This window comes from Bifidobacterium callitrichos (assembly GCF_008698085.1).
GTDB classification, from domain to species: Bacteria; Actinomycetota; Actinomycetes; order Actinomycetales; family Bifidobacteriaceae; genus Bifidobacterium; species Bifidobacterium callitrichos.
This window is the reverse complement of the sequence record NZ_RZJP01000001.1, coordinates 171,838-229,160: the sequence shown is the minus strand read 5'-3', so window position 1 is coordinate 229,160 and position 57,323 is coordinate 171,838. Positions and strand designations below refer to the sequence as shown.

Here is a 57,323-nt window from a genome sequence, read left to right as displayed (position 1 = left end):
TCATGAGCGACAAGCGTGTGAAGGTCGGCGACAGCGACCTCGAGGTGTTCCCGCTGGTACTGGGTGGCAACACGTTCGGTTGGACCAGCGACGAGGCGACGAGCCGCAGGGTCCTTGACGAGTACGTGGAGGCCGGCGGTAACTTCATCGACACGGCCGACGTGTATTCGGCGTGGGCGCCGGGCAATGCGGGCGGCGAATCCGAGATCATCCTCGGTCGCTGGCTCGCCGTGCGAAACAACCGCGACAAGGTCGTCATCGCCACGAAGGTCAGCGAGCACCCGCAGTACAAGGGCCTTGGCCACGACAACGTGATCGCCGCCGCGAACGAGTCGCTGCTGCGCCTCGGCATCGACACGATCGACCTGTACTACGCGCACTTCGACGACAAGTCGACCCCGCTCGAGGAGACGGCCGCCGCGTTCGACGAGCTCGTCAAGGCAGGCAAGGTCCGTGCGATCGCCCTGTCCAACTACACGGCCGACCGCATCGAGGAATGGTTCCGCATCGCCCGCGAGCACGGCTACGCGCTGCCGGTCGCACTGGAACCGCACTACAACCTCGTCACCCGCGGCAACTACGAGCGTACGCTCGCCCCTGTCGCCGAACGCGAGAACCTCGCGGTGTTCCCGTACTTCTCGCTGGCCGCGGGCTTCCTGACCGGCAAGTACCGTTCCGCGGCGGACGCCGAGGGCAAGGCGCGTCAGGGCATGGTCGCCGACTACCTCAACGCCGACGGCTTCGCGCTGGTCGACACGCTCGACGAGGTCGCCAAGGCGCACGACGTGGCGATCGCCACGGTCGCGCTCGCATGGCTGCGCCACCGCCCGCAGGTCGCCGGCCCCATCGCCTCGGCGCGCACGCCCGAGCAGCTGCCCGCGCTTCTCGCCTCCGTGGACCTCGACCTGACCGCCGACGAGGTCGCCGCGCTCGACAAGGCATCCGAGCCGTTCGCGAAGTGAGTGCAGGAGGATCTCGAATCCCGACGTGATTCAGACAATGGAAAGGACATCATCATGCAACGGCCGATCGTGACCGACGAACGGTTCCTGAGCGTCGCCTCGCAGCCGGCGGCCGACACCGATGAGGATCGTCGGATCGCCGCGGACCTCGCGGACACGCTGGCCGCGCACGCCGACGCGTGTGTGGGACTTGCCGCGAACATGATCGGCGAACGCAGACGGATCATCGTGTTCCATGACGAAGCGACCGGCCGGAACATGACGATGTTCAATCCCCGTATCATCGCCCGCAGCGGCGAATACCATGCCGAGGAGGGGTGCCTGTCGCTTGCCGGCAGACGCTCCGCCGTCCGCTACGAGCGGATCACCGTCACCTATGCGAGCCGCAGGTTCCGCGAGCTCACCGCCACGTTCGAGGGATTCACCGCGCAGATCATCCAGCATGAGATCGACCACTGCAACGGCGTGCTGATCTGACGTCCGGACGATCGTCAGAACAACGTCGGCGTCTCGACCCGGGGTGGCGGATATGGATGAGCCGGCTTCCATCCGCCGCCCCGGGGCGAACGGCGCGACCTCATGGAAGGTGAGCCGCCGGGACAGTTCGATGCCATGAGGTCGCACATCCGCGAACAATGACGCGCCGTCGATCGCACGGTCAAGCCACGTGGCGATCAGCCCAGCATCCTTGCCGAGGCGGATGCTCCGGGCCGGCAGGGAGCTCAGTCCAGCCTGTTCGCGTCGATGACGCGGTCGTCCAGGAACCAGTAGTCGTGCGGGTCGCCGCGCAGGGCGGTGAACGGCACCGGCGTCACGCCCGCGGCGGTGGCCTTGTCCAGCAGGTATCCGCGCACGATCCACGGGTACTCCAACACCCCGGAGTGCAGGTCGATGATGTTCTCGATGGTCTCACCGCTTACCCCGAAATCTCTGCCGATCTGCTCGGCGGTCAGGCCGAGCAGCCTCATGTTCTCCCGAAACTCACGAATCGTGTTCGCCCGCTGCTCACTCGTCAACGACATCTCAATACTCCCCTTCCTTATTCTGTTTTCCATGGATTACCGTGTGCGTTCTCGGTATCAAGCTGCATTGAAATCCAAGATAGTACTGCTTCACATCAGCGGGTGGTGGGCTTCCAGTTCGCAGATGACGCCGGTCTCCTTGCGGATCCATTCAGCGGCCTGCAACGCGGCGATGTTCCACAGCGCGTACGGCATGCCGCCGAAACCGGGGTGTTCGGCCCAGAAGGTCAGATTGTCGCCGTATGCGACGAGTCGGGTGCCGTCCGCAACCGGCATCGCGGCGTGATAGATCTGGTTGGCCAGCGTCGCGACGAACTCGTTCGCCGCACCCAATGTGTCGACGAGATGCTGGTCGGCCGTGGCCGGCGGCCCGACAATTTCCCATGATTCGACGTCCGCGGCGTCCCACTGGGCGTTCTCGCCGTTCACCTTGTTCTCGATCGTGACGAACAGTCTGGCGAACTCGTCCGAGGTCAGCCCGGTCACCCTGCGGCGCGTGGACAGTTCGATCGGCGTCATGCCGTCTCCTTTCGGTTCATCCGGACGGCTACGCCAGACCCTCGTAGAGGTAGAAGGTCTCCGGGGCGTCTCCGTACAGGGCCGCGCGCCGGCCGCGAAGCCGGGACAGGCCGCGGTGGTCGTAGAAGCCGACGTCGCATCTCGTGTCGGTGAACAGGAAGTATCGACGCACCCCGGCCTTCCGGAAATCCTCCATCGCGCGGTCGAACAGGATGCGGCCGATCCCGCAGCCGCGGAGTGACTCGTCGACGAGGAACAGCACCACCTCGGCGTCGAACTTGGATTGGACACCGTGCAGCAGCTTCGCGTCGATGTGCGTCAGGGACAGCATCTTGCGCAGGCCGTCACGGCCTTCGGCGGATGGCAGCAGCGAGGCGGCCAGACGCAGGATGGATTCGCGATGCCAGTTGAACAGCCGACGGCGCGACCGCGCTCCGGGCACGTCGACGTGCGTGGCGATGATGCCGACCGGCTTGCCGCCATGCTGCGTAACCAAAGCAGAGGTGGAGTCCGACATGCTGTAGTGCAGGTCGATCATGGCGAGTCGACTCGCGCATGACGGGCTCAGCCCCGGTTCGGCGTACCACATCCGACGCAGCATCTCGGCGAGCGCCGGGTAATCCGTCCGACGCAGCGGACGCAGGACAATGGAGTCGTTCATGCGACCCATTGTCCCACATCGCATATTGGTCAGTACACGGAGTATCCGCCGTCGACCTGCAGGTTGACGGCGGTCACGTACGAGGAGACGTTGCTGGCGAGGAACAGCATCGCCGTGGAGATGCCGCAGCTGTTGGGTCGAGACTTAACGACCGCAATTCATATGTAATCAGCTATTATATGCAATTCTGTAGACGATTCTCTCATATGAAAGTTTCAATCATATGAAACAAAAACGCGAGGCGCGATTGATCCGATACTCGTCAAACCGCTGATTTTCAGCCGATTTAATTCATGTGATAGATATATTCATATGAATCAAAACGAGGTGTGACGGCCTTAGCTCGGGGGAATATCCGAGCCCTCAGTGCAATACTGTCGCCATGGCCTCGGAGACGATCGTGACCAGCAGGTCGGCCTTGTCTTCCTGCTCGCTTTCGCAACGATGCGACCACTCCAGCAGCGTCTCGATCATGCTGTCGATGAGGCAGGAGATCGACAGGCGCACGGCAAAGTCGACCGGCGGCACGTCATCGCCGCCATCAACGGAGCCGTCGCCGACGGCAGAAGCATTGGAGGGCATGACCGCAGTGGAACCAGCACTCCCCCACTCGCGTGCGACGGCCGATGTCCATCGGGGCACTCGCGCATACAACGCCGCAAGCAGCGCCTCGTTGGATCGAACGATCCGCAGACGCGCCGCCAATTCCTCCAGCTGGTCGGATTCGACGGAACCGAGGACCTGCGGTATCACACGCCGCGCGAACGCGACCGGGGATGCGTCCTTACGCGCGCCGAGCTCACGCCTCAGATCGGCGAACAGCTCGCCATCGGCGGGAAGCCCGATGACCAGATCCTCCTTGGACGGGAAATACCGGAACAGTGTGATCTGCGACATGCCCGCCTCGGCGGCGATGCGCTGCGTGGTCACCGCGTCATAGCCGTATTCGTCGAACAGACGCATCGCGGTGTCCCTGATGGTCCTGCGCGTCGCCATCCGCTTGCGCCGCTGCCAGCGGGTCCTGGCGACGGCGGCCTTGACCGAGACGCCGCGTTGCGAGGATTGACGATCCGTCGTCCTCATCGCATCCTCGCCCTGCCCCGTACCGTTCTCGGCCATCGTGTTCCTCCCTTGGTCCACCCCGTGATTACCTGCATGTGATGTTTATCCGATGGTACCGGAGGCGCCGTCATCGGCGCATCATCGGCGGTCCGGACGGGTCACTTCGACGTCTGCGCCGGCTCCCGGACCTTGCCTTCGATGCGTTCCATCGTCATGGGTCTGTCTCCGCCGCTCCATACGGGCACGGTGTCAACGAGCGGATCATTGGTCTCCAATCCGAACCATTCGACCGGCCGGCTGACGGCGCGTTTGATCCATTGATAGCTGCGCACCAGCGTACGGTCCGAGTCCGGCAGGGACGATTCCGGGCTGACCACGCGATGCATGAGCACGTATCTGACGCTGCCGATGCCGAGGCGTTCGTTCCTATTGGCCAGCTTGGGCCATTGCGGTTCGATGCGGTTGATCTCGCCGCGGGAAAGCATGTTCGCCATGATGGCGTCCATGTACTGCCTCAGATAGAACTGAGGCTCCTTGTATCCGAGGATGATGATCACGCGATGCAGGTTCTGGCCGTAGGAGACGACCTTCCACCGGCGTTCGAACGGACGTTCGGACTGGATGAGGGTGACGATCCAGTAGGCATGGCCGCGATGATGGGTCATGCTGGCGGCCACGTCCTTCTCGACCTCCTTCATGCTCGGATCCGCGGTCAGGTACACGAGGTTGTCGGCCACCAGATCACGCCGCTTGTCCGCCATGGCGGCGGTGAGGATATGCGACAGATCCTCTGCGTGCACGTGCCCCCGGTCGGACGCCTCCAGCTGGCTACCACGCGAGCAGATGTGGAATACGCCGAACAGCACGCCCCAGATGAGCACCGTGATGTATCCGCCCTCCATGAACTTGGCCGCCGCGGCGGACAGGAACAGCAGCTCGATCGCCCCGAACAGCACGCATGAGACGACGGCGCTCAGCCGTTTGCCCCTGACACGCCACAGGAACTCGAACAGCAGCACGGTGATCATGAGCATCGCGACGGTCAGCGCCAGACCGTAGGCCGCCTCCATGGCCGACGAGGACCTGAAGTACAGCACCACGACGATGGTGAGCCCCGCGAGCAGCGCACAGGCGGAGGGAATGTAGATCTGCCCCTTGCTCACGCCCGGATAGCGCATGTTGAGACGCGGAAGCCAGTTCAGACCATCCGCCGCGGCGGTCAGGGTGAACGCGCCGGAGATCAGAGCCTGCGAGGCGATGACGCCGGCCGTCAGGGCGAGCACCACGCCGAACGGGCGGACCTGTTCGGGGATGATCTGGAAGAACGGGGCGGCGTCGGAGACGTTAGCGCGATGACCTTCCAGCATCCACGCGCCCTGACCGAAATAGGAGCAGATCAGCGTCAGGTTCACCAACGGCCAGCTGGCGCGGATGTTGCCGCGGCCCACATGGCCCATGTCCGCATACAGCGCCTCGGCGCCGGTCAACGCGAGGAACACGCTGCCCATGAGCGCCACTCCGGCCTTGTTCTCATGGGAGAACAGGAATCGGATGCCGATCGTCGGATCGAGCGCCTGGACCACGGTCCAGTCCCGGGTGACGATGTTCATGACGCCGATCACGGCGATGAACGTGAACCATACGGTCATGATCGGCCCGAACAGCGAACCGAGCCGGTTCGTTCCGGCATGCTGGCTCAGGAACAGCACGGCGATGATGGCGATGGCGATCATCACCGACAGCTCCTCGGACCAGTAGACGCTGCCGCCTATCGCGGGGATCGACGCGAGTCCCTCGACGGCGGAGGTGATGCTCACCGCGGGCGTGAACACGCTATCGGCGAGGAACGCCGCCGCGCCGATCATGGCGAACGGTGCCGCCTGCCTCCAATACCGGCGCACCGCGGCGAACAGGGCGAACACGCCTCCCTCGCCGTCGTTGTCGGCGTTCATCACGGTCCACACGTATTTGATGGAGACGACCAGCAGCATGAACCAGAACACCAGCGACAGCGATCCCAGGATCTGGAATCGGTCGAGCCGTCCGCCCTGGGCGAGCATCAGCGCCTTCGGCGCATAGATCGGACTTGTGCCCAGATCGCCATAGACGATGCCGACCGCGATGAGCATGCCGGCGGGCGTGGCCCTGTCGAACGGCTTCCTCTCCTGTCTCTCCCTCTTTCCCCTATTGCCTGTGACAGGATGTTGTCGAATGACACCCAGCATTGCTCATTCTCCTTCGGCCGATTCGGCCCGACGCATCAATATGCCATCCGCACCGAACGAACCCCAATGGGGCGGATGACATCCAGCGCCATATTGTAGACGCACCTGACCATCCCGCCTTCGACAGGTCGACGGGTGTCCACCAAGCGCGTCGCGCCACGAGCTTCGCATCCATCCGGCATATGCCCACCCGCATCGTCGCCGAAATCACGCATCCGGCGGAATCATGCGCCTATAGTTGTCGGCTAACGGCGCATCGTCCCGATACGCGCCCGGAATGATCGAACCGCCGACCGTAAGGAAAGGACAACCATGACCGACGCCAACGAAACCGGCGTGGCGCGCATGAGCGCCAACATTGCAGAGCCATCGACGAACCAGACGGGAACGAAGCCTGCCGTCCCCGCTGGAAGACAGCTGCCGGAGCCCTGCGAGAAGACCACGTTCCACAGCATGCAGGCCGAGGGTCACGAGATCCGCTACGCCGCGAAGGTTGGCACGATCCTCATCGACACGCCCAAGGTCAAGCCGGCCGCCAGCGTCTTCTACACCTCGTTCGAACTGCTCGACGCCAACGACAGGGTCAACCCCGACCGTCCGGTCACCTTCATCTTCAACGGCGGTCCGGGCTCGTCCACCACGTTCCTGCTCATGGGGTCGATCGCCCCGAAGCGCATCGACGTGCCGGACGCAGCCCCCGTGCCCGCGGCGCCCTATCATCTGGCTGACAACCCGCATACGCTGCTGCCGGCCTCCGACCTCGTGTTCATCGACGCGCCCGGCGCCGGCTTCTCCGAGATCCTCGACGCCGCCAAGCCGGAACTGTGGTCGGTGGACGGAGACGTGGCCGGTTTCAGCGCGTTCATCCGGGCCTACCTGAGCAGCCACCACCGCTGGAACTCCCCCAAGTACGTGCTCGGCGAATCCTACGGCACGACCCGAGGCGCCGCTCTCGCCTATCGTCTTCAGCAGGACGGGGTCGCCCTGAACGGCCTGACCCTCATCTCGAACATCCTCGACTACGCGTACACCCTCGATACGTCCGACCAGTTCTATGTCGGCTACTTCCCCACCTTCGCGTCGGTCGCCAGATATCACGGCCGTGCGGCGAATGACGTGGAGCTCGCCGCGCATCTCGAGGCGGCGCGTGCATTCGCGAACGGCCCGCTGCGTCTCGCATTGGCCGCGGGGGCTTCCCTGCCCGACGACGTCAAGCGTCAGGTCGCCGAACGCTATGCCGAGCTGACCGGTCTGAACGCAAAGTACGTGTACGACTCCGACCTGCGCGTGGTCGACATGCGCTTCCGCAAGGAGCTGCTGCGCGACGAGGGCAGGATCGTCGGCCGCTACGATGGACGCGTGGCCGGATACGACCTCGACCGGATGAACGATGAGGAGACGTTCGTCGTGGACGACGCGTTCCTCGATCCGGCGTATTCGAGCCTCGCCAACGCGTACCTGCGCGACGAGCTCGGCTGGGACAGGAAGCCCGAGCGCGTCGGATTCGCCGACTTCGACTGGAACGCCACCACCCCCGGCAAGGGCTGGACGTGGTGGCACAAGCAGCCCGACATGACCAAGTCGTCGTGGGGGCAGAACATCCCGTTCCCGAACGTGGTGCCGGATCTCGCCGCCGCGATCGCCCATCAGCCGACGCTCAAGGTGCTTATCGGCAACGGCGTCTACGACCTGTGCACGCCGTTCTTCCAGACCGAATACGACATCGACCATCTGGGACTGCCGAAGCCGTTGCAGGGCAATGTGGCATTCACCTACTACCCCGCCGGCCACATGCTGTACTCGTCCGAGCCAAGCCTCGCCAAGTTCTCCGACGACCTGAAGCGCTTCTATGCCGCCGACGTCGCGGGTCTGCGCGCGATCGACGAGCGGCCGTCCGTCTCCGTTCCCGGCATCCAGCTGTGATCGGAAGCCGGTTGACGATCAAATAATGATCAACGTGCTGTTGATTTAAGTGTGCGTCATTGAACGACACGTTGTTCAATGACGCACATGCCGCGGTGGTTTAGCGATGCCGCAGCAGTTCCCGCACTGTCATGATGCAGAACGCGACCGCCCATACCACCGGCATCGCCATGATGGAGAAGGCAAGAACGCGTGGCCATGAGGAGCCGGCCACGCCGGTGAGATTGGTCATGGCGGTCGAGACGTCGTACATGCCGTGGGCCACGATCAGCGGCGTGATCATGCCCATCCGGCGGTACAGCAGCACCGCGAGCACTGGCCAGACGGCGATGGCGAACGCGGCCCATCCGTAGTAGAGGTGGAACGGCACGCGCAGTCCGACCGCGACGCACGTGACCAGCCACCACGGAGCTCCCGCATAACGCAGACCGATCACGACGATGCCGAGCAGCACCAGTTCCTCGGTCGGACCGGCGAGGAACATGTTGATGCAGTAGAGCATCGCCGCAAGATCGTTCTCGTAACGGGCGGCGAACGGATAGTCGTAGAACGGCGTACGGATGATCGCGGAGACGAGATCGATCGAGGCGAATCCGGCGAGCATGCACCAGCAGTAGGCGAAACCGGTACGCCACCAACGCCGCCACCGCAGGGCCGAGCCGGTTCCGGTCAGGGACCGCCCATCCGGAACGAACACGAATCCGCATGCGCGCCATCGAAGAAGCAGAAACACCATTGCGGCGACGCTGGTCAACAGCAGGTTGTCGATCAGATGCCGACTCTGCCCATACACGGTGACCATCCCGGGTCTGGCTGGTCCCGCGCCCCCGGTCAGATCGCGGATCGCGACCTGAATCCCGTCACCCCAGCCGTATGCGTATAGCGGCGCAATGCACAGACAGACGATGACGGCCGTGATCGCACGGTGCCGCTCGACGGGACACACCCGTTCGTCCAGCGCATTCGATTGCGCGAAACCCTGCGCGAACTGCGATGGAACAGTCCGCCACCATGCCATGTGATCCGCCATGCCAGCCACTCTACGTCCATGTACGTCCGTTCGTCCACACACGACGCGAAGCCGATCACGCAAAGAAGGCGACGACGAATCAGGGAACATTTCAGGGCTCTCCCCGATGCCCCTGATGACGATTCACACACACCGATCTGCGATAATGCCAAGGAGAACACCGACCGGAGAACTATCGCGATCGAAAGACGGGAGACTGGATGGCTCGGAACGAGGCGAACACGGGACATACACAGACGGCACGAAACACCGTCCTTGCCGCAATCGCGATCATCTGCGTGCTCGCACTCGCCTTCATGGCCGTCTTCGTGTGGTCCCGTTCCGGATCGACCCGTCAGACCGCATCCAAGCCGGCGGACTACTGCATGACCACGACGTCATCGGGCAGCTATCCCCTGAGCCTCACGCAGACGCGCAACGCCTCGCATATCACCGCGATCGCCATAGGCCGCGGGCTTCCCGACCATGCGGCCACGGTGGCGATCGCAACGGCCATGCAGGAGTCGAAGCTCGTCAATCTCGACTACGGAGACCGTGATTCGGTGGGCCTGTTCCAGCAGCGTCCGAGTCAGGGATGGGGCACGATCGAACAGCTGATGGACGAGACGTATGCGACGAACGCCTTCTACGACGGACTGGTGAAGGTCGCGAACTGGCAGACGATCCCCGTGGAGGACGCCGCACAGGCGGTACAGCGATCCGGATATCCGGACCTGTACGCGCAGTGGGACGGCATGGCCCGCGCGTGGGCGTCCGCCATGACCGGCGAGGTAGCGGCCGGCATCACCTGTTCGATCCATTCACGTTCCACAGCCGATCCCGATGGTCTGGTCTCGGCGTTTCGCACTCTGTTCCCCTCGATCACGATCGTTCGTTCACTGGGACTTGACGACGATTCGGACTCATCCGGCTCATCGGATTCGTCGAATCACGCTTCAACCTCGAACTCCGCGAATTCCGACGACTCCTCCACAGCCGATCAGCCATCGACGGTCGAGACGACTCTCACATTCACGCTTCCGGCGGGCTTGTCGACGACCGAGACGAAGAGACGGGGCTGGCAGGCGGCGACCTGGCTGATCGCCCATGCGCAGCAGTACGGCATAGACGCCATCCACGCGAACGGCATGGAATGGACACGCAAGACCGGCTCCTGGTCCGGCACCGAGGCGGCGGAGCAAACGCTGACGGCGACGTTCCAGTGACGGCACCGTTCCGATCGCGTACTGCTAGCGGCGCAGACCGCGCAGCAGCGCGATCTCCTCCCGGTGCGTGGTCTCGGTGATCTCCTTGGTCTCGAGGATCATCGGCAGTCGGGCCATGCGCGGATCGTTGACGAGCCGCGTGAAGAACGGGACGCCCAGCTTACCTTCGCCGATGTTGGCGTGGCGGTCCTTATGCGATCCCAGTCCGAACTGGGAGTCGTTCGCATGGATGGCCTTCACCCGATCGAACCCGATGACCTCGTCAAGCGAGGCCATCACGCCGTCGTAGTCGTCGAGCAGATCATAGCCCGCATCGAACACATGGCAGGTGTCGAATGTGATGCCCACACGGCCGCGCACAGCGGGGTCGACGCCGTCGATGATCGTGCGCAACTCCTCGAAGGTGCGACCGCATTCGGTGCCCTTGCCGGCCATGGTCTCCAACAGGATCATGACGCTGGCGGAGGCATCCGTCTCATCCATCTCATCCGCCAACAGCTCGAACACCCGGTTCAGTCCCTCGGCGATGAGCCGGCACCCGGTCTCCGCTCCCTGCCCGACATGCGCACCGGGATGGATGTTGAGATACGTCTCCTGGCCTGCCGCACGAATCGCCCCGAGCAGCGTCATGTCCTCGACGAGCGCCTGAATGGCGAATTCACGTTTTGCTGGATCCTTGCCGGCGAGATTGTACACGTAGGGCGCGTGTACGACCAACGGACCATAGTCCTCGGTCTTGAGCGTGCGTCCGAACTCCCCCGCACCCGCGGGATCGAGTGCCTTGGAACGCTTGCCGTACGGCGAACGAGGGAAGAACGCGAACGCGCTGCCGCCCTCGTCATGCGAACGTTTGATGAGGGCTTTCCAACCGCCCGCCGTGGACAGATGGGAGCCTATATACAGCACGTCGCCGCGCTGCTCCGGATCATCATGCACACCCATATGTGATTTCCCCTTTCCCTTCGTCATGATCTCGTCATTCATGCCACGCCCTGAGCACCGACTGCGGCACCTTGGAGGCGTCGAACCGGTAGTGTCCGGTGACGGTCATGTGCTTCCTGAACGCCAGATAGTCGTTCTCACGCTGATGCTGTCCCATGTTGTGCAATACGTATGCGATGCCGTTGCGGTCCCGTTTGTCGGAGACCACGCCGATGTGTCTGACGTTCTGGAAGACGACGATGTCGCCTCCCTGCCACGCCTCATGGTCGGTCGGATCGAGGGTGAGGCGCTGACCATACCTGGAAAGGAAGACGTCGAGCACGCCGGTACGTCGGAAGTCGATGTTCGGATCCGGCTTCGGCACAACCGCACGATAGGCGGCCGGATCGGAGGCGACATCGGCATCGACCATGGCCTTGAGATCGTAGCCGGCGGCACGGAACGCACGCCACACCAGATCGGTGCAGGCGCCCCGGTCCGCCGGTGGATATCCGCCCTGATAGTAGCCGTCATCATAGGTGGGGCGGGCTTCGGCGTCGGCGCGGGCACCGGAGACGATATCGGCGTAGTCGTCGACGCCGTTGGCGTTGAAGTCGACGGGACTGACCACCTTCGGATATCGTCGTGCCGCCTCATCCGACGGCATCACGTCACCGGATGAGGCGGATCCGTCGGACGATGAGCCGGTCGACGACTCTCGTGACGACGCGGTGGACAGGGCGATCCGCCCGATGGTCTGCCACGGCAGTCCGCCAAGCTGGCGCACGGAAAGCACTCCCCCGGCGACGAACGCGACAAGCAGCACGCCGACGATGAGAGCGCAGAGCACCTTGTTCCTACGCTTCATGACGCCGACTATAGCGCCGTGGATTCACAGTTCGCGCAGCTGCGCGGCGATCTGCACGGATTCGACGCTGGCCTCGGCCTTGTTGCGGGTCTCCTGCCATTCGTTGGCGGGCACGGAGTCGAGCACGATGCCGGCGCCGGCCTGCACGCTCGCTTCATGATCGCGCAGGAACGCGGTGCGGATGGCGATGGCCATGTCCATGTTGCCGGAGAAATCGAAATAGCCGACGGTGCCGCCGTAGATGCCGCGGTCGGCCACCTCAAGCTCGTCGATGATCTCGACCGCGCGCGGCTTGGGGGCGCCGGAGAGCGTGCCGGCCGGGAACGCGGATTTGAACACGTCGAACGCGGTCAGCGACGGGTCGACCCTGCCGGTGACCGTCGAGCAGATGTGCATGATGTGGCTGAATCGCTTGATGTCCATGAGCTGGACGACCTCGACGGACTGCGGAACGCACACCTTGCTCAGGTCGTTGCGCGACAGGTCGACGAGCATGATGTGCTCGCTGCGCTCCTTGGGATCGGCGAGCAGCTCCTTGGCGAGCTTCTCGTCCTCCTCCGGGGTGGCGCCGCGCGGGCGGGAGCCTGCGATCGGGAAGGTCATCGCATGTCCGTTGTCGACCTTGATGAGGGTCTCCGGGCTGGATCCGATGACGTTGAAGTCCCGGCCCTCGGCGTCGGTGAGCGCCATGAAGTACATGTACGGGCTCGGATTCAGGGTGCGCAGCACGCGGTACACGTCAAACGGGTCCGCCGGAGAATCGATGTCGAGACGCTGGGAGATGACCACCTGGAACACGTCGCCGTCGACGATGTGCTTCTTGGCGGCCTCGACGGCCTGCTCGTACCGGCTTTTCTCGGTGCGGAACCGCAGCTGCGGCTGCGGTCTCGACGGGTCGAGCGCATTGACGCGCGCCTCACCGGGGGTCGGTGTGGAGGCGTCGACCTGCATGCGCTCCAGACGCGCGATGGCCTCGTCGTAGGCGACGTCGGCGCGCGTGGGCTTGTCGTCCACGTTGATCGCGTTGGCGATGAGCCACACGGACCCGGAGACGTGATCGACGACGGCGATGTCGGTGGCGAGGGCGAGCACCATCTGCGGCTGGCCGGTCTCGTCCGGGGCCTCGGCGCGCAGCGTGGGCTCCCAGTGGCGGATCGCGTCCCAGCCGACGGTACCGACCAGACCGGAGGTGAGATTCGGCAGACCGTCGACGTGCGGAGCCTTCAACGCCTTCAACGTGGCGTGGGCGACCTCCACCACATCACCGTGTGTCGGCACGCCGGCGGGTACGGTGCCGAGCCAGTCGGCGTTGCCGTCCTTGTCGGCACGCAGCTGCGCCATCGAATTGACGCCGATGAAGCTGTAACGGCTCCACGTGCCGCCGTATTCGGCGGATTCGAGGATGAATGTGCCCGAACGGCCGTTGGCGAGACGCTCGTAGAAGCCGACCGGAGTGAGCGAGTCGGCGAGCAGCCGGCGCACGATCGGGATGACGCGGTACCCCTCATCGGCAAGACGGTGGAACTGCTCGCGCGACGGCCATGTGCCGCCCCAGTTGAGTCCCCTGACGCTGTTCTCGTCGCCGACGGTTTCGGTGTTTCCGCTCATCGATCCTCCTCCTGCTTCCGCTCCTGCTCCACGGTGCGATGCCCTTCGACGACCGGCAGCGGACCACCCTCGAGGAAGCAGCTGCGCTTGCCGGTGTGGCATGCGGCCCCCACCTGATCGACCTCGACGAGCAGTGCGTCGCCGTCGCAATCGAGCGAGACCCCCTTGACGTACTGCACGTGGCCGGAGGTGTCGCCCTTGCGCCAGTATTCCTGACGGGAGCGGGACCAGAAGGTCACGCGTCCGGTGGTGAGCGTGCGGCGCAGCGCCTCGTCGTTCATGTACCCGACCATGAGCACCTCGCGGGTGTCGTACTGCTGGATCACGGCGGCCACGAGACCCGTCGCGTCGCGCTTGAGACGGTCCGCGATGCGCGGGTCGAGTTCGGTTGAATTGTCGTAGGTGATGTCTGTCATATGTCCTTGTCTGCCTTTGGAAACCTGATAATCCGAAGAGCCGCTCTAGCGCACGGTGTAGCCGTGGCGCTTGAGCTCGGCCTTGACGTCGGCGATGGTCATGATGCCGAAGTGGAAGACCGATGCGGCGAGCACCGCATTCGCGCCGGCCTCGATGGCGGGCGGGAAGTCCTCGACCTTGCCGGCGCCGCCGGAGGCGATGATCGGAATGCTGACCTCCTTGCGCACGGCGCGGATCATTTCGAGGTCGAAGCCCTGCTTGGTGCCGTCGGCGTCCATTGAGTTCAGGAGGATCTCACCGGCGCCGAGCTGCTCGGCCCGCTTGACCCACCAGATGGCGTCGATGCCGGTGGACTTGCGCCCGCCCATCGTGGTGACCTCGAAGCCGGACTGCGTATGCTGCTCGCCCTTCTCGCGACGTGCGTCGACGGAGAGCACGAGGACCTGGTTGCCGAAGCGTTCGGCGACCCTGCTGATCATAGTGGGATCGTTGATGGCGGCAGTGTTGACGCCCACCTTGTCCGCTCCGCAGCGCAGCAGGGAGTCGACGTCCTCGGGAGTGCGCACGCCGCCGCCGACGGTCATCGGGATGAAGACCTGCTCGGCGGTGCGGCTGACGACGTCGACCATCGTGCCACGATGGGAGCTGGAGGCGGTCACATCGAGGAACGTCAGCTCGTCGGCGCCCTGCCGGTAGTATTCGGCGGCAAGCTCCACCGGGTCGCCGGCATCCTTGAGATTCTCGAAATGCACGCCCTTGACCACTCGTCCGGCATCGACGTCCAGGCACGGGATGACTCGAACCGCCAGCGTCATACTTCACTCCCCTTTGCTTTGCGAGGCTTTCGTTACAGATGTCAAGGCTAGTGGCGAAGCGTTACATCGTCATCGCGCGTCTCGCTATGCTGACTCGCGGCTGACTCGCGACGACGATCATCCGATTCGGTCTCACGACCGACGCTCGAACGCCTCCCTGGTCTTGGCGGCGAGCTGTCCGCAGGCGCCGTCGATGTCCTGACCACGGGTGTCGCGCAATGTGGCGGTGATGCCGGCTGCGTGCAGGATATCGAGGAACCGTGCCTCGTCCTCGGGTTTGGAGGCGGTCCAGCGAGAACCCTCGATCGGATTGAGCGGGATCGGGTTGACATGCGCCCAGTTGTCGCCGTAGTGGTTGAGCCGCTTGGCGAGGAGCTTGGCGTGCTCGGCCTGGTCGTTGATGCCTCGCATCAGCGCGTATTCGATGCTGACGCGGCGCTTGGAGGCAAGGAAGTAGTCATGCGCGGCGTCGAGCACTTCAGTGGTGTTGAAACGCTTGTTCATCGGCACGAGCTCGTCGCGCAGCTCGTCGCTCGGCGCGTGCAGCGACACCGCCAGACGCACCGGAAGCCCCTCGGCGGTGAGCTTTTTGATGCCGGGGACGACGCCCACGGTGGAGACGGTGATGTTGCGTGCGGAAATGCCGAACCCCTCGGGCGGCATGGCGGAGATCTGACGTACGGCGGAGATCACGGATCGGTAGTTGCCCATCGGCTCGCCCATGCCCATGAACACGATGTTGCTCAGACGCCCGGGTCCTCCGGCGACCTCGCCGTCGCGCATCATGCGTGCGGCGACACGCACCTGTTCAAGGATCTCACCCGCGGACATGTTGCGGGTGAGACCGAGCTTGCCCGTGGCGCAGAACGGGCAGCCCATGCCGCAGCCCACCTGGCTGGAGATGCACAGCGTGGTGCGCGTCGGATAGCGCATGAGCACGGATTCGATATGGGAGCCGTCGAACAGACGCCACAGGGTCTTGATGGTGGTGCCTTCGTCGGCCACCTGCCTGGTGACCTCATGGATGAGTTCGGGGAAGAACGCGGCGGCAGCCTCGTCGCGTTTGGCGGCGGGGAAATCGGTGAACTCGGCGGCGTTGACGTCGAAGTGGCCGTAGTAGTGGTTGGCGAGCTGCTTGACGCGGAACTTCGGCAGCCCCAGTTCGGCGGCCCTGGCGATCCGCTCCTCGCCGGTCATATCAGTGAAATGCAGCGGTGGTTTGCCGCGCCGGGCGTGGTCCTTGGAAAGCACGTCGCGGAACGCGCCGGTGGTGCCACCGGGGGTGATGCCCGTCTCGGGAGTGTCATGATGCTGATCGTCAATGGCCATGTCGGTCCTTGGATGTTCCTTTCGTAAGGCCTTGCAGTCAAGTGGCCAAACCAATGTCAACGGTTCGCCGTTACAGGCCGGTGAACCACAGCAGGATGCAGGTGAAGGGAGCGGCCATCAGGATCGAGTCGACGCGATCCATGACTCCGCCGTGTCCCTTGAGCAGGTGACCCATATCCTTGATGCCGAGATCGCGCTTGATCATCGAGGCGCACAGGTCGCCGAACGTGCCGGTCACGCCGACGAGTACGCCGGAGACGATCGGCACCCACCATTTGGCGGCCCATACGTCGGGGGTGTAGGTGAAGAACATGACGGCGAACGCCCCGGCCATGGCGAACAGGATCGAGCCCGCCAGACCCTCCCAGCTCTTCTTCGGGGAGATGCGCGGGGAGAGCTTGTGCCTGCCCAGCCATGCGCCGGCGAACAGGCCTCCGGTATCGGACAGCGCCGGCAGGAACACCAGCATGATCGCATGGGCGACGGGGTGACCGTGGAAGGTCAGCGGGATGATGATGCAGGAGGCGAGCACCGGGATGTAGAGCACCGTGAGCACGGAGACCGCCACATGGCTGAGCCTCGAATGATGCTGTTCGCCGCCGTCGTGGTTGAACGACGATTCAAGGCGCGCCCCCGCCTCGGTGCTGGACAGCTTGTTCGCGACGGCGAGCGACAGACGATTGCTGAAGCTCAGCTTGGCCGTGGCGGACATGGCCACGAGCATGATCGACGCCATGGCACACAGCGCCATGGCCACCACATGCAGTGGCGAGAAGTATGCGGCGAAGAGGGTGATGGCCGAGCAGATCCACAGCATGACCACGGGTATATGCAGACCGACCGTCGCGAAGTCGACGCGCAGCTCCCACAGGGCCAGCACCATGAACACGACGACCAACGCCACGAACAGGTCGATGTTGATGAGCAGTGCGGCGAGAATGACGGCGATGAGCAGCACGGCCGTGCCGATCGCCTGGGGCATGTTGCGCCCGGTCTTCTTGTTGATCTCGTCGAGCGCGACCTCGGCCTCTTCGTGGAGTTGTTCGTTGCGTTCCATGGGTGTGTCGGAGGTTCAGACCTCCATGATCTCCTTCTGCTTGGTCTCGAGCAGGGCATCGATCTCGTCGGTGATGGACTTGGTGACCTTGTCGAGGTCCTTGAGCAGACGATCGCCCTCGTCCTCGCCCAGATCGCCGTCCTTGACGGACTTGTCGATGCCTTCCTTGGTCTTGCGGCGGATGTTGCGCACGGCGACCTTGCCGTCCTCGGCCTTGGACTTGGCGAGCTTGACGTACTCCTTGCGGCGGTCCTCGGTGAGTTCCGGCATGGTCAGGCGGATGACGTTGCCGTCACGGTTCGGGCTGATGCCGAGATCCGAGTTGCGGATCGCCTTCTCGACGGCGCCGGCCTGGGATGCGTCGAACGGGGTGACGGACAGGGTGCGCGGTTCGGGAACGCCGATGGAGGCGACGGCCTTGATCGGCGTCGGGGCGCCGTAGTAGTCGACCATGATGCCGTTGAGCAGCGCCGGGTTGGCACGGCCGGTGCGGATGCCCGCAAAGTTCTCCTTGGTGTTCTCCACCGTCTTGGCCATCTGTTCCTTGGCCTGATCGATGACGTTTGCCATGTGTGTTCTCCTTAAGCTAGAGCTTGTGTGCTGTCTGTTCTTCCACGAACGGTTCAGACGAACGGTTTCGTCTTTCGATTGTAGATGCCCGAGGTGGCCGCGGGTCAGTCCGCCACGCGCGATTCGGCGGTGGACACGAGCGTGCCGATCTCCTCGCCGAGCAGGGCGCGGGTGACGTTGCCCGGCTCCTCGAGTCCGAACACGCGGATGCGCTTCTTGTTGTCGCGCGCCATGGACAGTGCGGAGGCATCCATTACGGCGAGGTTGTCGACGAGGGCGCGGTTGTAGCTCAGCGTCTCGAAGCGCTTGGCGTTCGGATCCTTGCGCGGATCGGCGGTGTACACGCCGTCGACGCCGTTCTTGCCCATGACGACCTCATCGCAGTGGATCTCGAGGGATCGCTGGATGGAGACGGTATCGGTGGAGAAGTACGGCATGCCGGCGCCGGCACCGAAGATGACCACACGGCCCTTCTCGAGATGACGGATGGCCTTGAGCGGGATGTACGGCTCGGCGACCTGACCCATCGTGATGGCGGTCTGCACGCGGGTGGCCTGTCCCTCCTGCTCGAGGAAGTCCTGCAGGGCGAGGCAGTTCATCACGGTGCCGAGCATGCCCATGTAGTCGCCGCGGGAGCGGTCGATGCCGGCCTGCTGGAGTTCGGCGCCGCGGAAGAAGTTGCCGCCGCCGGTCACGATGGCGACCTGCACGCCCTGACGCACCGCCGGGACGATCTCCTCGGCGATGCGACGGATCACCGAGGTGTCGATGCCTACCTTGCCGCCGCCGAACGCCTCTCCGGACAGCTTGAGGAGAACCCTGCGCGGTTTGTCTTTTGCATCGTTGCCAGTCATGGAACACCCTTTCGTTCTCGGGTCCGAGTCCGGTGCCGGCCGGGACCCACGAAAATTACCGTCTAACAGGTTATCCGCTATTCGCGACAGGCGCCCGGCCGATCGGCGTCCGAGGTTCCGGGACGGTTGCGCGTCGAGCGTGCGGCGAGCCAGTTGAGCACCGATCCGGAGACCACCAGCATGGTTCCGAACCAGAACGGCAGCGAGAGCGCCAGACCGAGGATCAGCGAGCTGGCCGCCACGGAGAGCACCGGGGTCGCGTAGGATGCGATGGCTAGGGTCCTGAGGCTGCCATGCAGGATGCCGTACCCCCAGCAGGCGTAGCCGCCGGCGATGACCACTGCGCATCCGAGGACGGCGAGCCAGTCGATGACGCCTGGCATCGCGGCGGGAAGTCCCTGACCGGACATGAAGTGGATGATCCACAGCGCGATGGCCACCCCGGGGAAGAACACGGACGTGCCGTCGAGTCCGCCGGACAGCGTCGGGGTGATGACCGCGTACACGGACCATGCGGATGCCCCGAGGAACGCAAGCAGATACGGCAGCGGATTGTCCGCGACATGGCCCACCGCGGCCGTGAAATCGAGCCCGCTGTTGCCGCCGACCGCAAGAGCCACGCCGATGGTGGCGACCACGGCGCCGGGGATGGCCCGCCATACGGCCCCCTTGACCCGCGGCTTGGTGATGCCGGCGGAGAGCAGCACCATCATCGTGGGCCACAGATAGTTGACGAGACTGACCTCGACCGATTGCGCTGCGGTGGACGCCAGTCCGATCGACAGGGAGATCGACGACTCGTAGAAGACGAACAGTGCGCCGCCGATCGCGAGATAGCGTCTGGGATAGTCCCTCAACGGCGCGGGACGATGGAAGACGAGCAGCAGCACGACGCCGACGGTGTAGATCATCGCCGATCCGAGCGTGGCGCCGAACGATTCCGCGACGATGCGTACGAGTGCGGTCATCATGCTCCACAGCAGGAGGGCCGAGAGCCCCACCGCCGTGGCTCTGGTTGCGGGCACGTATCTGAAGCCACGCCCCTTTGTCGATTGACGATTCATGTCGTTTCTCTCTTGGTGTCGTTCGTCGTTCGTGCTTCCCGTATCTTCCCGTAGTACGGCAAGCGGCCGTGCGCCACGCATGGAAACGTGGTGCACGGCCGCTCACGGACGGGATGACGAAGGATCAGTCCTCTTCGCCCTTGCCGACCTCGATGCGGGCGAAGGCCAGAGCCTTGCCGCCGACCTCTTCGAACAGCTTGCCGACGTTCTTGGACGGATCCTTGACGAACGGCTGCTCGAGCAGGACGACCTCCTTGTAGAAGGCGTTGAGACGACCCTCGACGATCTTCGGAACGATCTTCTCCGGCTTGCCTTCGGCGAGGGACTTCTCGGTGGCGACACGACGCTCGGACTCGACGACATCAGCCGGAACGTCCTCACGGGTCAGCCACTTGGCGCCCATCGCGGAGATCTGCAGAGCGGCCTCGTGCGCGACGGCGGCACCGGCCTTGTCGGTGGCGATCATCGCGACGATGCTCGGCGGCATCTCGGCGGACTTCTTGTGGGCGTAGATCTCGACGTGCTCGCCGGAGATCTTCGCGAACTGGCCGACCTTGACGTGCTCGCCGAACAGGGCGGCAGCTTCCTCGATGGCCTCCTTGACGGTCTCGTCACCGGCCTTGGCGGCCAGCAGCTCGTCGGCGTTGTTCGCGTCGGCGGCCACGGCGTAGCCGAGGATGGTGTCGGCGAACTCGACGAACTTCGGGGTCTTGGCCACGAAGTCGGTCTCGGAGTTCAGCTCGACCGCGTAGCCGGTCTCGCCGTTAGCGCCCTCGACGACCTTGGAGGCGATGGTGCCCTCCTGAGCCTTGCGGCCCTCACGCTTGCCGGCGGCGGCGATACCCTTGGCACGGATGATCTCCTTGGCGCGCGCGACGTCGCCTTCGGCCTCGGTCAGGGCCTTCTTGACGTCGAGCATGCCGGCGCCGGTGTCCTCACGAACCTGCTTGATCAGAGCGGCGGTAATTGCTGCCATGAAACTATCTCCTTGAGATGAAACTCGATTGTGTACTCCTAGAATCGGAGGTGCAATCCTTGTCGCACCTCCGATTCTAGCGTCTACCGGTCCCTAACGGGTCACTCGGCCTTGGCTTCGCCTTCGGCGGACTCGGCCGGAGCCTCGGTCGCGGCGGCGTCCTGGTTCTCCAGCAGGTCCTTCTCCCAAGCGGCCATCGGCTGCTCGGCGGACTCGGACTCGTCCTTGGCGGCCTTGCCGGAACGCTCCAGCAGACCCTCGGCGACGGCGTCGGCCATCAGGGTGGTCAGCAGCTCGATGCCGCGAATGGCGTCATCGTTGGCCGGAATCGGGTACTCGACGGACTCCGGGTCGGTGTTGGTGTCGACGATGGCGACGACCGGGATGCCCAGCTTGTGGGCCTCCTCGACGGCCAGCGCCTCCTTGTTGATGTCGACGACGAACATCGCGGACGGGGTGCGGCCCATGTTGCGGATGCCGCCCAGCTGCTTCTCCAGCTTGTCCTTCTCGCGCTCGAGCAGGAGCAGCTCCTTCTTGGTCAGGCCGGAGCCGTGCACGTCGGAGAAGTCCATCTCCTCGAGCTCCTTGAGGCGGGCGACGCGCTTGGAGACGGTCTGGAAGTTGGTCAGCATGCCGCCGAGCCAGCGCTCGGAGACATACGGCATGTTCACGCGGGTGGCCTGGGCGGAGACGGCCTCCTGAGCCTGCTTCTTGGTGCCGACGAAGAGCACGGTGCCGTTGTGGGCGACCGTGGTCTTGATGAAGTCGTACGCCTTGTCGATCATCTCGAGCGACTTGAACAGGTTGATGATGTGGATGCCGTTGCGCTGGGTGAGGATGAACTGCTTCATCTTCGGGTTCCAGCGGCGGGTCTGGTGGCCGAAGTGCAGGCCGGCCTTCAGCATTTCGCTCATAGTGATCTGAGCCATGGTGATACACCTTTCTTGTCGGTTATTGCCTGGTCATGCGCACCCGGGTGCAGCCGTTCCCCCGATTGACACGGGGTCGGGCCGACCGACACGGGCCGTCGCGAGCATGACGCGAATTCTTGGTGCGCCGGTTGACGATAATGGGTGGCTCGGAACGCCTGCGACTGCGTTCGTTGCCGGTTGGCACACAAATTTTTAGGATACCACGTGGCATGGAAAAGGCCTGCGCGACGACGAGCATGCGTCACACAGGCCTTTGTCGGCGTCGGCTTATCGCCTGATCACTTGGTGGTGTGCTCGCGCATGTACTTCAGCGCGGCGCGTCGTTCCGCCTTCTCGAGACGGTCGAGATAGACGTGTCCGTCGAGGTGGTCGGTCTCGTGCTGGAGCATGCGGCCCATCAGCCCGCTGCCCTCGAGCACGATCTCCTTGCCGTTAAGATCGATGCCCCTGACGCGCGCGTAGTCGGCGCGGCGGGTCTTGTACCACAGGCCGGGCACGGACAGGCACCCCTCGTCACCGTACTGCTCCCCTCGGGTCTCCTCGAGCACCGGATTGAGGATGTATCCGATCTTCCCGTCGATGTTGTAGGAGAAGGCTCGCAGGCTCACGCCGATCTGGTTGGCGGACAGGCCGGCGCGGCCGGGATCGTTCACCGTCTCCAGCAGGTCGTCCACCAGCCGGCGCACGGCCGGGGTGATCTCGCGGATCTCATCGCAGGGCGTGCGCAGCACGGGATCTGGTACGATGCGAATCTCTCGGATGGCCAATGCTTTCAGTTCTCCTTGTCCTCGTCATGACCGTCGGCACGGTCGTCGGCACGGTCGGTCCGCTCGGAGCCGTCGGTCTGATCGGCTTCGGCTCCCGGGTCCTCGCGCTTGATTCTCTCGGATACGCTAGCAATGGAATCCGACACGTTCTCCTTGGCCTGCTCGTAGGCGGAGCGCAGGGCCTTCGGGTTGACGTTCTCGGAGGCCTGCTTGACGGTCTCGGCGGTACGCTTGACCGATTCGGTGGTCCTGTCGAGGATGCGCACGGTGGCGGGCAGCGGCTTGGAGGCGCCGCGCGGCGCGTAGATCTCGCCGTCGATGATGCTCTCGTAGCGCTTGAGTACCTTCGGGCGCACGACCTTGAGGCTCGGGGTCAGCGTGCCGTCCTCCTGGGTGAATGCCTCGTCGAGCACGACGAACTTGCGCACGGACTCGGCGCGGGAGACGTTCGCGTTGGCCTTGTCGACGTACTGCTGGATGTAGGCGCGCACCGCGTCGTTGGCCGCGATCTCGTCCATCGGGGCCTCGCGGTCGAGTCCCTGCGAGGCGAGCCAGGAACGGGTCATCTCCTCGTCGAGCTCGATCAGCGCGGAGATGAACGGCTTGCCGTCGCCCACGACGACCGCATGGTCGACGATCGGGCAGGTGGCGATGACCTCCTCCATCGGCGCGGGGCTGACGTTCTTGCCTCCGGCCGTGATGATGATGTCCTTCTTGCGGCCGGTGATGTACACGAAGCCGTCGTCGTCGATGGTGCCGAGGTCGCCGGTGCGGATCCAGCCGTCGGCGGTCTTGACCTGAGCGGTCAGATCGGGCTGCTTGTAGTAGCCGAGGAACACGTTCGGGCCGGTGAGCAGCAGCTCGCCGTCCTCGTCCTGCCTCACGCCCATGCCGGGGCCGGGCTTGCCCACCGATCCGACCCGGTTTGCGTCCTGCCAGTTGACCATCATCGGAGCCGCGGTTTCGGTCATGCCGTAGCCCTGGATGAAGGTGATGCCGTCCATGCCGTTGAAGAAGTGCGCCAGATCGGCGTTGAGGGGCGCGCCGCCGCAGGCGAGCCAGGCGAGGTTCGGGCCCAGTGCCGAACGCACCGACTTGCCGACCGTGGACATGAAGAACGAGTGCTGCATGCGGGCGATCAGCGAGTGTCCGTGTCCCTCCTGCTCGTCCTTGGACCACTGCACGAAATGACGGTATGCGGCGGCGAACACGCGACCGGCGATGCCGTTGCCGGCCTTCTGTGAGGCGGCGTTGTACACCTTCTCGAACACGCGCGGCACGCCGAGCAGATACGTGGGCTTGAACGAGCGCAGATCGGCGAGCAGATGCTTGGCGCCCGGGATGTAGCCGACCACGCCGTGTCCGCCGACGGCCACGTACTGGATGTAGCGGGCGAAGCAATGGGCCAGCGGCAGGAACAGCAGCAGACGGTTCGGCTCGTAGAGCATCTCGTCAAGGATGATGTAGCCGTTCTTGACGATGTGGACGAAATTGCGGTTGGACAGCATCGCGCCCTTGGGTTTGCCGGTCGATCCGGAGGTGTAGACGATGGTCGACATGTCGTCGGCCTTCACGCGGGCGATGGCCTCGTCGAGCTCGTCGTCGGGCACGTGCGCGCCGAAGTCGGCGACGGCGTCGAGTCCTGCGGCCCTGAAGTTGAAGATGTACTTGAGGTCCTTCACCTGATCGCGCACCTGCTCGAGGGTCTGCGCGTGCTGGTGGTCGCCGGCGAACGCGATCAGCGGCGCCGTATCCATGATGATGGAGGCGGCCTGCCGCTCCGAGTCGGTCTCGTAGATCGGGACGCTGACCGCGCCGATCGCGGCGCAGGCGAAATCGACGACTCCCCACTCGTAGCAGGTGGCCGAGTAGATCGCCACCATCGTTCCCGGACGGACGCCGAGTCCGATCAGGCCCTTGGCCACTTCGCGCACGCGTGCGAGCATCGACGCGGCGGAGACGGTGTGCCAGACACGCTCGTCGTCCTGGTACTCGGCGATGTCGCCGTCGGGTTCGGATGCCGCTCTGTCGGCGAGCAGCGAGAAGATCGTGTCGCCGTCGCCGGTCACATATTCGGGGTCGGAGATGTATTCACGCAACATAAGGCTCAACTATACCCGCTATGCCTGTATTTCACCGCCTGATCGGCGGCCTGCCTAACCCATGTCCACGACGACGCACATCCATCTGCATCCGATGCGTCTGAGTGCGACGGTCGACCAGTAGACCGTGCCGCCCACGGAGATCTTGATGACCATCTCGACGCTCGTCTCGTTGACTAGGGTGCCGGAGACGTCATGCGGCACCACGGGAAGACAGCGCATCCGCGCGCGCAACTCGAGGTTTTTCCTCAGCTGGCTGTCCACCAGGAAGGCGAGGGTCTCGATCCGTTTGAGACACGGCGCGGTCACGGCGCGCTTCAGCGCGGACGGGGCGAGCTTGCCGCGGATCACATCGGCCGTCAGACATGCGATCCTGCAGGCCGAAACCGCCAGTGCATGGCATTCGCGCTCCCCCATCACGCCGTCCTCGGTGGCCACGATGCGATACGGCACCGCATCCGCCCCGAGCTCGACGTAGATGGACCCCTCGTATACGGGCAGATTCTGCTCGGTGCGCGATGGCGCCCCGTCACCATCGGACGATTCGTAGGCGTTACCGCTGGTCTCGGACCGCCATGCGTCGCGCGCGCCGTTTATCGACCGGCGCGTGACGCCATCGCGCTCCGTGCCGTCCGTGCCGTTCATATCGCCGTCGATGTCGTTCGTGCCGGTCATGGGGACTCCTTCATCCGTTTTCGCGATTTGCGTTTCGCGATTCAGCTCATCACGACGAAGTCCCCGCGTCAACGACGCGGGGACCCGATGTGATGACTGTGGATGATCCGGTGGATGACCGGCTACACGCCCGACGGCTCAGCGACGGCCGCTGTAGGGCGCCACGACCACGCCGCAGCGCTGGAAGCTCTTGATGTCGACGTAGCCGGTGGACGCCATCGCACGCCGCAGCGCACCGATGAAGTTGGTGGTGCCGTCGGCGGTGTGGCTCGGTCCGAACAGGATCTGCTCGAGCGGGGCCACGGTTCCGACATCCGTACGGTAGCCGCGCGGCAGCGTCTGGTGACGCGCCTCGGCGCCCCAGTGCTTGCCCCTGCCCGGAGCCTCGGTGGCGCGCGCCAGCGGGGCTCCCAGCATGACGGCGTCCGCGCCCAGGGCGAGCGCCTTGACGAAGCTGCCGGAATCGCCCATGCCGCCGTCGGCGATGAGCTGGACGTAGCGGCCGCCGGACTCGTCCATGTAGTCGCGGCGGGCCTCGGCCACGTCGGCGATGGCGGTGGCCATCGGGGCCTCGACGCCGATGGTGTTGCGGGTGGCGGAGACGGCGCCTCCGCCGAATCCGACGAGCACGCCGGCGGCTCCGGTGCGCATCAGGTGCAGCGCCGCCGTGTAGTTGGCCGCGCCGCCGACGATGACCGGCACATCGAGATCGTAGATGAACTGCTTGAGGTTGAGCGGCTCATGGTCCTGCGAGACGTGCTCGGCGGAGACCACGGTGCCGCGGATGACGAACAGGTCGACGCCCGCATCGACCACCGTCGAATAGAACTGCTGCGTGCGCTGCGGGGAGAGCGCACCGGCAACGGTGACGCCCGCATCGCGGATCTCGTGCAGGCGCTGGGTGATCAGCTCCGCCTTGATCGGCTCGGCGTAGATCTCCTGGATGCGCTTGGTCGAGGTCTCGGCCGGCAGCTCGGAGATCTCCTCCAGCAGCGGCGTCGGATCGTCGTAGCGGGTCCACAGACCCTCGAGGTCGAGCACGCCGAGCGCGCCGAGCCTACCCATCGCGATCGCCGTGGCGGGGCTCGTCACCGAGTCCATCGGCGCGCCGACGACCGGCACGTCGAACTCATAGGCGTCCACCTGCCAAGCGGTGGAGACGTCCTGGGGATCGCGGGTCCTGCGGGAGGGAACGATGGAGACATCGTCCAGAGAGTAGGCCAGACGGCCCTTCTTGCCCAAACCGATTTCAATTTCCTGAGACATATCTCCCGAGAATAATGCGCGGGTATGACGGCGAGTTACGGCGCCCGCGGGCGCATTTCGCCGCATCTCACATTTTCGAACGCCCGCTTTCGCCGTTACATGGATGAGATATGAATGATCACGTTCTTTTCAACCGTCAGGAGGAAGCATGGCCAAAATCAAGGTCGAAGGCACAGTCGTCGAGCTCGACGGCGACGAAATGACCCGCGTCATCTGGAAGGACATCAAGGATCGTCTGATCCTGCCCTACCTCGATGTGGATCTCGATTACTACGATCTGGGCATCGAGAACCGCGACGCCACCGACGATCAGGTCACCATCGACGCGGCCAACGCCATCAAGCGCGAGCACGTGGGCGTCAAGTGCGCCACCATCACCCCAGACGAGGCACGCGTCAAGGAATTCGGTCTGAAGAAGATGTGGAAGTCCCCCAACGGCACGATCCGCAACATCCTGGGCGGCACCATCTTCCGCGAGCCGATCGTGATGAGCAACGTGCCGCGCCTCGTCCCCGGATGGACCAAGCCGATCGTCGTGGCCCGCCACGCCTTCGGCGACCAGTACAAGGCCACCGACTTCAAGGTGCCGGGAGCCGGACGTCTGACCGTCACGTTCACCCCCGAGGACGGCTCCGAGCCGATCGAGCACGTGGTCTACGACTACGGCGCGGACGGCGGCGTGGCCCAGGTGCAGTACAACGTCAACGATTCGATCAGGGGCTTCGCCCGCGCCTGCTTCAACTACGGTCTCATGCGCCACTACCCGGTGTACCTGTCCACGAAGAACACGATCCTCAAGGCGTACGACGGACAGTTCAAGGACATCTTCGCCGAGGTGTACGAGACCGAGTACAAGGAGAAGTTCGAGGCCGAGGGACTGACGTACGAGCATCGCCTCATCGACGACATGGTCGCCAGCTCCCTCAAGTGGCATGGCGGATACATCTGGGCCTGCAAGAACTACGACGGCGACGTCCAGTCCGATTCCGTGGCGCAGGGCTTCGGCTCGCTGGGCCTCATGACCTCCGTGCTCATGACTCCGGACGGACAGACCGTCGAGGCCGAGGCGGCGCACGGCACCGTGACCCGCCACTACCGCCGCTGGCTCAAGGGCGAGAAGACCTCCACGAACCCGATCGCCTCGATCTTCGCCTGGACCGGCGGCCTCAAGCACCGCGCGGACCTCGACAACACCCCTGAGGTCCGTCACTTCGCCGAGACGCTCGAGAAGACGATCGTCGACACCGTCGAGGGCGGCCAGATGACCAAGGACCTCGCCATGCTCATCGGTCCCGACCAGCCGTGGCTCGACACCGAGGGATTCATGAACGCGCTCGACGAGAACCTCGCCAAGGCGCTTGCCGAATGATCCGATGAGACCCAGAGTCCAGCCCGTATTCCCGTTTCCTAGGGAGGGGCTACTACAATCGAGGCGAAGATCGAAAAGATCGCAAGCATCGTCCGTCGATTGAAAGGATCCCCGCCCCATGGCCACAAGCCGCAGCCACATCGCAGTACGACTGATCGCCATGGCGGCGGGGATCTCTTTGCTGTTCGCCTCCGGAGCGTGCTCGACCGGCTCCGAGAATGACGTGAATGCGAACGGCGCCACGACCGTCACCACATCCAAGACCACCGCGGGAACGGTGGCCATCTTCACCCCATCGGACGGCATCACCATCTCCCAGCGCACACCGCTCAACAAATGGGCGAAGCTCACGCCGCAGATCACCGAGGAACTGATCGGCCAGGGGGTCCGCAAGGACGCGATCGAGAAGACCACCTCCGACAGTCTCGACCAGCAGAGCCATGACGTGCAGGACTGGATCGTCGATCACATGACCGCCAGCCAGGACTCCTCGGACGGCGGCAACGACAGCTCCGACCCCTCGCATACGACGATCATCGTCGCGCCGGTGGTCGACGCCGACCCCTCCACCCGCCAGTACGGCGATTACGTCACGCAGCCCACCGATTCCTCGGATTCGACGGATGCCGGTTCCTTCGATTCCTCCGCAGGGGACACCGACGAGCAGGACGCCTATGATCGTCTCGATGCTGCGCTCAAACTGGCAAAGGACGCCGGCATGCATGTGGTGTTGCTGTCCAACGGCGTCGACGGATTCTCCCCCGACGCATTCGTCCGATTCTCCACGGCCGAGCAGATCGGCGCACTCCAGGCGACCAAGCTCATCGCCAAACTCGATCTGGACAAGGCCAGCAAGGACAACCCCAAGGCGATCGAGGTGCTGATCCCCTACTCCGCATCAGGCGACGAGCAGGCGAACGAGGCGGGATCCGGTTCGAAGTCCGATGCGGCGTCCGAAACGAAGAGCGATGAAACCGATGGGGACGAGACGACGCAGTTCGACGACGCGTTCGCTCGTGCCGCGTTCGCCGGCATGTGGAGGATACTTAAGCCCTATTTCAACCAGGGCAAGGCGTACAGCCCGTCCGGTCTGCTCGATAAGAACACCAAGGACTCCGATTGGCGTGCCGTCGCCGTCCCCGCGGACGACGAGAAGCACATCGCCGCCGCACTGGACGAGCGCCTTCCCATCGAGAAGAAGAACGATGCGGGCACGACGTATACGAAGGTCGATGGCATCATCGCGATGAACGACTATGTGGCCTCGGTCGTGACCGATGAGCTCGCCTCGCTCGGCTATACGGGTTCGGCGGCGGACATCAACCCGTCGATCACGATTTCCGGCATCGTGGGCAACATCACCGGCAAGAAGGATCTGCAGCGGGGCAAAGTGCCTGATCCGGCGAAGGCTCCGGACGCCGATGGTGAATCCGCCGGAAACGACGACACGGATTCGTCCGACTCCACGCAGGATCCGAACGCCGACGACGAATCGGATTCCCGCTGGCCCATCGTCACCGGATTCGGCGGTTACGTGGACACCATTCCGCAGGTCGTCAACGGCAAGCAGTGGATGACCGGGCTGGAGAACCGCAATGCCCTCGCCGCCGATATCGCCGAGACGACCGTTCGCCTCAACCGCGGGGAATCCCTCGCGGATCTCAAGTACATCACCAAGGAGCTCGTGCCCGGATCGTCCTCGAAGACCAAGGTGAACACGATCAGAGAGGACGCCCTGTCCGTGAGCGCCTACAATCTCAAGACGGTGCTCATTGACCCAGGCTACATCACCATGGCCGATGCCGGCCTGTGACGTGGAGGACGGTCGAGCGGTCGATAGGCAAACAGGTCAGACAGATCAGAAGCCGAGGCGTTCGAGCTTCTTGGGGTCGGACTGCCATCCCTTGGCGACCTTGACATGCAGGTCCAGTCTGGCCTTGCAGCCGACGATACGGTTGACCGGCGTGCGCAGCCTCTTCTTGACGGCGGTCAGATGCTCGGCGCCGCGGCCGATGATGATCGGCTTCTGGGAGTCTCGCTCCACGTAGATCGAGACATGCACCTCGGCCTTGCCGTCATAGGTCTCGCCGGTTTCGTTGTCCTGCGGGTATTCGATCGAATCGACCACGACGGCCAGTGAGTGCGGCAGCTCGTCGTCCAGCTGCTCGAGGAACGCGCCTCGGATGAGCTCGGCGATGGTCTCCTCCGGGCGTTCCTCGCTGACCTGATCCGCCGGATACATCTGCGGGCCTTCGGGCATGTGCTCGATGAGCACGTTGCGCACCTCGTCGAGGTTGTCGTGCTCCAGGGCGCTCACGGGCACGATGTCCGCGAAATCGGCGAACTCGTTGATCTCGATGAGTTTGGCGACCAACTGCTCGCGGGACAGCTCGTCGATCTTGGTGACGATGGCGATCAGCGGGATCTTCCACGCAAACGTGCCGTCATCCCTCTTGACGGCGAAGTCGGAACGCAGACGCGACAGAATGCGCTTGTCTCCGGGGCCGATCTCCTGATCGGCGGGCAGCAGGAACGCCACCTCGTCCACGTCGGACAGGCTTTCGTCGACGATGTCGTTGAGACGCTGGCCGAGCAGAGTGCGCGGACGGTGGATGCCGGGGGTGTCGACGAGCACCAGCTGTGCGTGATCGGTGGTGAGAATGCCGCGGATGGCCTTGCGCGTGGTCTCCGGACGTGATGACGCGATGGCGATCTGCGTGCCGATCAGCGCGTTGATCAGTGTGGATTTACCTACGTTCGGTCGTCCGACGACCGCCACGAAGCCGGAACGGTACGGCTGTTCGGTTGCAGTGGTTGCTGTTTCGCTCATATCACTCCTCATGGCCTTCGCTATGGCCGTCATGCGTGTTGCGTGTCTTGCTCTTGTCGTCATCATCGGCGTTCTGATCGCCGGATTCGGACTTGTCATCTTCCTCGTGCCCCTCGACGTGGGCAGGTTCGACGACGATGGTGGACACCTTCTTGCGGCGTCCCGCCGAGTCGACGGCGGTGAGTCTGAGGCCGCGCGTCACGGCCGAGGCCCCGACGATCGGCACGCGGCCGATGAGTTTGGTGAGTAGGCCGTAGACGGTGTCGACGTCATCCTCGTCGATGTCGATCTCGAAGAGCTCCTCGAGATCCGCGATCGGCGTGCGCGCGGGCATGCGCCACTTGTTCTCGCCGATCTTCTCGGGCTCCTCGCGCTGGGTGCGGTCGTGCTCGTCCTCGAGTTCGCCGACGATCTGCTCGATGGTGTCCTCGATGGTCACGAGACCTGCGATACCGCCGTATTCGTCGACGACGATCGCCACGTGCTGGCGGGAGCGCTGCATCTGGTGGAACAGGTCGTCGACCGGCTTGGATTCGGGCACCAGCATCGGATCGCGCACGATGGAGGACACCTCACGCTCCATCGCCGCCGGATTGAAGGCGGTGGCCCTGACCGCGTCCTTGAGGTACGCGACGCCGATCAGATCGTCGACGTCCTCGCCGATGACCGGCACGCGCGAGAATCCGGAACGCGAGCACAGCTTGAGCATGTCCTCCAGTGTCGTGTCCTTCTCGATGCAGATCATGTCGGTTCTCGGCACCATGATCTCGCGGGTCAACGTATCGGAGAGGGTGAGCACATTGCGCAGCATCTCCGAAACCTCAGGATCAAAGTCGTTCGATTCGACGAGACGGTCGATGGTGGCGCGTCCCTGCTCCTGTTGGATCTTCTCGAGCTCCTCGTCATCGGAGAGGTTCTGGGAACGGCGTCGGCCGTCAGGCGCGGCTCCGATGCTGGTGAACGGGGTGATGGTGTTCGCGACGGTGACGAGCCAGGAATGCTTGATCATGATGTCGGCCGGCTTGACCGCGCCGGTCTCGCGCGGACGCACCAGCACGCTCACCACGCCGACGACGATGGCGACCACCAGTCCGATGATGATCTGCAGCCAGACCATCGCACCCCAGATCGCGGCGACGATGGCGACGAGCGCGCCGACGAGCACGTTGCAGGTGACACGGAAGAACGCGCAGGCCCCCGCCGCCGCATACCGGTCGGCGGTGAGCCGCTGCACCCGATGGATGCGCGTGATCTTCTTCATCCTCGAGAACTGCGAGAGCTCGGCATCGGTCTGCACTTCGAGGATGAGGTTGTTCAGGCTTGCCCGGGTGACCCGTCCCGCCGCCCCCTCGGCTGCCGCCAGCAGCAGCGACAGCCAGACCAGCAGGGCCGCGACGACGACCAGCACGGCGGTTATGACGATCAGGGTCGATTGGGAATACTCCATCGGTGTTCGTTCTTTCCTAACGCGATCGGGAATATGAGATTATGACAGGTTACGGGTTTATGGCTGTTGTCTTCGATCAGTGGGTGATCTGACGGCCCGCGCCGTGTTCGGCGTCGTAGATGGCCAGTGCATCCGGGCTGCCGGCCGGCAGCCCCACGGGAGCGCCCAGATCGTGACGCACCGCGATGAAGGTGAGCAGCAGCTGGCGTTGCAGACCGAACATCTGACGTTCCTGCTCCGGGTTGACGTGGTCGTAGCCGAGCAGGTGCAGGATGCCGTGGATGGTCAGGAGCATCATCTCCTGCAGCACGCCGTGGCCGGCGGCGGCGGCCTGCTGCGCGGCGACCCATGGGCAGATCACGATGTCGCCGAGCACTCCCTCCATGACGGTCTTGCCGTCTCCGGGGCGCAGTTCGTCCATCGGGAAGCTCATCACGTCGGTCGGCCCCTCGAGGTTCATCCAATGCGCGTGCATCTCGGCGATCGGCTCGGGGTCGACGAAGAGGATGGTCAGGTCGGACTGCGTGCTCACGCGCATCTGGTCGAGCACCCATATGCCGAGATCGGAGAACAGCTTGGGCTCGATCGTCCACACGGTCTCGTTGGATACGTCAACGCTCATCGGATGCAGGTTCCTTTCGGTGCTCGGTTCGGTTCATGTCGTCGTGATCGCCATCATGCTCGGCGCGTTCGTCATGGTCGTCATGGTCGACGCGTCCGTCGTGTCCGTCATGTCGGCGGGAGATACGGCGATGGTCGCCGTCTAGTCCCTCGTGACGGTTATACGCCTCGACGATCAGGCCGACGAGACGGTGGCGTACCACGTCCTGCGACCCGAGATGCACGAATGCGATGTCCCTGATGCCGTCGAGGATCCGTTCGATGGTCGCCAATCCCGATCTGGGCACGGTCAGGTCGACCTGCGTGATGTCGCCGGTGATGACCATCTTCGTGTTGAAGCCGAGACGAGTGAGGAACATCTTCATCTGCTGCTCGGTGGTGTTCTGCGCCTCGTCGAGGATGACGTACGCGTCGTTGAGCGTACGGCCGCGCATGTAGGCCAGAGGCGCCACCTCGATGGTGCCGTCGTCCATGAGACGCTTGAGCTGGTCGGCGCCGAGCATGTCCCCCAGCGCATCGTAGAGCGGACGCAGATAGGGGTCGACCTTGTCGTTGAGCGTGCCCGGCAGGAAGCCGAGGCTCTCCCCGGCCTCCACCGCTGGGCGGGTGAGGATGATGCGGCGCACCTGCTTGTCCTGGAAGGCCCGCACGGCCTTGGCGACGGCCAGATACGTCTTGCCGGTACCTGCCGGTCCGATGCCGAACGTGATGGTATGCGACTCGATGGCGGCCACGTAGGCGGCCTGACCAGGGGTCTTGGCCCGCACGGGCTGGCCGGAGGCGTAGGTGATGACGCCCGGCACCGTGGGCCTGCGCCGTTCGTCGCCCGTCGAGCGGGCGGAGACGTTGGCCTCCATGCGCTGCAGCGCCTCGACGGTGCGGCCGTGGCCCGGATGGGTGACGCGGGTGCGGTTGTCAAGCACGTCCTGATCGATCATCCGCCGCACGGTGTCCGCGTCCATCGGCGCCGTATGCGCCGCCTCGATGATCGTGTGGACGAGCTCCTCGGCCTTGGAGGCGTCGGACTCGGTCTGCTTGGACCGCGAGACGATGGCCACGCGGTTACCCCGTACCAGAATGGTCAGGTCGGGGAACGCGCGTTCCACCTCGCGGATCACCTCGTCGACAGGTCCGAGGACGGCCACGGGATCGAGTTGGGTGGGGATGGTGATGGTTCGCGTTGTCGTCGCCACGGAGCCCTTATCCCCTACTCGTCCAGGACTTCGCCGGTGAGCACGTGGGCGTGCACGTGGAAGACCGTCTGTCCTGCGTAGAGTCCGGTGTTGAACACGAGACGGAACGCGCCGTGGAACCGCTCGTCCGCGATCCTCTGGGCGATCTCGACGATATGGGCGAGTTCGGCGGGATCGGCGGCGGCAAGTTCGGCGACGTTCGCATAATGACGCTTCGGGACGATCAGCACATGGACCTTGGCCTTCGGGTTGATGTCGTTGAAGGCATAGGTGGTGTCGTCCTCGTAGACCTTGCTGCTGGGGATCTGTCCGGCGATGATCTTGCAGAACAGGCAGTCATCGGCTTCGCTCATACGTGCTCCTTGCTCGACGTGTTGTTCGATGGGGGTTTGGTTTCCTCGCACTCAGCTTAGCGCGTCAGGCGTACCGTCCGAGCGCCCGGCTCAGCAGGGAGAGCGCGACCGGCCCGGCGGTCGAGGCGCGCAGGATGTTGCGCCCCAGCACGACGCTGTGCGCCCCCGCCTCGACGAACCGGGAGACCTCGTCCTCGCTGATGCCGCCTTCGGGTCCGACGACCACATATATGGTACGGGGCCTGCCATCCGCGAGACATCTGCCGGACAGGTCGGCGACCAGCGATTCGACGGAGTCCCACGTGTCGGTGGCGTCCTGGTGGAGGACCACGACCAGATCCCCGTGCACGTTGGCCCTCAGGCACATCGCCACGATCTGCTTCGAGGAGACGCACTCCCCCAGCTCCGGTCTCCACGCGCGGCGCGACTGTTCGGTGGCGGCGTCGATGACGGCGCCCCATTTGCGATCGGTGCGCCCCGCCTTCCACTTGGCGATGGACCGGTCGGCCTGCCACGGGATCACCTCGTCGACGCCGATCTGCGTGGCCGTATCGACGGCCTGCTCGTCGTGTCCGGTCTTGGCGAGAGCCTGCACCAGCGCAAGACGGGTGATCGGCCGCGGCTCGCGCGTGAACTCCCTCACCTCCGCCAGCCCGGTTTCGGGGTCGACCAGTTCGGCGGCGATGCGCAGCCCCGCGCCATCGGAGAGCTGGAGTCCGTCGCCGGCCTTGAGACGCATCGCCTGCACGGCGTGACGTCTGACCGAGGCCGGCAGAGTGATCTTCCATCCGGCGTTGAACTCATCCGAGTTGACCGGCACGTCGTCATGGTCCGAATCGAGGAGGAACAAAGCGTTTGTCATGGTTCCAAGGCTATCAACACCGGTGCGACACGCCGGTGATTGCGCGTCCGTTGATCGATGATAGAGTAATCACTCGTTGCCACGCAGCGACACCTGCCCGGGTGGCGGAATGGTAGACGCGCTAGCTTGAGGTGCTAGTGCCTATTTTTAACGGGCGTACGGGTTCAAGTCCCGTCTCGGGCACCATCGAAAACCCCTTGGAAACAAGGGGTTTTCTTGTATCCGCAGCCCATTCGGCCGTTCGCCTATGAGACAAAGACAAAGACATATAAAGGAGCTCCCCATGCGTTTCGTCCATCTCGAATCCATCGACGACGAGCGCGTGTCAGCATATGTCAATCTGACTGAGATCCAGCTGCGCAATCGCCTGGAGCCGGCGAAGGGACTGTTCATCGCCGAATCGCCGAAGGTCATCGACCGTGCGCTTGCCGCGGGACGCGAGCCGATCTCTCTGCTGGTCGAGGAGCAGTGGATCGAGGGCATGGCCGACGAGTTCTCCTTCATCGACGGGCATTGGGGTCCGGACGTGCCGGTCTACGTGGCCTCACCCGACCAGCTGCAGCGACTGACCGGATACCGTCTGCACCGCGGGGCCCTTTCCGCCATGCGTCGCTGGCCGTTGCCCTCCGTGGCGCAGGTGTGCGAGCATGCCACACGCGTGGCGGTGATGGAGAACATCGTCGACCATACGAACGTTGGGGCGCTGATGCGCTCGGCCGCCGCGCTCGATGTGGACGCCGTGCTGGTCACCCCCTCCTGCGGCGACCCGTTGTACCGTCGCGCGGTACGCGTATCGATGGGTACGGTCTTCCAGATCCCGTGGACTCGCATCGGCGGCGAGGACAGGCGCTACTGGCCGTTCAGGGGCATCGACGAGCTGAAGTCCCTCGGCTTCACCACGGTGGCCATGGCGCTCGAGGACGACTCGATCAGTCTCGACGAGCTCACCCGCAGACTCGACAACGATCCGGCCGAGGCCGATCACATCGAGAAGCTGGCGCTGATCTTCGGCACGGAGGGCGACGGCCTGTCGCGCCACACCATCGCGCGCGCCGACCTCACCGTGAGGATCCCCATGGCGCACGGCGTCGACTCCCTCAACGTGGCTGCCTCCAGCGCGGTCGCCTTCTATGCGACGCGTCCTCATCGTCGTTGATTCTCCCAACACCGTTCCCCCTCCGATCGCACTCGGCCGATGATCGTTTCCGACGCATGACGAGGCCTTCGACACACCCCGTACATGTGATATGCATCACTGCCGATGCGAGGTGACACACCGAGACGCGCGGGACGACGTTGCTTGCGTGTCGCCGTTTTTGTGCAATCATTGTCAATGTGAGACCGAGACAAGGATGCCCGGTTTACAACCCCGAGCGGCGTTGAAAGACGCTGGAAGTTGTTGAGAGGAGCAACGTAGACAATGGCCAAGAACAAGCAGAAGATTTTGTCGATCGTGCTGGCGGGCGGCGAGGGAACCCGCCTGATGCCGCTGACCCGAGACCGTGCGAAGCCGGCCGTTCCCTTCGGCGGCGTGTTCCGTCTCATCGACTTCCCCCTGTCCAATCTGGTGAACTCCGACTATCGCCACATCGTCGTGCTCACCCAGTACAAGTCCCATTCGCTGGACCGTCACATCTCCCAGATGTGGCGCTTCTCCTCCCTGCTGGGCAACTACGTCTCCCCTGTGCCGGCGCAGCAGCGTCTTGGCAAGCACTGGTATCTCGGCTCCGCCGACGCCATCTACCAGACCATCAACATCATCGAGGATGTCCAGCCCGACATCGTCGTCATCGTCGGCGCCGATCACGTCTATCGCATGGACTTCGGCCAGATGGTCCAGCAGCACATCGAGTCCGGTGCCGAGTTCACCGTGGCAGGCATCCGCCAGCCGATCGAGCAGTCGAAGCAGTTCGGCGTGATCGACGTGGATCCGGAGCACCCGAACCAGATCAAGAGCTTCCTCGAGAAGCCGGACACCTGCGCCGGTCTTCCGGACGATCCGAACTCCTTCCTCGCCTCGATGGGCAACTACGTGGCCAACACGGACGCCCTGTTCGACGCCCTCGCCAAGGACGAGAAGAACGAGAACACGAAGCACGACATGGGCGGAGACATCGCCCCGTACTTCGCCTCGCGCGGTGAGGCCGGAGTGTACGACTTCAACACGAACGAGATCCCCGGCGCCACGCCGACCGATCACGCCTACTGGCGCGATGTCGGTACGATCAAGCAGTTCTATGATGCGCACATGGATCTGATCGCCTATGTGCCCGAGTTCAACCTGTACAACCAGGCGTGGCCGATCTACACGAACTCCGGCACGCTGCCGCCGGCCAAGTTCGTGCACGCCGGACGTGACCGTCTGGGCCACGCGACCGACTCGATCGTCTCCCCCGGCGTGATCGTCTCCGGCGGCGAGGTGCACCACTCGGTGCTCTCCCCGAACGTGCGCATCCACTCGTGGGCGCAGGTCGTCGACTCCGTCCTGTTCGACGGCGTGATCATCAACCGTCGCGCCCGCGTGTACAAGGCGATCCTCGACAAGAACGTCGTACTGACCGAGAACTCCACGGTCGGCATCGACACTGAGCATGATCTCGCGCGCGGCTTCACCGTCACGCCCGAGGGCATCACCGTGGTGCCGAAGGGAACCGTCGTCGACGACTGATCGCTCCCCGATACGACATTCGGCTATGACATATGATGATGGGCTCCGACCGTAACTGGTCGGGGCCCATCATCATATTGCCGCAGATGCTGTGGATCAGTGGATCCGGTATTGCAACTGCAACTTCAGTACTGCGGCATGTTGTCGAAGTTGAAGCCGAGCGCGGCGAGCTGCTCGCGGCCCTCGGGCGTGATCTTGTCCATTGTCCAACGCGGCTGCCACGTCCAGTCGATGCGGAACTCCTCGACGAGACCGGCGAGGGTGCTGGCGCACTCGTCCTCGATGAGATCGGTCAGCGGGCAGGCCGGCGTGGTCAGCGTCATCGTGATGATGGCACGGCCCTGATCATCGATCTCGATGCCATAGACCAGACCAAGGTCGATGACGTCGATGCCGAGCTCCGGGTCGATGACCTGATGCAGGGCCTCACGCACGTCCTCGGCGGTGGCGCGACCGATATCATCGACGAACTTGAGCGGGATGTTGCTGTCGTCGCCGTGCTCGTCGTCACCGTGACCGCATTCGCTCTTCTTGTGGCGACCGCATGCGCACATGTCGTCCGCATCCGATGCCGACGGTGCGGGATGCCCGTTCGGGAATCCCTTGGCCAGAGCCGGATTGGCCATCACGCGACGGGCGGCCTCCTCATCCTGCAGAACGTCGTTGACCGCGTCGAACACGGACGGCTGCGGTTCGGGCACCAGATTATCGCTCATTGTCACTCCATACCTTGGATAGGATTACAGCGTCTACTGTACGCGAGCTGTTTCGGCTTGTCATACGTGCGCGTCCACGTCTTGGCTATCGGCTGAGAGAGGCTTGGGCCATGTTCACGCGTTCTTGGCGGCCAGCGCCTTCGCGATGGAGTCCTTGAGACCCTCCCATGCGAGCAGCGCGCATTTGATGCGCATCGGATACTTGGACACTCCCTGGAAGACGACGCCGTCGCCGAGGCTCTCCTCGGCGGCCTCATCGTTCAGACCCTTGCCTCGGGACTCCATGAGCCTGTGGAAGGTGTGCTCCAGCTCCATCGCCTTGTCGACGGTCTGTCCGTCGACAAGATCGACCATGACGGACAGGCTCGCCTGTGAGATGGAGCATCCCTGTCCATCCCATACGACGCGCCTGAGGGTGTACGGCTCCTGATCGGAGACCTCCACGTGCACGGTGGCCTCGTCGCCGCAGGTCGGGTTGAACTGGTGGGATTCGCCGGGCGTGCAGTATTCGTGCGTGGCCCGTACCACGGTCTCGCCGGAGGCGTTGCCGTCACCGGTGGTCTCCTTGGTCAGGTCCGTTGCGAAATGCTCCTTGCCGTGCGGATTCTTCGCCGCCTCGAGGATGACCTCCTGATACATCTGTTCGAGGTCATCACCGCTCATGCCGTAATCGTTCATAGTCTCCTCAATATAGTGCCCTCCCCTTGACGGGGAGGGCGAAACAACCGCTTCGGATTTCAGGCTCCGAAGAACTGCCTGATGCCCTTCGCCGCCTCGACGAGCGCCTGCGCGTCCTCGACGGTGTTGTACACGCCGGACGAGGCGCGGTTGGAGGCATACAGGCCGAAGTGACGGTGCACCGGCTGCGCGCAGTGGTGACCGACGCGGATGGCGATGCCCTGGGCGTCGATGTACTGGCCGACGTCGTGCGGGTGTACACCCTTGACGTCGAACGCGACGGTGCCGATGCGGTCCACGTTCTCGCGCGGGCCCAGAATGCGGATGCCGTCGATGTCGCCGAGCTTGAGCAGTTCGGCGGCGATGGTTCTCTCGTGGGCTTCGATGTTCTCGAGCCCCACCTTCATCATCCATTCGGCGGCGACGCCTGCGGCCACGACCTGCGCGACCGGCTGGGTGCCGGCCTCGAAGCGTGCCGGAGGCTCCATGTACTGGGCGGGCTGGTCCATCCACGCGAGTTCGACCATGGAGCCGCCGAAGCTTGCCGGCGGCAGGGCCTCGAGCAGTTCGCGGCGTCCGTAGAGGAAGCCGACGCCGGTGGGACCGTACATCTTGTGCGCGCTCCACGCGGCGAAGTCCACGTCGAGCGCGTGGAAGTCGACCTTGAGATGCGGCACCGACTGGCAGGCGTCAAGGATGAAGATCGCGCCGACCGCGTGCGCGCGGGCGATGATCGGCGCGATGTCGGTGATCGCGCCGGTGGTGTTGCCCACGTGCGTGACGGCGACGACCTTGGTGCGTTCGGTGATGACCTCGTCGAGGTTGTCGGTGCGCACGCGGCCGTCCTCAGTCAGGTCGATCCACTTGAACGTGGCGCCCGTACGGTAGGCGAGCTCCTGGAACGGCAGCAGCACGGAGTGGTGCTCGGCCTTGGAGACGACGATCTCGTCACCGGGCTTCAGCGCGAAACGCCTGGCGGCCTCTCCCCCACGGCCGAGCGACGCGTTGCCGAATGCGGTGGCCAGCAGGTTGAGACCCGCGGTGGCACCCGCCGTGACGACGATCTCCTCCTCGCCTTCGGCGGCGTTCGCGCCGACCAGCTTGGCGACCTTGGCACGGGCGTCCTCGAAGGCCATCGTGCTGCGGGCCGCAAGCTCGTGGGCGCCACGGTGCACGCCGGCGTTGATCGTGCGGTAGAACTCGCTCTCCGCGTCGATCACGCACTGCGGCTTCTGCGAGGTGGCCGCCGAGTCGAGATACACGAGCGGATGCCCGTGGATCTCCTGCTTCAGAATCGGGAACTCGTCCCGAATGCTTGCGAAGTCTGTCATGTTTCCCCCTTGCTCATCGCTCATACGATGACTGACGAGTATGGGATTACGATGTTCGGTTCGCGACCGTAGGCTTGGCCGAACGGCCTTGAGTGTGTCGTGAACCGAACATCGCAATCCCACACGGACATATCAGGCGAGTGCCGATTCGGAATCCGCACCCTCCGGCAGATACTCGTCGTAGCCGTGCTCCTCGAGGTAGTCGGCGAGCTCCGGGCCACCGGTCTTGACGAAGTGGCCGTCGGCGAAGACGTGCACGATGTCCGGCTTGATGTACTTGAGGATGCGCGTGTAGTGCGTGACCATGAGGATGCCGAGGTCGGTGTTCTCCTTGGCGCGGTTGACGCCTTCGGACACGATGCGCAGCGCGTCGACGTCGAGGCCGGAGTCGGTCTCGTCCATGATCGCGAACTTCGGCTTGAGCAGCTCGAGCTGCAGGACCTCGGCGCGCTTCTTCTCGCCGCCGGAGAAGCCGTCGTTGACGGAGCGGGACGCGAACTTCGGGTCCATGCGCAGGCGCTTCATCGCCTCGCCGAGCTCCTTGGCCCACGTGCGGATGGCGGGGGCCTGGCCGTCGATCTCGGTCTTGGCGGTGCGCAGGAAGTTGGTCATGGAGACGCCCGGCACCTCGACCGGGTACTGCATGGCGAGGAAGAGGCCCTCCTTGGCGCGCAGATCCGGGGTCTGCTTGAGGATGTCGACGCCGTCGAGCAGCGCCTCGCCGGAATCGACCTCGTACTTGGGGTGTCCGGCGAGCGTGTAGGCGAGCGTGGACTTGCCGGAGCCGTTGGGGCCCATGATGGCGTGGGTCTCGCCCGAGTGGACGGTGAGGTTCACGCCTTTGAGGATCTGCTTGCGACCCTCTTTCGTTTCCACAGATGCGTACAGATCCTTGATTTCGAGGGTGTGCTGTCCAGCCATCGTTTACTTGTCCTCCAATACGGCTTGCATGGCGTCGCTTTCTCCTCGTGCGAGACGCCGGTCGATTACGTCCATCAGGTGTTCGGAAATGTAGGGCACGCCGATCTCCTCGACGAGTTCGCCGAAGAAGCCGCGCACGACGAGCTTGCGCGCGTCGGTCTCGCTGATGCCTCGGGACTCCAGGTAGAACAGCTCCTCGTCGTCGAAGCGGCCCACGGAGCTCGCGTGGCCGGCGCCGATGATGTTGCCGTTCTCGATCTCGAGGTTCGGCTCGGAGTCGGCGATGGCGCCCGGGGTGAGCACCAGATTGCGGTTGAGCTCGTAGGAGTCGGTGCCGGGGGCGGTCGGCTGGATGAGCGCGTTGCCGACCCACGTGGAGTGCGCGTCCTTGCCGTCGAGCGCACCCTTGTAGACGACGCGGGACTTGCACTCGGGGGCGTTGTGCACCACCATCGTGCGGTGCTCGATGTGCTCGCCGGGATCGACGAAGTAGATGCCGAGCATGTTGAGATCGCCCTGTTCTCCGCCGAAGTCCTGATCCATGCGGATGCGGACCACGTCACCGCCAAGCGTGACGATGGAGTGGCGCAGGGATGCACCCTCGCCCACGCGGATGCGGTGGTTGGCGACGTGCTTGGAGCCCTTCGCCCATTCCTGCACGAACGTGGCGGACACGTGCGAGTACCTGCCGGTGACGATCTCCACGCCCTCGGCGAGACGCGCGAGTCCGTGGTGTTCGACGATGACGTCGGCGTGCGTGTTGTCGGCGGCCGCGATGACCAGATGCAGCGCATCGAGATCGGCGCCCTGTCCGTTGACGTCGATGAGCACCGGCTGGTCGATCTCGCCGTTCAGTTCGACGATGGTCGCGGTGCGGCCGGAGTTCCATTCGACGACGGAGGCGCGGTCGTTCGGCTTGGAGACGGTGCCGGACAGGCCCTCGCCGAGCGGCACCTGGCTGATGCGCACACGCTCGGGGTCGACCGCGGAGCCGTCGGCGTAGCCCACTGCGATGGTCGTCTCGCCGCTCGGGGAGAACACGTCGAAGAACTCCTCGATGCGTTCGAGCGGGGTGTAGCGCCAATCCTCCTGCTTGCGGGTCGGCATGGCGAAGTCATTCACGTCGAAGGAGCGGGGCTCTTTGTCGGCGCTGGACGGCATGGCCGCCGGAATCGCGTACGGATCGTTCGGATCCGCGACGGGGATAGTGATTTCAGTGTTGTTCTGCGCCATGGGAATCAGCCCACCGATCCTTCCATCTGCAGTTCGACCAAACGGTTCAATTCGAGCGCGTACTCCATCGGCAGCTCGCGGCTGATCGGCTCGACGAAGCCGCGTACGATCATGCCCATGGCCTCCTTCTCCTCGAGGCCGCGGCTCATCAGGTAGAACAGCTGGTCCTCGGAGACCTTGGAGACGGTTGCCTCATGCGCCATCGTCACGTCGTCCTCGCGCACGTCGACATGCGGGTACGTGTCGGAGCGGCTGAAGTCGTCGACGAGCAGCGCGTCGCACACGGTGGAGTTGGACGAGCCCTCGGCGCCGTCGACGATCTTGACGAGTCCGCGGTAGGCGGAGCGGCCGCCGCCACGCGAGATCGACTTGGCGACGATCGTGGAGCTGGTGTGCGGGGCGAGGTGGATCATCTTCGCGCCGGTGTCCTGGTACTGGCCCTTGCCGGCGAAGCCGAGGGACATGGTCTCGGCCTTCGCGTACGGCTCGGCGAGGATGCAGGCCGGGTACTTCATCGTGGCCTTGGAGCCGATGTTGCCGTCGACCCACTCCATCGTGCCGCCCTCACGCACGTAGGCGCGCTGGGTGACGAGGTTGTATACGTTGTTCGACCAGTTCTGCACGGTGGTGTAGCGCACGCGCGCGTGCTTCTCGACGATGATCTCGACGATGGCTGCGTGCAGCGAGTCCTCGGACCAGATCGGGGCGGTGCAGCCCTCCACGTAGTGCACGTAGGAGCCTTCGTCGGCGATGATCAGGGTGCGCTCGAACTGGCCCATGGCCGGGGTGTTGATGCGGAAGTAGGCCTGCAGCGGGATGTCCACGTGCACGCCCTTCGGCACGTAGACGAACGAGCCGCCGGACCATGCGGCGGTGTTGAGGGCACCGAACTTGTTGTCCTCCGGCGGCACGACGGTGCCGAAGTACTTCCTGACGAGATCCGGGTACTCGCGCACGGCGGTGTCGGTGTCGACGAAGATCACGCCCTGCTTCTTGAGGTCCTCCTGGATGGAGTTGTAGATGACCTCGGACTCGTACTGCGCGGCGACGCCGGAGACGAGACGGTTCTTCTCCGCCTCGGGGATGCCGAGACGGTCATACGTGTTGCGGATGTCGTCGGGCAGTTCGTCCCAGCTCTTGGCCTGCTTGTCGATCGGCTTGACGTAGTACTTGAAGTCGTCGGCGTTGAATCCGGACAGGTCGACGCCCCAGTCGGGCATCGGTTTGTCGAGGAACGCCTTGTAGCCGCGCAGACGCATGTCGAGCATCCATTCCGGCTCGTGCTTGTCCGCGGAGATGGCGCGCACGACGTTCTCGTCGATGCCTCGCTTCGCGGCCTCGCCGGCCGCGTCGGAATCATGCCAGCCGTAGGTGTAGTCACCGAATTGGCTGATGATCTCGTCATCCTTCTTCAGTTTCTCTTCGTCCACACGCGCTCGATCGGCCACATACTGGCTCATCTCCACGTCGGACGCGGCGTTGGGCGCCTGTTGGGTGTCACTCACCTTGACGCTGCCTCCCATCGTTCGAAAGTTCCTACGTAAACCTAGCAGAAGGGCCGCCGGAACTCCATAACGACACCGCATGTCGGCTATGCGCGCAACGTGAGCTTGATTACGACGGGTTCCGTTATGACGGGATCTTCTGCTTCGGCCGTTCCCGTGTTCATAGACGGTGCGATGACCGGTGTGATAATGATGCGGGAAACCTGTCTCCTATAGTCTCTTACGAGAGGACACGAACATGGATGCACATGATTGGCGTCTGGGATTGGTCGATGATGACGCGCTGACTCTGGCGGCGTTGTCCTCGCTGGTCAGATCCAAATTTGCCGATGACGGCATCTCGGTGGCGTGGTCGGTCCGTTCGGGAGATGAAGCGGTCGACATGTGCTTCGATCGGAGTACTCGTCCGGATGCGGTTGTGGTGGATATGGGGATGGATGATGTGGACGGCGCGATGACGATGCGCCGCATCCGTCGACTGTCAACCCGAATCATGCTGCTTGCGATGACCTCGCATTCGTTGACGAGATACCGGGAGCTGGCCCGATCCTCCGGAGCCGCCGTCCTGCTCGACAAGGCTGACTTCTCCGGTCTGGCCTGCTGTCTGCGTGACTGCGCCGCGGGGAAACAGCCGCGGAACGGATTCGGCACGGTGATGCGAGGATCCGCGTCCACCGGAGAGCAAGCCGCTCCTCTCTCAGGATCACGAACCGTGCGCTCCCTGTCCGCGCGGGAGATGGAGGTCATGGATTGGACCATTGAAGGACTGACGGCCAAGGAGGTCGCCGCGAAGATGGCGATCTCCGAGCCTACGGTGAAGACTCATATCCGTCATGTCATCATCAAACTCCGGGTGAGGAACAAACTACAGGCGATACGCCTGTGGTCTGAAATGAGGAGGGGTGGATGAGACGGATGTTTCCTCATATCCGTGCGTTCGATCGGCTCCAACGCCCCTATGTTGCAGCGATGATCATCGTCACGATCATATGCACGGCGCTCACCTATGTCACCGATGGCGACTATTCACTGCTGCAGACGGCGTACTCATTCGCCCATATATGCCTTCTCATGGGGTTGTACTGGCATCCGACCTCCTGCGCCTGTGCGGTCATCTCTCTGTCGATCGCAGCGGAGTTCCCGCCTGATGCCGTGTTCATGAAACAGCTCTGGTGCCTTTGGCTAGCGGCGGGGCTGCTCGGATATCATCGACGTCTCCGAATCGCGTTCTCGCTGCTGCTGATCCAGACGTTCAGTATGATGACGTCGTTGCCGGAACAACATCAGATGGCCGACTGGAATGTCCCGGGAGTGCTGTCGTTCAACATCGTCTGCGCGATCATGGCCGTCGTTGGCTATGCATTGGCGGAGCATCAGGAGGCTGATCGGCTGCGTAGGGAGGCGCAGGAAAGGGAACGTCTGGAGATCGAACAGGAACGTCTGCGCCGTGATATGGCTCTGGCAAGTCGAATCCATGATTCGACGACCCGCGGTCTGACTCTCATCTCGCTGCTGTCGGAACAATGCGTTGCGGAAAGGGCTAATGCCGGGCTGTCCGACGGGCTGACGGAGCGAATCGCCCTCATCGGTTCGACTGCGCGGTCCACCCTGCAGGACGTCCGCAAGGTGATCGACGTGTTGAACCGTGACGAGCTGGATGAGCGAGACGCGGATGCGAAAGCCGAAGGCGTCTCAGACGAGCCGATGGAATCGATGCTGACACGTCTCCTGACCGATAACGACGAACACATGGCGGCCATTGGCATACAGGGAAGCAGCACCATGACGTCATCCGCATCATCGGGCATGACCGTATCGTGCATCGATCAGGAGACGATGCGGGAGATCAGGGATCTCATCAATCAGATGTACACCAACATCGCGGTTCACGGCGCGCGCGGTACGGATGTCTACCACGTGCGTATGGAACTCACCGATCGCGCGCTTCGCATACGGGAATTCAACGCCATCGGCCGGACCGACGGCCGTCTTCACTCAGGCAAGGGCCTATCCATGCACCGAACGCGCATCATGGCAATGGGTGGAATGCTCCATACTCGTCATAGTGAGGATGATATATGGACTTTGCAGGTGGAAATACCCATACAGCCTCACGCATCGTCCCACTCATCGTCTTTTAGACTATGACGGTGGAAGAGTCGTTACGTTGCATGGTATGAGTAATAATCGTGTTGGGATGACGACATGAACAGTTTCCAACTGAAGATTCTTGCCTGCGTGCTCATGGTCATCGATCATGTGGCCGAATTCCTGCCGGGCATGCCGATATGGATGCATTGGATCGGGCGACTGTCGGCACCCATCTTCTACTTCCTCATCGGATGGAGCTGCGTCTACACCAGCAATCGCAAACGGTTCCTGCTGCGATTGTATGTTGCCAGCGTCGGGATGTCCGTCATCCAGGCGATGTCGTCCGTGTTCTCGTCCGCCTTGCCGGAGCTCAACGTGTATCCGATCGAGAACAACATCTTCGCCACTCTGTTCCAGATAAGTCTCGTCATCTGTCTGCTGTCCGCAACGTCATGGCGGAAGCGACTGCGCAACATCTCGATCTACGTCCTCATCCAACTTGTCATCAGCATCCCTCTGTATTTCCTGACGAACGTCATCGACAGACTGCCCTATGGGGAGACCCTCGACTACATACTGCTCCGCGCAAGCGGTACAGTGCTGGATCTTGAGGGAGGGCTGTTCGCTGTTGCGATCGGTGTCGTGCTATGGGCTACGCATGATCATCGCTTGCGTCTGTCTTTGGCTCTAGTCGGACTGGCTGCGACGGATCTGGTCCTGAACGCGTTCGGCGTTCTATATTCGATCACGACCGCCCTCATGTACAGGTTCCCGGATCCGGCGCAGGTGGTCGTATCGATGAATCGCATATGGGACGTGATGGGATTCTCCCCGTTCAACTTCAGGCAGTCCCCCATCACCGTGAACTACCAGTGGATGAAAGTCTTCGCGCTGCCGTTCATGCTGGTGTGCAACCATCAGCGCGGACCACATGTGAAGTGGTTCTTCTACGTGTTCTACCCCACGCACATCGTCGTGCTCTATCTCATCGGCACGGTGATGAGCAACCCCATATTGCCCTAATGCCCGAACAAGAGTTCATTCACCCTTGGTCAATCGTTATAGCATCATCTGTTAGATGATGCTATATTTTTATTATTACCAGAAAACAAAGGGGGCAACAATGCAATATGAAATTGAAACCATTATTTCAATCACATTTATTACACATCCATGCATGCATTCTATTTAATGACATGAATTCGTTTATTTTAAAGATAATTGCTCTCTCCCTCATGCTCGTCGACCATATTGCCGAGTTCCTGCCCGGCATGCCGATATGGATGCATTGGATCGGAAGGCTGTCGGCGCCGATCTTCTTCTTCCTCATCGGATGGAGCTGCGTCTACACCAGCAACCGCAAACGGTTCCTGACGCGGCTTTATGTGGCCAGCGTGGGCATGTCCATCATTCAAGCGGCATCCTATTGTATTCGTGGATACGGGGCTTCCTTCGCCCACGGGATGCAGCCCATCGACAACAACATCTTCGCGACGCTGTTCCAGATGAGTCTGATCATTTGCCTGCTATCCGCCCCCACGGCGCGCGAGCGGCTACGCAACATGTCGATCTACATTCTTGCGCAGATCGTCATCGGTGCGGCGATGTTCTTCGCCTACGGCATCATAGACGACTTGTCCTATGCGACCTCCGTTCTCTTCGTTCTGCAGGCGGTGAGCGGCACCGTTTTGGGTCTCGAAGGCGGATGGCTCAATGTCGCGATCGGAGTCATCCTGTGGGCCGTCCACGGCAACAGGCTGCACATGTCGTTGGCTTTCATCGGCATGTCCCTTATATATCTGGCCTCCGCGCTCCCCATCGCCCATCGACTGGTCGGGATCATCATGGACGACAGTCCCATCGGCTATATCACCAACTTCATGCTGAATAACTCGGGCATCTCGCAATTCGTCCTCGGCCAATCGCCCATCACCGTGAACTACCAGTGGATGATGGTCTTCGCGCTGCCGTTCATGCTGTTGTACAACCATCAGCGTGGGCCGCACGTCAAATGGTTCTTCTACGTGTTCTACCCGGCGCACATCGTCGTGCTCTATCTCATCGGCATGGTGATGCACAACTTCATGGCGGGTTGATCTCAGGTTTCTCTCCCCCAGTCAGCGAGTGGCCTGCGTGATCTGTCCCATTATTTGCTGCCACCTCGTCAGAGAGGCCACACCAGATACTCCGATAAACACAATACGAGGCGGATGCCGTAGACCATTATGGTCATGGCATCCGCCTCGTGTCATTGACGGAGGTTGGGCCCCCGACCGGCAGCCGATCAGATCAGCGCGCTTCCTTGTGGTCGAGCGCGGCCTTGACGAGGCCCGCGAACAGCGGGTGCGGCTTGGTCGGGCGGGACTTGAACTCCGGGTGCGCCTGGGTGGCCACGTAGAACGGGTGAACCTCCTGCGGCAGCTCGACGAACTCGGTGAGCTCGCCGTCCGGGCTCTGGCCGGAGATGCGCAGACCGCCCTCGCGCAGACGATCCTTGTAGGCGACGTTCACCTCGTAACGGTGACGGTGACGCTCGGTGACGTGGGTGGTGCCGTACAGTTCGGCGACCAGCGAGCCCTCCTCGAGCTCGGCCGGATAGGAGCCGAGACGCATGGTGTGGCCCATGTCGCCGTGACCGGCGACGATGTCCTTCTGCTCCTCCATCGTGGCGATGACCGGGTTGGCGCAATCCGGCTCGAACTCGGTGGAGTTCGCATCCTCGATGCCGAGCACGTGACGCGCGTATTCGATGACCATCGACTGCAGACCCAGGCACAGGCCCAGCGCCGGCAGCCTGTTCTCACGGGCGAACTTCAGCGCGCCGATCTTGCCTTCGATGCCGCGGATGCCGAAGCCGCCGGGGATCACGATGCCGTCGATGTTGTCGAGCGCGGCGGCCGCACCCTCCTCGGTCTCGCAGCGGTCCGCCGCGACCCACTTGACGTTGACCTTCGCCCAGTTGGCGAAGCCGCCGGCCTTGATGGCCTCGGTGACGGACAGGTACGCATCCGGCAGATCGATGTACTTGCCGACGATCGCGACGTTGACCTCATGCTTCGGATGGTGGACGCGTTCGAGCAGATCCTCCCACTCGTCCCAGTCGACGTCGTGGAACGGCAGACCGAGCTCACGCACGACGTAGGCGTCGAGACCCTCGTCGAACAGGATCTTCGGCACGTCGTAGATGCTCTGGGCGTCCACGCAGTTGACCACGCCCTCCTCGTCCACATCGCACATGAGGCTGATCTTGTCCTTGATGGACTGGTTGAGCGGACGGTCGGAGCGCAGCACGAGCGCATCCGGCGTGATGCCGAGCTGACGCAGCATCATGACGGAATGCTGGGTGGGCTTGGTCTTGAGCTCGTGGGCGGCGGAGATGTACGGCACGAGGGAGACGTGCACGAACATGCAGTTGTCGCTCCCGAGATCGCGACGCACCTCACGGGCCGCCTCGAGGAACGGCTGAGATTCGATATCGCCGACGGTGCCGCCGATCTCGGTGATGATCACGTCCACGTCATCGCTCGCCTGGGCGCGCATACGGGACTTGATCTCGTTGGTGATGTGCGGAATGACCTGCACGCACTGGCCGAGGTACTCGCCGGCACGCTCCTTGCGCAGCACCTCCTGGTAGATCTGGCCGGTGGTGACGTTGGCCTTCTGGGAGAGGAAGACATCAAGGAAACGCTCATAGTGGCCGATGTCGAGATCCGTCTCGGCACCGTCCTCGGTGACGTACACCTCGCCATGCTGGAACGGGTTCATCGTACCCGGGTCGACGTTGATGTACGGATCGAGCTTCTGCTGCAGCACATGCAGACCGCGGGAACGCAGCAGGCGGCCGAGAGAGGATGCGGTCAGGCCCTTGCCGAGGGAGGAAACCACGCCACCGGTGACGAAGATATGCTTGGTGACGTGCTCTTGGGAATTGCCATGTGTTCTTCTAACCATGGAATTTCATCCTATCATCCGTCCGTGACGCGGCGTGTTCCCTCCGTGAGCGGAGAGGCACGATTATTCACAAGGATCGCACGCCCAAGGGATTCGTCCACATTGTCCGTTTGGGCTTGCCCATATGCTCCCGCGCCTCGTAGCGTCCAACGTATGAAAGAGCACAAAGGTGTCACCGCACTGTTGCGGACCGCGGAACAGGAACGTCGCTGCGCCATCGGCGAGAGCAGATCGCTGTATCACGCATTGCGGCGCAGAGCGGAGGCTCTCGAACTGGTCAATCCGTATCCAAATCTGTATTCCGATGCCGGTTACTGGCGGGGTTTGAACAGTGAACAGCAATCGATGCACGTCGTCCGCGCATTGTCCAGAATGCATCCGAAATGGGTGTTCGCCGGTCTGAGCGCCGCCTGCGTCTATGGGTATCAGCACGCCTATTCACTGCACGATGGTTCCGTGTACATCGCCGGAACCTGCGGGGCATCGGTTAGGGACTGTGCGCAACTCAAACGGATCTATATGAATCAGGTTCCGGTCTGGTGTTCCGGGAGCATACTCATGACTTCGCCCGCGCGCACGCTCATCGATTGTGCCGTGTTCCCGTTCCCGAACGCGCTGGCCATCTACGATTCGGCGCTTCGAGCGGGGCATGTCACCATCGAGGAGGTGCGAACGCTGTCGATCCGGTCCAATTGCGATGAGTCAGCGGTCCGCCGATTGCTCGATCACGCGAATCCGCTGAGTGAGAATGGAGGAGAATCACTGACACGCGGCAACATCGAGGAACTGGGATTCGCAGCTCCCGAATTGCAGATCGAGTTTGAGAACCCCGACAATCCCACCATGCCGTATCGGGCGGATTTCTGCTGGCGATTGGCCGACGGGCGCATTATCGTCGCGGAATTCGACGGCATGACCAAATATGCCGATACGACCAATCCCAACCGTGCCAGTCTGCAGGCGAAGCTGGATTACGAGAGGCGCCGAGAACAGCATCTGAAGGATCAGGGAGTCACCGTCATCGTCCATCTGTTCTACGAAGACGTGATGTCGCCGGAACGCCTGAACGCCAAACTCACAACCGGCGGTGTACCGCGGATACACTCTCACCGGGATGGCCGATAACCTATGGAAGAGCCGCTCTCTCCCATTTCAGCGCAACGATTTCCCGAAACCAGACCATGTCTCGTGAGATTGTTGCGCTGCGGAATCGTCAGTGCGACAATCTCACGAAATAGCCGGGGAATCCGGGAATTTGTTGCACTTCCCTCGACTCAGCGCGACAAATTCCCGAAATGACGGTTTGGTTCGGGAGATTGTCGCACTGAGTGGGCGTTTCAGTTGCTGCTTTTGTTGCTATTGTTGCCTTCAGTCGCTGACGAGATGGGCGATGGCCTCGAGGGCCAGCTTGTAACCGAAGAAGCCGAGACCGGTGATGGTGCCGGTGGCCACCGGGGAGATCACGGAGCGTTTGCGGAACTCGTCACGGGCGGACGGATTGGAGATATGCACCTCCATGAGCGGCAGACCCGCATCGCCGACCATGTGCGCGGCATCGGCCAGCGCGTACGAGTAGTGGGTGAACGCGGCCGGGTTCATGACGATCGGCGTCTTCTCGTCGGCGGCCTGATGCATCCAGTGCACCATCTCGGCTTCGTCGTCGGTCTGACGCACCTCGACCTCGAGCCCCAGTGCCGTACCCCATTCGCCGCACAGACGACGAAGCTCCTCGAGATCCTGACGGCCGTACACGTCGGGCTGGCGCACTCCGAGACGACCGAGGTTCGGTCCGTTGACGACGATGACTTTCGTGGTCATGATGACTGATTCTCCTTTCGGGAATGACTGCTCAGGAATGAATGCGACGGAACGCCTCTTCGACGGCGTCTGCCGGCGGGTTCTCCAAGTGGATGACGTTGCCGGGGCCGCCGTCGAGCACGACGAAGCGCAGCATGTTGCCGCGCGCCTTCTTGTCCTTGTGCATCAGGGCGAGCACGTCTTCGAACGAGCCGCCGTTCCAGGAGGTCGGCAGGCCCAGTGAGGAGAGCAGCGAACGATGGTAGTCGACGAGATCCCGATCGATGTATCCGAGGATGTTCGCCAGTTCGGCCGCGTACACGGTGCCGACGGCCACCGCGTTGCCGTGACGCCAACGGAAGTGTTCGAGTTTCTCGATCGCATGGGCGAGCGTGTGCCCGTAGTTGAGGAACTCGCGCTTGCCCTTCTCCTTCAAGTCCGCGGACACGTGGTGGACCTTGACCGTCACGGTGCGTTCGATGAGCTCGGAGACGACGTCCTCGAGGCCGGAGCCGAGGAACGTGGCGCCGTCGAAGGCGCGCAGTTCGTCCGCATGCGCCTCGAGGATCCTCAGGATCTCCGTATCCTCGATGAAGCCGGATTTCGCGACTTCGCCGAGTCCCTCGATGAAGATGTCGTTCGGCAGCGAGGCCAGCGTCTTCGTATCGGCGAACACGCCTGCGGGTGTGTAGAACGATCCGACGAGGTTCTTGCCGGCGCTCGTGTTGACGCCGGTCTTGCCGCCGGTGGAGGCGTCGACCATGGCCAGCAGCGAGGTCGGGCAGTTGGCGTAGCGGATGCCGCGCATCCAGGTGGCGGCGATGAAGCCGGCCAGATCGGTGGCGGCTCCACCGCCCACGCCGACGATCGCGTCGGAACGGGTGAAGCCCTCATCGCCGAGACGCTCCCAGATGCGGTTGGCGACCTCGACGGTCTTGCCCGCCTCGGCGTCCGGTACTGCGATGTCGTAGACCTCATAGCCCGCCTGACGCAGCAGAGCGCGGGCGCGGTCGGAGTGGCGCTGCACCGGCTGCGTGTGGATGAGCGCCACCTTGTTGACGTTGTCGCCGAAGACCTCAGCGACATGGTTCATCGTGCCTTCGCCGATCATCACATCGTAGGGTTCGATGGCGGTGCCGGTCACGTGCACACGGCGTTCGGAAATCATGTCCATCACCTTTCTTGCGGCGACCTGCGGCGTCTGTTTGCGCGTATGCACAATCACGTTCGCTACTTCGCGGAACACCGGATCGCGTTGCTTGTAGAGCTTCTTCCATCGGGCGTTGGCGTCGCCGGCGAGCATCGGGCGTCCGCCTCCGCGGTTGGCGCGCTCCATCGCCTCCTTGGGGTCGGCGTCGAGGTAGACGACGCGACCGCCCGCGGCGATGTAGTCGGCCAGGGCATCCTGTGTCGAGGGGGTCATCGGGGCTCCTCCACCGAGGGAGAAGATGCCGTCGAAGTCCTCCAGGAAGTCGGCGATCAGATCGGCCTCGACCTTGCGGAACGCGGGTTCCCCGTACTTGTCGAAGTACGCGGGGATCTTCATGCCGACCTCGCGCTCGATCTCCACGTCCGCGTCTGCGAACGGGATGCGCATCATGTGCGCGACCTCCTTGCCGACGCGAGTCTTGCCCGCGCCCATCATGCCGATGATGACGGCACGCGGGCGTTTCACCTGGGGGGTCCGGGAATCCTGAAGATCCCTAGAACCCCGCAACTCCTGCGTGCGGGGGGCACGGGTACGGACGCGTTCGTTACGGGCGCCGGTATTCTGCGCTCTTGCCGACCTACGGCGCCTGATACGCGGGTTGCGGGACGCGCCGTCTGAGGCGCGAGATGACCGAGAGGCGTGATTGCGGCGACCGCGTCCATTGCCTCGGTTGCCGTTGTGCTCGCCGCCGTCGTGTTCGCTGTGATTACGGTTCATACGACTCAACGCATGTGCTCCGGCCAGGAGGCGAGGTAGTTCTCGCAGTTGCGACGGGTCTCCTCCAAGGAATCACCGCCGAACTTCTCGAGCGCGTACTTGGCGATGGTCAGACGCACCATCGCCTCCGCCACGACGGATGCGGCGGGCACGGCGGTGGAGTCGGAACGCTGGTTGATGGCGGAGGCGGCCTCGCCGTTGGTGACGTCCACCGTCCTTAGCGCACGCGGAATGGAGGGGATCGGCTTCATCGCGGCGCGCACGCGGATCGGCTGGCCGTTGGACATGCCGCCCTCGATGCCGCCCGCACGGTTGGTGAGCCGGGTGATGTGGCCGTCCTCGCCGGGCACCATCTCGTCGTGAGCGGCGGAGCCGGGGCGCACGGCCTCGAGGAAGCCATCGCCGATCTCCACGCCCTTGATGGCCTGGATGCCCATGACGGCGGACGCGAGAGCCGCGTCGAGACGACGGTCGGACTCCACGTAGGTGCCGATGCCGGCGGGCACGCCGTAGGCGATGACCTCGATAACGCCGCCGACGGTGTCGGCGTTGGCCTTGATCTCGTCGATGCGCCTGATCATGCGCTCCTCGGCGGCCTTGTCGAGCGTGCGCACCGGCGAGGCGTCGAGCGCGGCGACATCGTCCGGAGTGGGCAGCGGCGCATTGTCGGCGTCCTCGACGCCGGCGCCTCCGATGGAGATCACGTGGGCGACGGTGCGGATGCCGAACGTCTGCTCGAGGAACTTCGCCGCCACGGCGCCGAGTGCGACGCGCGACGCGGTCTCGCGGGCGCTGGAGCGCTCGAGCACCGGACGGGCGTCGTCGAAGCCGTACTTGCGCATGCCGGTAAGATCGGCATGGCCGGGGCGCGGGCGGGTCAGCGGCGCGTTGCGGCCCTCGCGTGGAATGTCATGATCCAGCGGATCGGCGCTCATGACCTCGGTCCACTTGGGCCATTCCGTGTTGGCGATCTCGATGGCGATCGGGCCGCCGAGCGTGGAACCATGGCGGACGCCGGTGAGCAGACGCACCTTGTCCTGTTCGAACTTCATGCGGGCGCCGCGGCCGTAGCCGAGACGGCGGCGTGCCAGTGCATCCACCACGTCGCCGCTGGTCACCTCCACTCCCGCGGGCAGGCCCTCGATCATGGCGACCAACGCCTCTCCGTGCGACTCCCCCGCCGTCTGCCAACGCAACATATCTGCTTTCTCCTCCCATGATGGGTTGTCACGGCTGTTCACGAATCACCGGGATGGCCGTACACGAACCGACACGCCTTGCGAAACGGCTTTACGCCCATAGCGTGACGAAACGCATGCAACTGCGGGACCGCGAGCCGTTGTGCGTGTTCACTAGGGGTTAATGTTAAAACATGCCGTACCTGTATTGTTTACCGAGTCTCATTTGCGCCGTCGCTCTGAGCGTTGAGGACATACGCAGACGCCGTGTGCCGCGCGTGTGGGTGGCAGTGTTCTCCGTCATCCAGCTGGTGGCCGATCTGGTGTGGGCGGGGATGGCGAACCAGTTCTTCATCGTGCTGCAGGCGCTGCTGTTCGCGCTGCTGTGCGCGTTCGTTCAGCTGCTGCTGGCGTTGGTGAAGCCGGGCGCCCTCGGCCTTGGGGATGTGACCGCGATGCTTCCGCTGGGGCTTGCGGTCGGCATGTACGGTCTGGAGAGCGTCATCGTCTGGTGGGTGGCGATGAGCCTGTTCGGGCTTGCATGGGTGATGTTCTGGACCCGATTCGACCCTCAGCGTCACACCGAGTATCGGGGAAGGACGCCGTTCGTGCCCGCCATCGCGGTTGGCGCGATCGCCGCGGTGCTGATCTGAACCGGGCCTCCCGGGCCCTCATGGACTTCATGGACTTCCGGCCCCCGCTTATGAAAAACGGCTCCCCCTGCAATGGGGGAGCCGTGGATCGTCAGGGACATCCGGGATGTCGATGTCTGGTGACGCATGCTGACGCCTTAAGAGATCAGTTCGCGTCCTTGTTGGTGGTCTTGTACTCCTGGACGAACTTCTGGAACTCCTGTTCGTTGTCGGTGAACTTGGTCTCACCGGATTCGAGGTTGGTGGTCACGAAGTACAGCCAGTTGCCGTCCTCGGGGCTGATGGCGGCCTTGATCGCGTTGTCTCCCGGGTTGGAGATCGGCGTGGGCGGCAGCCCCTTGTTGACTCGCGTGTTGTACGGATTGGACTTGTCCGCGAGCTGCGCGTTGGTGAGCTTGTTCGCGGTGGTGCCAAGACCGTAGGCGACGGTCGTGTCCATGCCGAGCGGCATGTCCTTGGCGAGCCTGTTGAGGATCACTCGGGTGACCTTGCCGTAGTAGTCCTGCGAGTTGACCTCGGATTCGGCGATGGATGCGATGATGAGCAGACGTTCGCGTTCGTCGCCTGTCGGAGCGTCGAGCGAGTCGAGCTTCGCGATGCGCCTGTCGACCATCATCTTGAGGATGTCGGACGCGGACTTCTTGGACTTCACGTCATACTGCCCCGGTTCGAGCCATCCCTCGAACTTGCCCTTCGCCTCGGCGGGCAGGATGCCCGCTCCCCCCTCGTCGACGATGGACTGGAATTCGCTCTCGTCGATGCCGCTCAGTTGGGCCGCCGCCTTGATGACGTCGGAGACGCGATCACCCGACTTGACGTCAAGGAAGCCTGTGGCCTTCGTCTGGTCGGAAAGGATGGCCACGGCGTCGGCCGAACGCATATGCTTCTTGAGCTGGAACGTGCCCGGGTAGAGCGTCGCCGAGTTGGCGGAGACGGACGAGGCGAACGCCTCCGCTGACTTGACGACCTCGGCCTTGACCAGACGCTTGCCCACGGAGACGGAATCCTCGCCCTGCTCGATCGTGAACATGACCGAACCGGTGCCGGGACCCGGATAATCCTGCGAGACGCGGTCGTTGTAGTCGTTGACCGCGCGGATCGCGGCGATGCGACGATACCCGAAGAAGCAGCCGGCTGCGACCAGAGCGATGACGAGAGCCACGACGATG

General features: G+C 63.5%; 53 protein-coding genes and 1 tRNA gene (1 of these 54 running past the window's edge). 15 read left to right on the top strand and 39 right to left on the bottom strand.

Going from position 1 to position 57,323, the window contains the following annotated elements; all coding sequences use genetic code 11:
* Nucleotides 1-2 precede the first annotated feature (2 nt).
* Nucleotides 3-962: an aldo/keto reductase gene (locus EMB92_RS01040; RefSeq protein ID WP_150393490.1), complete on the top strand. Its 960-nt coding sequence runs from the start codon at nt 3-5 to the stop codon at nt 960-962.
* 54 nt (nt 963-1,016) lie between these two features.
* Nucleotides 1,017-1,439 carry a peptide deformylase gene (locus tag EMB92_RS01035; protein ID WP_150393489.1) on the top strand — a complete coding sequence of 141 codons (423 nt, stop codon included), beginning with the start codon at nt 1,017-1,019 and terminating at the stop codon, nt 1,437-1,439.
* A 245-nt stretch (nt 1,440-1,684) separates the two neighbouring features.
* Here EMB92_RS01035 and EMB92_RS01030 read toward each other — a convergent pair whose 3' ends face one another.
* The 5 genes from EMB92_RS01030 to EMB92_RS01010 form a co-directional block, all read right to left on the bottom strand.
* A complete protein-coding gene (locus EMB92_RS01030) occupies nt 1,685-1,984 on the bottom strand; it encodes a DUF2316 family protein (RefSeq protein WP_150393488.1) in 300 nt (99 codons plus the stop codon).
* Nucleotides 1,985-2,074: 90 nt separating this feature from the next.
* A complete protein-coding gene (locus EMB92_RS01025; protein WP_150393487.1) occupies nt 2,075-2,503 on the bottom strand; it encodes a hypothetical protein in 429 nt (142 codons plus the stop codon).
* Nucleotides 2,504-2,531: 28 nt separating this feature from the next.
* Nucleotides 2,532-3,164 (bottom strand): GNAT family N-acetyltransferase, encoded by a 633-nt coding sequence (locus EMB92_RS01020; RefSeq protein ID WP_190973507.1) that lies wholly within the window; start codon nt 3,162-3,164, stop codon nt 2,532-2,534.
* Between the two features lie 363 nt (nt 3,165-3,527).
* Complete coding sequence (locus EMB92_RS01015; protein WP_150393485.1) at nt 3,528-4,283, bottom strand: TetR/AcrR family transcriptional regulator; 756 nt, start codon at nt 4,281-4,283, stop codon at nt 3,528-3,530.
* A gap of 101 nt (nt 4,284-4,384) precedes the next feature.
* Entirely contained in the window at nt 4,385-6,451 is a 2,067-nt protein-coding gene (locus tag EMB92_RS01010) for a KUP/HAK/KT family potassium transporter (RefSeq protein WP_150393484.1), read from the bottom strand.
* Nucleotides 6,452-6,763: 312 nt separating this feature from the next.
* On the opposite strand from EMB92_RS01010, the gene EMB92_RS01005 reads away from it, so the two are divergent.
* Nucleotides 6,764-8,374 carry a S10 family peptidase gene (locus EMB92_RS01005; protein ID WP_223847491.1) on the top strand — a complete coding sequence of 537 codons (1,611 nt, stop codon included), beginning with the start codon at nt 6,764-6,766 and terminating at the stop codon, nt 8,372-8,374.
* A 100-nt stretch (nt 8,375-8,474) separates the two neighbouring features.
* Here EMB92_RS01005 and EMB92_RS01000 read toward each other — a convergent pair whose 3' ends face one another.
* On the bottom strand, nt 8,475-9,404 hold the full coding sequence (locus tag EMB92_RS01000; RefSeq protein ID WP_150393483.1) for a CPBP family glutamic-type intramembrane protease: 930 nt from the start codon (nt 9,402-9,404) through the stop codon (nt 8,475-8,477).
* A 200-nt stretch (nt 9,405-9,604) separates the two neighbouring features.
* On the opposite strand from EMB92_RS01000, the gene EMB92_RS00995 reads away from it, so the two are divergent.
* Nucleotides 9,605-10,609 (top strand): cobalt transporter, encoded by a 1,005-nt coding sequence (locus tag EMB92_RS00995; RefSeq protein WP_150393482.1) that lies wholly within the window; start codon nt 9,605-9,607, stop codon nt 10,607-10,609.
* A 24-nt stretch (nt 10,610-10,633) separates the two neighbouring features.
* On the opposite strand, the gene EMB92_RS00990 is transcribed toward EMB92_RS00995, so the two are convergent.
* The 16 genes from EMB92_RS00990 to EMB92_RS00915 form a co-directional block, all read right to left on the bottom strand.
* Nucleotides 10,634-11,551 (bottom strand): deoxyribonuclease IV, encoded by a 918-nt coding sequence (locus EMB92_RS00990; protein WP_150393481.1) that lies wholly within the window; start codon nt 11,549-11,551, stop codon nt 10,634-10,636.
* A gap of 34 nt (nt 11,552-11,585) precedes the next feature.
* The gene (locus EMB92_RS00985) at nt 11,586-12,398 is read right to left on the bottom strand and encodes a DUF1287 domain-containing protein (RefSeq protein ID WP_150393480.1); all 813 of its coding nucleotides are present in this window, start codon (nt 12,396-12,398) and stop codon (nt 11,586-11,588) included.
* A gap of 24 nt (nt 12,399-12,422) precedes the next feature.
* A complete protein-coding gene (gene trpE / locus EMB92_RS00980; protein ID WP_150393479.1) occupies nt 12,423-14,006 on the bottom strand; it encodes an anthranilate synthase component I in 1,584 nt (527 codons plus the stop codon).
* Entirely contained in the window at nt 14,003-14,422 is a 420-nt protein-coding gene (hisI, locus tag EMB92_RS00975) for a phosphoribosyl-AMP cyclohydrolase (RefSeq protein WP_150393478.1), read from the bottom strand. Before hisI ends, trpE begins: the two co-directional genes overlap by 4 nt.
* 45 nt (nt 14,423-14,467) lie before the next feature.
* Nucleotides 14,468-15,238 carry an imidazole glycerol phosphate synthase subunit HisF gene (hisF, locus tag EMB92_RS00970; RefSeq protein WP_150393477.1) on the bottom strand — a complete coding sequence of 257 codons (771 nt, stop codon included), beginning with the start codon at nt 15,236-15,238 and terminating at the stop codon, nt 14,468-14,470.
* Nucleotides 15,239-15,370: 132 nt separating this feature from the next.
* A complete protein-coding gene (gene rlmN / locus EMB92_RS00965; RefSeq protein WP_190973506.1) occupies nt 15,371-16,567 on the bottom strand; it encodes a dual-specificity RNA methyltransferase RlmN in 1,197 nt (398 codons plus the stop codon).
* A gap of 70 nt (nt 16,568-16,637) precedes the next feature.
* Nucleotides 16,638-17,624, bottom strand: coding sequence for a phosphatidate cytidylyltransferase (locus EMB92_RS00960; RefSeq protein ID WP_107044036.1), 987 nt, complete (start codon nt 17,622-17,624; stop codon nt 16,638-16,640).
* A gap of 15 nt (nt 17,625-17,639) precedes the next feature.
* Nucleotides 17,640-18,194: a ribosome recycling factor gene (gene frr / locus EMB92_RS00955; RefSeq protein ID WP_043164081.1), complete on the bottom strand. Its 555-nt coding sequence runs from the start codon at nt 18,192-18,194 to the stop codon at nt 17,640-17,642.
* A 104-nt stretch (nt 18,195-18,298) separates the two neighbouring features.
* Nucleotides 18,299-19,048, bottom strand: coding sequence for a UMP kinase (gene pyrH, locus EMB92_RS00950; RefSeq protein ID WP_043164083.1), 750 nt, complete (start codon nt 19,046-19,048; stop codon nt 18,299-18,301).
* A 77-nt stretch (nt 19,049-19,125) separates the two neighbouring features.
* Entirely contained in the window at nt 19,126-20,112 is a 987-nt protein-coding gene (yddG, locus tag EMB92_RS00945; protein ID WP_150393476.1) for an aromatic amino acid DMT transporter YddG, read from the bottom strand.
* A gap of 124 nt (nt 20,113-20,236) precedes the next feature.
* The gene (gene tsf, locus EMB92_RS00940; RefSeq protein ID WP_150393475.1) at nt 20,237-21,088 is read right to left on the bottom strand and encodes a translation elongation factor Ts; all 852 of its coding nucleotides are present in this window, start codon (nt 21,086-21,088) and stop codon (nt 20,237-20,239) included.
* A 101-nt stretch (nt 21,089-21,189) separates the two neighbouring features.
* Entirely contained in the window at nt 21,190-22,017 is an 828-nt protein-coding gene (rpsB, locus tag EMB92_RS00935; protein WP_043164087.1) for a 30S ribosomal protein S2, read from the bottom strand.
* Nucleotides 22,018-22,298: 281 nt separating this feature from the next.
* Entirely contained in the window at nt 22,299-22,787 is a 489-nt protein-coding gene (gene def, locus EMB92_RS00930; RefSeq protein ID WP_150393474.1) for a peptide deformylase, read from the bottom strand.
* Nucleotides 22,788-22,792: 5 nt separating this feature from the next.
* Nucleotides 22,793-24,889: an AMP-dependent synthetase/ligase gene (locus EMB92_RS00925; RefSeq protein WP_150393473.1), complete on the bottom strand. Its 2,097-nt coding sequence runs from the start codon at nt 24,887-24,889 to the stop codon at nt 22,793-22,795.
* A gap of 54 nt (nt 24,890-24,943) precedes the next feature.
* Nucleotides 24,944-25,564, bottom strand: coding sequence for a hypothetical protein (locus EMB92_RS00920; RefSeq protein WP_140445024.1), 621 nt, complete (start codon nt 25,562-25,564; stop codon nt 24,944-24,946).
* Between the two features lie 138 nt (nt 25,565-25,702).
* On the bottom strand, nt 25,703-26,830 hold the full coding sequence (locus tag EMB92_RS00915; RefSeq protein WP_150393472.1) for a GuaB3 family IMP dehydrogenase-related protein: 1,128 nt from the start codon (nt 26,828-26,830) through the stop codon (nt 25,703-25,705).
* Nucleotides 26,831-26,978: 148 nt separating this feature from the next.
* On the opposite strand from EMB92_RS00915, the gene EMB92_RS00910 reads away from it, so the two are divergent.
* Together EMB92_RS00910 and EMB92_RS00905 are read left to right on the top strand one after the other, a co-directional pair.
* On the top strand, nt 26,979-28,199 hold the full coding sequence (locus tag EMB92_RS00910; protein WP_150393471.1) for an NADP-dependent isocitrate dehydrogenase: 1,221 nt from the start codon (nt 26,979-26,981) through the stop codon (nt 28,197-28,199).
* 118 nt (nt 28,200-28,317) lie between these two features.
* Nucleotides 28,318-30,012, top strand: a complete 1,695-nt coding sequence (locus EMB92_RS00905) for a type 1 periplasmic-binding domain-containing protein (RefSeq protein WP_150393470.1) — start codon at nt 28,318-28,320, stop codon at nt 30,010-30,012.
* A 45-nt stretch (nt 30,013-30,057) separates the two neighbouring features.
* On the opposite strand, the gene era is transcribed toward EMB92_RS00905, so the two are convergent.
* The 6 genes from era to EMB92_RS00875 all read right to left on the bottom strand — a co-directional run bounded on the left by era (nt 30,058) and on the right by EMB92_RS00875 (nt 35,505).
* Nucleotides 30,058-31,029, bottom strand: a complete 972-nt coding sequence (gene era / locus EMB92_RS00900; RefSeq protein WP_223847490.1) for a GTPase Era — start codon at nt 31,027-31,029, stop codon at nt 30,058-30,060.
* Nucleotide 31,030: 1 nt separating this feature from the next.
* A complete protein-coding gene (locus tag EMB92_RS00895; RefSeq protein WP_150393468.1) occupies nt 31,031-32,476 on the bottom strand; it encodes a hemolysin family protein in 1,446 nt (481 codons plus the stop codon).
* 76 nt (nt 32,477-32,552) lie between these two features.
* Complete coding sequence (gene ybeY, locus EMB92_RS00890) at nt 32,553-33,098, bottom strand: rRNA maturation RNase YbeY (RefSeq protein WP_043164101.1); 546 nt, start codon at nt 33,096-33,098, stop codon at nt 32,553-32,555.
* Nucleotides 33,088-34,290: a PhoH family protein gene (locus tag EMB92_RS00885; RefSeq protein WP_150393467.1), complete on the bottom strand. Its 1,203-nt coding sequence runs from the start codon at nt 34,288-34,290 to the stop codon at nt 33,088-33,090. Before EMB92_RS00885 ends, ybeY begins: the two co-directional genes overlap by 11 nt.
* A gap of 14 nt (nt 34,291-34,304) precedes the next feature.
* Nucleotides 34,305-34,643, bottom strand: coding sequence for a histidine triad nucleotide-binding protein (locus EMB92_RS00880; RefSeq protein WP_150393466.1), 339 nt, complete (start codon nt 34,641-34,643; stop codon nt 34,305-34,307).
* Nucleotides 34,644-34,707: 64 nt separating this feature from the next.
* Complete coding sequence (locus EMB92_RS00875; RefSeq protein ID WP_150393465.1) at nt 34,708-35,505, bottom strand: 16S rRNA (uracil(1498)-N(3))-methyltransferase; 798 nt, start codon at nt 35,503-35,505, stop codon at nt 34,708-34,710.
* Between the two features lie 95 nt (nt 35,506-35,600).
* On the opposite strand from EMB92_RS00875, the gene EMB92_RS00870 reads away from it, so the two are divergent.
* The 3 genes from EMB92_RS00870 to glgC all read left to right on the top strand — a co-directional run bounded on the left by EMB92_RS00870 (nt 35,601) and on the right by glgC (nt 38,173).
* Nucleotides 35,601-35,691, top strand: a tRNA-Leu gene (locus EMB92_RS00870).
* Between the two features lie 97 nt (nt 35,692-35,788).
* Nucleotides 35,789-36,661, top strand: coding sequence for a TrmH family RNA methyltransferase (locus EMB92_RS00865; protein ID WP_150393464.1), 873 nt, complete (start codon nt 35,789-35,791; stop codon nt 36,659-36,661).
* A 264-nt stretch (nt 36,662-36,925) separates the two neighbouring features.
* A complete protein-coding gene (gene glgC / locus EMB92_RS00860; protein ID WP_043164111.1) occupies nt 36,926-38,173 on the top strand; it encodes a glucose-1-phosphate adenylyltransferase in 1,248 nt (415 codons plus the stop codon).
* A gap of 125 nt (nt 38,174-38,298) precedes the next feature.
* Here glgC and EMB92_RS00855 read toward each other — a convergent pair whose 3' ends face one another.
* The 6 genes from EMB92_RS00855 to sufB form a co-directional block, all read right to left on the bottom strand.
* Nucleotides 38,299-38,889: a metal-sulfur cluster assembly factor gene (locus EMB92_RS00855; RefSeq protein WP_140445034.1), complete on the bottom strand. Its 591-nt coding sequence runs from the start codon at nt 38,887-38,889 to the stop codon at nt 38,299-38,301.
* A 114-nt stretch (nt 38,890-39,003) separates the two neighbouring features.
* Complete coding sequence (gene sufU, locus EMB92_RS00850; RefSeq protein WP_150393463.1) at nt 39,004-39,567, bottom strand: Fe-S cluster assembly sulfur transfer protein SufU; 564 nt, start codon at nt 39,565-39,567, stop codon at nt 39,004-39,006.
* Between the two features lie 59 nt (nt 39,568-39,626).
* Nucleotides 39,627-40,898 carry a cysteine desulfurase gene (locus tag EMB92_RS00845; RefSeq protein WP_150393462.1) on the bottom strand — a complete coding sequence of 424 codons (1,272 nt, stop codon included), beginning with the start codon at nt 40,896-40,898 and terminating at the stop codon, nt 39,627-39,629.
* 132 nt (nt 40,899-41,030) lie between these two features.
* On the bottom strand, nt 41,031-41,819 hold the full coding sequence (gene sufC, locus EMB92_RS00840) for a Fe-S cluster assembly ATPase SufC (protein ID WP_150393461.1): 789 nt from the start codon (nt 41,817-41,819) through the stop codon (nt 41,031-41,033).
* 3 nt (nt 41,820-41,822) lie between these two features.
* Nucleotides 41,823-43,052, bottom strand: a complete 1,230-nt coding sequence (sufD, locus tag EMB92_RS00835; protein ID WP_150393460.1) for a Fe-S cluster assembly protein SufD — start codon at nt 43,050-43,052, stop codon at nt 41,823-41,825.
* Nucleotides 43,053-43,057: 5 nt separating this feature from the next.
* On the bottom strand, nt 43,058-44,575 hold the full coding sequence (gene sufB, locus EMB92_RS00830) for a Fe-S cluster assembly protein SufB (protein ID WP_274518257.1): 1,518 nt from the start codon (nt 44,573-44,575) through the stop codon (nt 43,058-43,060).
* Nucleotides 44,576-44,795: 220 nt separating this feature from the next.
* Here sufB and EMB92_RS00825 point away from each other — a divergent pair, with 220 nt between their 5' ends.
* The 4 genes from EMB92_RS00825 to EMB92_RS00810 all read left to right on the top strand — a co-directional run bounded on the left by EMB92_RS00825 (nt 44,796) and on the right by EMB92_RS00810 (nt 48,744).
* Nucleotides 44,796-45,467: a response regulator transcription factor gene (locus tag EMB92_RS00825; RefSeq protein WP_150393459.1), complete on the top strand. Its 672-nt coding sequence runs from the start codon at nt 44,796-44,798 to the stop codon at nt 45,465-45,467.
* Entirely contained in the window at nt 45,464-46,705 is a 1,242-nt protein-coding gene (locus EMB92_RS00820; RefSeq protein ID WP_150393458.1) for a sensor histidine kinase, read from the top strand. Before EMB92_RS00825 ends, EMB92_RS00820 begins: the two co-directional genes overlap by 4 nt.
* A gap of 57 nt (nt 46,706-46,762) precedes the next feature.
* Complete coding sequence (locus EMB92_RS00815) at nt 46,763-47,671, top strand: TraX family protein (RefSeq protein WP_150393457.1); 909 nt, start codon at nt 46,763-46,765, stop codon at nt 47,669-47,671.
* 107 nt (nt 47,672-47,778) lie between these two features.
* Nucleotides 47,779-48,744: a TraX family protein gene (locus EMB92_RS00810; protein WP_150393456.1), complete on the top strand. Its 966-nt coding sequence runs from the start codon at nt 47,779-47,781 to the stop codon at nt 48,742-48,744.
* 193 nt (nt 48,745-48,937) lie between these two features.
* On the opposite strand, the gene EMB92_RS00805 is transcribed toward EMB92_RS00810, so the two are convergent.
* Nucleotides 48,938-50,599 carry a CTP synthase gene (locus EMB92_RS00805; protein ID WP_107044014.1) on the bottom strand — a complete coding sequence of 554 codons (1,662 nt, stop codon included), beginning with the start codon at nt 50,597-50,599 and terminating at the stop codon, nt 48,938-48,940.
* Nucleotides 50,600-50,752: 153 nt separating this feature from the next.
* Between EMB92_RS00805 and EMB92_RS00800 the strand changes: the two genes are divergently transcribed.
* The gene (locus EMB92_RS00800) at nt 50,753-51,724 is read left to right on the top strand and encodes a hypothetical protein (RefSeq protein ID WP_150393455.1); all 972 of its coding nucleotides are present in this window, start codon (nt 50,753-50,755) and stop codon (nt 51,722-51,724) included.
* 243 nt (nt 51,725-51,967) lie between these two features.
* Here EMB92_RS00800 and aroQ read toward each other — a convergent pair whose 3' ends face one another.
* The 3 genes from aroQ to aroC form a co-directional block, all read right to left on the bottom strand.
* Complete coding sequence (gene aroQ, locus EMB92_RS00795; RefSeq protein ID WP_150393454.1) at nt 51,968-52,417, bottom strand: type II 3-dehydroquinate dehydratase; 450 nt, start codon at nt 52,415-52,417, stop codon at nt 51,968-51,970.
* Between the two features lie 31 nt (nt 52,418-52,448).
* Nucleotides 52,449-54,071 carry a bifunctional shikimate kinase/3-dehydroquinate synthase gene (locus EMB92_RS00790; RefSeq protein ID WP_150393453.1) on the bottom strand — a complete coding sequence of 541 codons (1,623 nt, stop codon included), beginning with the start codon at nt 54,069-54,071 and terminating at the stop codon, nt 52,449-52,451.
* Nucleotides 54,072-54,328: 257 nt separating this feature from the next.
* On the bottom strand, nt 54,329-55,522 hold the full coding sequence (aroC, locus tag EMB92_RS00785) for a chorismate synthase (RefSeq protein WP_150393452.1): 1,194 nt from the start codon (nt 55,520-55,522) through the stop codon (nt 54,329-54,331).
* A 173-nt stretch (nt 55,523-55,695) separates the two neighbouring features.
* On the opposite strand from aroC, the gene EMB92_RS00780 reads away from it, so the two are divergent.
* Nucleotides 55,696-56,154 (top strand): prepilin peptidase, encoded by a 459-nt coding sequence (locus tag EMB92_RS00780; protein ID WP_107044011.1) that lies wholly within the window; start codon nt 55,696-55,698, stop codon nt 56,152-56,154.
* A 145-nt stretch (nt 56,155-56,299) separates the two neighbouring features.
* Here the strand turns inward: EMB92_RS00780 and mltG are convergent, their stop codons facing one another.
* Nucleotides 56,300-57,323, bottom strand: partial view of an endolytic transglycosylase MltG gene (mltG, locus tag EMB92_RS00775; protein WP_150393451.1) — the 3' portion only. Its footprint extends 155 nt past the window's final position; 1,024 of the gene's 1,179 nt are visible here — the last part of the coding sequence; its start codon lies beyond the right edge, outside the window; it ends in the stop codon at nt 56,300-56,302.

Coding starts and splice junctions, on each gene's coding strand:
- EMB92_RS01040 (WP_150393490.1), top strand. CDS start 3: ATGAGCGACAAGCGTGTGAAGGTCGGCGACAGCGACCTCGAGGTGTTC.
- EMB92_RS01035 (WP_150393489.1), top strand. CDS start 1,017: ATGCAACGGCCGATCGTGACCGACGAACGGTTCCTGAGCGTCGCCTCG.
- EMB92_RS01030 (WP_150393488.1), bottom strand. CDS start 1,984: ATGTCGTTGACGAGTGAGCAGCGGGCGAACACGATTCGTGAGTTTCGG.
- EMB92_RS01025 (WP_150393487.1), bottom strand. CDS start 2,503: ATGACGCCGATCGAACTGTCCACGCGCCGCAGGGTGACCGGGCTGACC.
- EMB92_RS01020 (WP_190973507.1), bottom strand. CDS start 3,164: ATGAACGACTCCATTGTCCTGCGTCCGCTGCGTCGGACGGATTACCCG.
- EMB92_RS01015 (WP_150393485.1), bottom strand. CDS start 4,283: ATGGCCGAGAACGGTACGGGGCAGGGCGAGGATGCGATGAGGACGACG.
- EMB92_RS01010 (WP_150393484.1), bottom strand. CDS start 6,451: ATGCTGGGTGTCATTCGACAACATCCTGTCACAGGCAATAGGGGAAAG.
- EMB92_RS01005 (WP_223847491.1), top strand. CDS start 6,764: ATGACCGACGCCAACGAAACCGGCGTGGCGCGCATGAGCGCCAACATT.
- EMB92_RS01000 (WP_150393483.1), bottom strand. CDS start 9,404: ATGGCGGATCACATGGCATGGTGGCGGACTGTTCCATCGCAGTTCGCG.
- EMB92_RS00995 (WP_150393482.1), top strand. CDS start 9,605: ATGGCTCGGAACGAGGCGAACACGGGACATACACAGACGGCACGAAAC.
- EMB92_RS00990 (WP_150393481.1), bottom strand. CDS start 11,551: ATGGGTGTGCATGATGATCCGGAGCAGCGCGGCGACGTGCTGTATATA.
- EMB92_RS00985 (WP_150393480.1), bottom strand. CDS start 12,398: ATGAAGCGTAGGAACAAGGTGCTCTGCGCTCTCATCGTCGGCGTGCTG.
- trpE (WP_150393479.1), bottom strand. CDS start 14,006: ATGAGCGGAAACACCGAAACCGTCGGCGACGAGAACAGCGTCAGGGGA.
- hisI (WP_150393478.1), bottom strand. CDS start 14,422: ATGACAGACATCACCTACGACAATTCAACCGAACTCGACCCGCGCATC.
- hisF (WP_150393477.1), bottom strand. CDS start 15,238: ATGACGCTGGCGGTTCGAGTCATCCCGTGCCTGGACGTCGATGCCGGA.
- rlmN (WP_190973506.1), bottom strand. CDS start 16,567: ATGGCCATTGACGATCAGCATCATGACACTCCCGAGACGGGCATCACC.
- EMB92_RS00960 (WP_107044036.1), bottom strand. CDS start 17,624: ATGGAACGCAACGAACAACTCCACGAAGAGGCCGAGGTCGCGCTCGAC.
- frr (WP_043164081.1), bottom strand. CDS start 18,194: ATGGCAAACGTCATCGATCAGGCCAAGGAACAGATGGCCAAGACGGTG.
- pyrH (WP_043164083.1), bottom strand. CDS start 19,048: ATGACTGGCAACGATGCAAAAGACAAACCGCGCAGGGTTCTCCTCAAG.
- yddG (WP_150393476.1), bottom strand. CDS start 20,112: ATGAATCGTCAATCGACAAAGGGGCGTGGCTTCAGATACGTGCCCGCA.
- tsf (WP_150393475.1), bottom strand. CDS start 21,088: ATGGCAGCAATTACCGCCGCTCTGATCAAGCAGGTTCGTGAGGACACC.
- rpsB (WP_043164087.1), bottom strand. CDS start 22,017: ATGGCTCAGATCACTATGAGCGAAATGCTGAAGGCCGGCCTGCACTTC.
- EMB92_RS00925 (WP_150393473.1), bottom strand. CDS start 24,889: ATGTTGCGTGAATACATCTCCGACCCCGAATATGTGACCGGCGACGGC.
- EMB92_RS00920 (WP_140445024.1), bottom strand. CDS start 25,564: ATGACCGGCACGAACGACATCGACGGCGATATGAACGGCACGGACGGC.
- EMB92_RS00915 (WP_150393472.1), bottom strand. CDS start 26,830: ATGTCTCAGGAAATTGAAATCGGTTTGGGCAAGAAGGGCCGTCTGGCC.
- EMB92_RS00910 (WP_150393471.1), top strand. CDS start 26,979: ATGGCCAAAATCAAGGTCGAAGGCACAGTCGTCGAGCTCGACGGCGAC.
- EMB92_RS00905 (WP_150393470.1), top strand. CDS start 28,318: ATGGCCACAAGCCGCAGCCACATCGCAGTACGACTGATCGCCATGGCG.
- era (WP_223847490.1), bottom strand. CDS start 31,029: ATGAGCGAAACAGCAACCACTGCAACCGAACAGCCGTACCGTTCCGGC.
- EMB92_RS00895 (WP_150393468.1), bottom strand. CDS start 32,476: ATGGAGTATTCCCAATCGACCCTGATCGTCATAACCGCCGTGCTGGTC.
- ybeY (WP_043164101.1), bottom strand. CDS start 33,098: ATGAGCGTTGACGTATCCAACGAGACCGTGTGGACGATCGAGCCCAAG.
- EMB92_RS00880 (WP_150393466.1), bottom strand. CDS start 34,643: ATGAGCGAAGCCGATGACTGCCTGTTCTGCAAGATCATCGCCGGACAG.
- EMB92_RS00875 (WP_150393465.1), bottom strand. CDS start 35,505: ATGACAAACGCTTTGTTCCTCCTCGATTCGGACCATGACGACGTGCCG.
- EMB92_RS00865 (WP_150393464.1), top strand. CDS start 35,789: ATGCGTTTCGTCCATCTCGAATCCATCGACGACGAGCGCGTGTCAGCA.
- glgC (WP_043164111.1), top strand. CDS start 36,926: ATGGCCAAGAACAAGCAGAAGATTTTGTCGATCGTGCTGGCGGGCGGC.
- EMB92_RS00855 (WP_140445034.1), bottom strand. CDS start 38,889: ATGAGCGATAATCTGGTGCCCGAACCGCAGCCGTCCGTGTTCGACGCG.
- sufU (WP_150393463.1), bottom strand. CDS start 39,567: ATGAACGATTACGGCATGAGCGGTGATGACCTCGAACAGATGTATCAG.
- EMB92_RS00845 (WP_150393462.1), bottom strand. CDS start 40,898: ATGACAGACTTCGCAAGCATTCGGGACGAGTTCCCGATTCTGAAGCAG.
- sufC (WP_150393461.1), bottom strand. CDS start 41,819: ATGGCTGGACAGCACACCCTCGAAATCAAGGATCTGTACGCATCTGTG.
- sufD (WP_150393460.1), bottom strand. CDS start 43,052: ATGGCGCAGAACAACACTGAAATCACTATCCCCGTCGCGGATCCGAAC.
- sufB (WP_274518257.1), bottom strand. CDS start 44,575: ATGGGAGGCAGCGTCAAGGTGAGTGACACCCAACAGGCGCCCAACGCC.
- EMB92_RS00825 (WP_150393459.1), top strand. CDS start 44,796: ATGGATGCACATGATTGGCGTCTGGGATTGGTCGATGATGACGCGCTG.
- EMB92_RS00820 (WP_150393458.1), top strand. CDS start 45,464: ATGAGACGGATGTTTCCTCATATCCGTGCGTTCGATCGGCTCCAACGC.
- EMB92_RS00815 (WP_150393457.1), top strand. CDS start 46,763: ATGAACAGTTTCCAACTGAAGATTCTTGCCTGCGTGCTCATGGTCATC.
- EMB92_RS00810 (WP_150393456.1), top strand. CDS start 47,779: ATGAAATTGAAACCATTATTTCAATCACATTTATTACACATCCATGCA.
- EMB92_RS00805 (WP_107044014.1), bottom strand. CDS start 50,599: ATGGTTAGAAGAACACATGGCAATTCCCAAGAGCACGTCACCAAGCAT.
- EMB92_RS00800 (WP_150393455.1), top strand. CDS start 50,753: ATGAAAGAGCACAAAGGTGTCACCGCACTGTTGCGGACCGCGGAACAG.
- aroQ (WP_150393454.1), bottom strand. CDS start 52,417: ATGACCACGAAAGTCATCGTCGTCAACGGACCGAACCTCGGTCGTCTC.
- aroC (WP_150393452.1), bottom strand. CDS start 55,522: ATGTTGCGTTGGCAGACGGCGGGGGAGTCGCACGGAGAGGCGTTGGTC.
- EMB92_RS00780 (WP_107044011.1), top strand. CDS start 55,696: ATGCCGTACCTGTATTGTTTACCGAGTCTCATTTGCGCCGTCGCTCTG.